This window comes from Pseudomonas sp. IT-P74 (genome assembly GCF_949768175.1).
Lineage (GTDB): Bacteria > Pseudomonadota > Gammaproteobacteria > Pseudomonadales > Pseudomonadaceae > Aquipseudomonas.
In genome coordinates this window covers 401,153-456,231 of the sequence record NZ_CATKQD010000022.1, presented here as the reverse complement: position 1 = coordinate 456,231, position 55,079 = coordinate 401,153, and the positions used below count along the sequence as shown (strand labels likewise).

56 protein-coding genes (2 of these 56 running past the window's edge) are annotated in these 55,079 nt (G+C 62.0%); 26 read left to right on the top strand and 30 right to left on the bottom strand.

The genetic code is table 11. From position 1 onward, the window contains the following. Positions 1–207 carry the 5' portion of a DUF6124 family protein gene (locus tag ACM6J5_RS16005; protein ID WP_414928933.1) on the bottom strand. Its footprint begins 153 nt before the window's first position, so 207 of the gene's 360 nt are visible here — the first part of the coding sequence; the start codon lies at positions 205–207; its stop codon lies off the left edge, out of view. 584 nt (positions 208–791) lie between these two features. On the opposite strand from ACM6J5_RS16005, the gene ACM6J5_RS16000 reads away from it, so the two are divergent. Together ACM6J5_RS16000 and ACM6J5_RS15995 are read left to right on the top strand one after the other, a co-directional pair. After that, positions 792–1,250, top strand: coding sequence for a hypothetical protein (locus ACM6J5_RS16000; protein ID WP_095946243.1), 459 nt, complete (start codon positions 792–794; stop codon positions 1,248–1,250). A gap of 283 nt (positions 1,251–1,533) precedes the next feature. Continuing rightward, positions 1,534–1,722: a ribbon-helix-helix protein, CopG family gene (locus tag ACM6J5_RS15995; protein WP_046043116.1), complete on the top strand. Its 189-nt coding sequence runs from the start codon at positions 1,534–1,536 to the stop codon at positions 1,720–1,722. A gap of 21 nt (positions 1,723–1,743) precedes the next feature. Here the strand turns inward: ACM6J5_RS15995 and ACM6J5_RS15990 are convergent, their stop codons facing one another. Next, entirely contained in the window at positions 1,744–3,405 is a 1,662-nt protein-coding gene (locus ACM6J5_RS15990; RefSeq protein WP_414928932.1) for a SulP family inorganic anion transporter, read from the bottom strand. 175 nt (positions 3,406–3,580) lie between these two features. On the opposite strand from ACM6J5_RS15990, the gene ACM6J5_RS15985 reads away from it, so the two are divergent. Further along, entirely contained in the window at positions 3,581–3,811 is a 231-nt protein-coding gene (locus ACM6J5_RS15985; RefSeq protein WP_032828974.1) for a hypothetical protein, read from the top strand. A 198-nt stretch (positions 3,812–4,009) separates the two neighbouring features. On the opposite strand, the gene phnE is transcribed toward ACM6J5_RS15985, so the two are convergent. From phnE to ACM6J5_RS15955, 6 genes are all read right to left on the bottom strand, one after another. Next, positions 4,010–4,777 carry a phosphonate ABC transporter, permease protein PhnE gene (phnE, locus tag ACM6J5_RS15980; protein ID WP_414928931.1) on the bottom strand — a complete coding sequence of 256 codons (768 nt, stop codon included), beginning with the start codon at positions 4,775–4,777 and terminating at the stop codon, positions 4,010–4,012. Then, entirely contained in the window at positions 4,774–5,601 is an 828-nt protein-coding gene (locus ACM6J5_RS15975; protein WP_414928930.1) for a PhnE/PtxC family ABC transporter permease, read from the bottom strand. The genes phnE and ACM6J5_RS15975 overlap by 4 nt, the downstream gene beginning before the upstream one ends. Further along, on the bottom strand, positions 5,595–6,392 hold the full coding sequence (locus ACM6J5_RS15970; RefSeq protein WP_414928929.1) for a phosphonate ABC transporter ATP-binding protein: 798 nt from the start codon (positions 6,390–6,392) through the stop codon (positions 5,595–5,597). Before ACM6J5_RS15970 ends, ACM6J5_RS15975 begins: the two co-directional genes overlap by 7 nt. Further along, on the bottom strand, positions 6,389–7,240 hold the full coding sequence (locus ACM6J5_RS15965; protein WP_150674154.1) for a putative selenate ABC transporter substrate-binding protein: 852 nt from the start codon (positions 7,238–7,240) through the stop codon (positions 6,389–6,391). The genes ACM6J5_RS15970 and ACM6J5_RS15965 overlap by 4 nt, the downstream gene beginning before the upstream one ends. A gap of 587 nt (positions 7,241–7,827) precedes the next feature. Continuing rightward, positions 7,828–9,006, bottom strand: a complete 1,179-nt coding sequence (locus ACM6J5_RS15960; RefSeq protein ID WP_414928928.1) for a trans-sulfuration enzyme family protein — start codon at positions 9,004–9,006, stop codon at positions 7,828–7,830. Then, positions 9,003–10,379, bottom strand: a complete 1,377-nt coding sequence (locus tag ACM6J5_RS15955) for a pyridoxal-phosphate dependent enzyme (protein WP_150674156.1) — start codon at positions 10,377–10,379, stop codon at positions 9,003–9,005. Before ACM6J5_RS15955 ends, ACM6J5_RS15960 begins: the two co-directional genes overlap by 4 nt. A gap of 274 nt (positions 10,380–10,653) precedes the next feature. On the opposite strand from ACM6J5_RS15955, the gene ACM6J5_RS15950 reads away from it, so the two are divergent. The 6 genes from ACM6J5_RS15950 to ACM6J5_RS15925 all read left to right on the top strand — a co-directional run bounded on the left by ACM6J5_RS15950 (position 10,654) and on the right by ACM6J5_RS15925 (position 16,917). Next, positions 10,654–12,015: a flavin-containing monooxygenase gene (locus tag ACM6J5_RS15950; protein WP_414928927.1), complete on the top strand. Its 1,362-nt coding sequence runs from the start codon at positions 10,654–10,656 to the stop codon at positions 12,013–12,015. Further along, positions 12,015–12,425 (top strand): RidA family protein, encoded by a 411-nt coding sequence (locus ACM6J5_RS15945; protein WP_003201555.1) that lies wholly within the window; start codon positions 12,015–12,017, stop codon positions 12,423–12,425. Before ACM6J5_RS15950 ends, ACM6J5_RS15945 begins: the two co-directional genes overlap by 1 nt. 10 nt (positions 12,426–12,435) lie before the next feature. After that, positions 12,436–13,110, top strand: coding sequence for a DUF1028 domain-containing protein (locus tag ACM6J5_RS15940; RefSeq protein WP_095946343.1), 675 nt, complete (start codon positions 12,436–12,438; stop codon positions 13,108–13,110). Further along, positions 13,103–14,272: an acetylornithine deacetylase gene (gene argE, locus ACM6J5_RS15935; protein ID WP_414928926.1), complete on the top strand. Its 1,170-nt coding sequence runs from the start codon at positions 13,103–13,105 to the stop codon at positions 14,270–14,272. The genes ACM6J5_RS15940 and argE overlap by 8 nt, the downstream gene beginning before the upstream one ends. A 35-nt stretch (positions 14,273–14,307) precedes the next feature. Further along, a complete protein-coding gene (locus tag ACM6J5_RS15930) occupies positions 14,308–15,348 on the top strand; it encodes an ABC transporter substrate-binding protein (protein ID WP_095946341.1) in 1,041 nt (346 codons plus the stop codon). A gap of 501 nt (positions 15,349–15,849) precedes the next feature. Continuing rightward, entirely contained in the window at positions 15,850–16,917 is a 1,068-nt protein-coding gene (locus ACM6J5_RS15925; protein ID WP_150673316.1) for a GGDEF domain-containing protein, read from the top strand. Here the strand turns inward: ACM6J5_RS15925 and ACM6J5_RS15920 are convergent. The 4 genes from ACM6J5_RS15920 to ACM6J5_RS15905 form a co-directional block, all read right to left on the bottom strand. Continuing rightward, on the bottom strand, positions 16,914–17,273 hold the full coding sequence (locus tag ACM6J5_RS15920) for a cupin domain-containing protein (protein ID WP_095946272.1): 360 nt from the start codon (positions 17,271–17,273) through the stop codon (positions 16,914–16,916). The two genes, ACM6J5_RS15925 and ACM6J5_RS15920, sit on opposite strands and share 4 nt — an antisense overlap. Positions 17,274–17,286: 13 nt before the next feature. After that, positions 17,287–18,684 carry an NAD(P)/FAD-dependent oxidoreductase gene (locus tag ACM6J5_RS15915; RefSeq protein WP_414928925.1) on the bottom strand — a complete coding sequence of 466 codons (1,398 nt, stop codon included), beginning with the start codon at positions 18,682–18,684 and terminating at the stop codon, positions 17,287–17,289. Between the two features lie 70 nt (positions 18,685–18,754). Further along, positions 18,755–20,038: a nucleotide disphospho-sugar-binding domain-containing protein gene (locus ACM6J5_RS15910; protein WP_414928924.1), complete on the bottom strand. Its 1,284-nt coding sequence runs from the start codon at positions 20,036–20,038 to the stop codon at positions 18,755–18,757. Between the two features lie 100 nt (positions 20,039–20,138). After that, positions 20,139–21,071, bottom strand: coding sequence for a GntR family transcriptional regulator (locus tag ACM6J5_RS15905; protein ID WP_095946269.1), 933 nt, complete (start codon positions 21,069–21,071; stop codon positions 20,139–20,141). Between the two features lie 199 nt (positions 21,072–21,270). Here ACM6J5_RS15905 and ACM6J5_RS15900 point away from each other — a divergent pair, with 199 nt between their 5' ends. The 10 genes from ACM6J5_RS15900 to ACM6J5_RS15855 all read left to right on the top strand — a co-directional run bounded on the left by ACM6J5_RS15900 (position 21,271) and on the right by ACM6J5_RS15855 (position 30,764). Further along, positions 21,271–22,326 (top strand): spermidine/putrescine ABC transporter substrate-binding protein, encoded by a 1,056-nt coding sequence (locus ACM6J5_RS15900; RefSeq protein WP_414928923.1) that lies wholly within the window; start codon positions 21,271–21,273, stop codon positions 22,324–22,326. A gap of 82 nt (positions 22,327–22,408) precedes the next feature. After that, positions 22,409–23,269, top strand: a complete 861-nt coding sequence (locus ACM6J5_RS15895) for an ABC transporter permease (protein WP_056727353.1) — start codon at positions 22,409–22,411, stop codon at positions 23,267–23,269. Next, a complete protein-coding gene (locus tag ACM6J5_RS15890; RefSeq protein WP_414928922.1) occupies positions 23,266–24,072 on the top strand; it encodes an ABC transporter permease in 807 nt (268 codons plus the stop codon). The genes ACM6J5_RS15895 and ACM6J5_RS15890 overlap by 4 nt, the downstream gene beginning before the upstream one ends. Further along, complete coding sequence (locus tag ACM6J5_RS15885) at positions 24,065–25,144, top strand: ABC transporter ATP-binding protein (protein WP_414928921.1); 1,080 nt, start codon at positions 24,065–24,067, stop codon at positions 25,142–25,144. Before ACM6J5_RS15890 ends, ACM6J5_RS15885 begins: the two co-directional genes overlap by 8 nt. Positions 25,145–25,176: 32 nt before the next feature. Further along, positions 25,177–26,460, top strand: a complete 1,284-nt coding sequence (locus tag ACM6J5_RS15880; protein ID WP_414928920.1) for a nucleotide disphospho-sugar-binding domain-containing protein — start codon at positions 25,177–25,179, stop codon at positions 26,458–26,460. Then, positions 26,453–26,821 (top strand): cupin domain-containing protein, encoded by a 369-nt coding sequence (locus ACM6J5_RS15875; RefSeq protein ID WP_150673308.1) that lies wholly within the window; start codon positions 26,453–26,455, stop codon positions 26,819–26,821. Before ACM6J5_RS15880 ends, ACM6J5_RS15875 begins: the two co-directional genes overlap by 8 nt. Before the next feature lie 137 nt (positions 26,822–26,958). After that, positions 26,959–27,303 (top strand): cupin domain-containing protein, encoded by a 345-nt coding sequence (locus ACM6J5_RS15870; RefSeq protein WP_056727343.1) that lies wholly within the window; start codon positions 26,959–26,961, stop codon positions 27,301–27,303. Positions 27,304–27,308: 5 nt separating this feature from the next. Further along, complete coding sequence (locus ACM6J5_RS15865; protein WP_414928919.1) at positions 27,309–28,382, top strand: aminoglycoside phosphotransferase family protein; 1,074 nt, start codon at positions 27,309–27,311, stop codon at positions 28,380–28,382. Continuing rightward, complete coding sequence (locus tag ACM6J5_RS15860) at positions 28,363–29,871, top strand: aldehyde dehydrogenase family protein (RefSeq protein ID WP_414928918.1); 1,509 nt, start codon at positions 28,363–28,365, stop codon at positions 29,869–29,871. The genes ACM6J5_RS15865 and ACM6J5_RS15860 overlap by 20 nt, the downstream gene beginning before the upstream one ends. 26 nt (positions 29,872–29,897) lie before the next feature. Beyond that, positions 29,898–30,764, top strand: a complete 867-nt coding sequence (locus ACM6J5_RS15855) for an NTP transferase domain-containing protein (RefSeq protein WP_414928917.1) — start codon at positions 29,898–29,900, stop codon at positions 30,762–30,764. Here the strand turns inward: ACM6J5_RS15855 and ACM6J5_RS15850 are convergent. Continuing rightward, positions 30,761–31,720 carry an HlyD family secretion protein gene (locus ACM6J5_RS15850; RefSeq protein WP_095946353.1) on the bottom strand — a complete coding sequence of 320 codons (960 nt, stop codon included), beginning with the start codon at positions 31,718–31,720 and terminating at the stop codon, positions 30,761–30,763. The two genes, ACM6J5_RS15855 and ACM6J5_RS15850, sit on opposite strands and share 4 nt — an antisense overlap. A gap of 3 nt (positions 31,721–31,723) precedes the next feature. Beyond that, complete coding sequence (locus ACM6J5_RS15845; protein WP_150725365.1) at positions 31,724–32,095, bottom strand: DUF3302 domain-containing protein; 372 nt, start codon at positions 32,093–32,095, stop codon at positions 31,724–31,726. A 151-nt stretch (positions 32,096–32,246) separates the two neighbouring features. Here ACM6J5_RS15845 and ACM6J5_RS15840 point away from each other — a divergent pair, with 151 nt between their 5' ends. After that, on the top strand, positions 32,247–32,909 hold the full coding sequence (locus ACM6J5_RS15840; RefSeq protein WP_095946351.1) for a hypothetical protein: 663 nt from the start codon (positions 32,247–32,249) through the stop codon (positions 32,907–32,909). Positions 32,910–32,986: 77 nt separating this feature from the next. Continuing rightward, a complete protein-coding gene (locus ACM6J5_RS15835) occupies positions 32,987–34,069 on the top strand; it encodes a sterol desaturase family protein (protein ID WP_095946350.1) in 1,083 nt (360 codons plus the stop codon). Between the two features lie 227 nt (positions 34,070–34,296). Here the strand turns inward: ACM6J5_RS15835 and ACM6J5_RS15830 are convergent, their stop codons facing one another. Beyond that, positions 34,297–35,055, bottom strand: a complete 759-nt coding sequence (locus ACM6J5_RS15830; protein ID WP_414928916.1) for a DUF899 domain-containing protein — start codon at positions 35,053–35,055, stop codon at positions 34,297–34,299. Between the two features lie 84 nt (positions 35,056–35,139). On the opposite strand from ACM6J5_RS15830, the gene ACM6J5_RS15825 reads away from it, so the two are divergent. Both ACM6J5_RS15825 and ACM6J5_RS15820 read left to right on the top strand, forming a co-directional pair. Further along, positions 35,140–36,360, top strand: coding sequence for a helix-turn-helix domain-containing protein (locus ACM6J5_RS15825; protein WP_414928915.1), 1,221 nt, complete (start codon positions 35,140–35,142; stop codon positions 36,358–36,360). 36 nt (positions 36,361–36,396) lie between these two features. Beyond that, positions 36,397–37,029 (top strand): PQQ-binding-like beta-propeller repeat protein, encoded by a 633-nt coding sequence (locus tag ACM6J5_RS15820; protein ID WP_414928914.1) that lies wholly within the window; start codon positions 36,397–36,399, stop codon positions 37,027–37,029. 520 nt (positions 37,030–37,549) lie between these two features. Here ACM6J5_RS15820 and ACM6J5_RS15815 read toward each other — a convergent pair. The 8 genes from ACM6J5_RS15815 to ACM6J5_RS15780 form a co-directional block, all read right to left on the bottom strand. Then, positions 37,550–37,951 carry a GFA family protein gene (locus tag ACM6J5_RS15815; protein ID WP_414928913.1) on the bottom strand — a complete coding sequence of 134 codons (402 nt, stop codon included), beginning with the start codon at positions 37,949–37,951 and terminating at the stop codon, positions 37,550–37,552. A gap of 388 nt (positions 37,952–38,339) precedes the next feature. Then, positions 38,340–39,200, bottom strand: a complete 861-nt coding sequence (locus ACM6J5_RS15810) for a CAP domain-containing protein (protein ID WP_414928912.1) — start codon at positions 39,198–39,200, stop codon at positions 38,340–38,342. Between the two features lie 268 nt (positions 39,201–39,468). After that, on the bottom strand, positions 39,469–39,843 hold the full coding sequence (locus ACM6J5_RS15805; RefSeq protein ID WP_095945725.1) for a RidA family protein: 375 nt from the start codon (positions 39,841–39,843) through the stop codon (positions 39,469–39,471). A gap of 29 nt (positions 39,844–39,872) precedes the next feature. Further along, on the bottom strand, positions 39,873–40,595 hold the full coding sequence (locus ACM6J5_RS15800; RefSeq protein ID WP_095945726.1) for a DUF3726 domain-containing protein: 723 nt from the start codon (positions 40,593–40,595) through the stop codon (positions 39,873–39,875). Between the two features lies 1 nt (position 40,596). After that, positions 40,597–42,312 (bottom strand): hypothetical protein, encoded by a 1,716-nt coding sequence (locus ACM6J5_RS15795; protein WP_414928911.1) that lies wholly within the window; start codon positions 42,310–42,312, stop codon positions 40,597–40,599. A 22-nt stretch (positions 42,313–42,334) separates the two neighbouring features. Next, positions 42,335–43,888, bottom strand: a complete 1,554-nt coding sequence (locus ACM6J5_RS15790) for a BCCT family transporter (RefSeq protein WP_414928910.1) — start codon at positions 43,886–43,888, stop codon at positions 42,335–42,337. Positions 43,889–43,994: 106 nt separating this feature from the next. Beyond that, positions 43,995–44,981, bottom strand: coding sequence for a dipeptidase (locus ACM6J5_RS15785; RefSeq protein ID WP_414928909.1), 987 nt, complete (start codon positions 44,979–44,981; stop codon positions 43,995–43,997). Between the two features lie 13 nt (positions 44,982–44,994). After that, the gene (locus ACM6J5_RS15780; protein ID WP_414928908.1) at positions 44,995–46,437 is read right to left on the bottom strand and encodes an aldehyde dehydrogenase family protein; all 1,443 of its coding nucleotides are present in this window, start codon (positions 46,435–46,437) and stop codon (positions 44,995–44,997) included. Positions 46,438–46,528: 91 nt separating this feature from the next. Here ACM6J5_RS15780 and ACM6J5_RS15775 point away from each other — a divergent pair, with 91 nt between their 5' ends. Next, on the top strand, positions 46,529–47,416 hold the full coding sequence (locus ACM6J5_RS15775) for a LysR family transcriptional regulator (protein WP_095945731.1): 888 nt from the start codon (positions 46,529–46,531) through the stop codon (positions 47,414–47,416). Between the two features lie 2 nt (positions 47,417–47,418). Here the strand turns inward: ACM6J5_RS15775 and ACM6J5_RS15770 are convergent, their stop codons facing one another. From ACM6J5_RS15770 to ACM6J5_RS15760, 3 genes are all read right to left on the bottom strand, one after another. Further along, positions 47,419–48,057 carry a helix-turn-helix transcriptional regulator gene (locus ACM6J5_RS15770; RefSeq protein WP_414928907.1) on the bottom strand — a complete coding sequence of 213 codons (639 nt, stop codon included), beginning with the start codon at positions 48,055–48,057 and terminating at the stop codon, positions 47,419–47,421. Positions 48,058–48,076: 19 nt separating this feature from the next. Continuing rightward, positions 48,077–48,706, bottom strand: a complete 630-nt coding sequence (locus tag ACM6J5_RS15765; protein ID WP_095945733.1) for a hypothetical protein — start codon at positions 48,704–48,706, stop codon at positions 48,077–48,079. Between the two features lie 154 nt (positions 48,707–48,860). Beyond that, positions 48,861–49,649, bottom strand: coding sequence for an alpha/beta hydrolase (locus ACM6J5_RS15760; protein WP_414928906.1), 789 nt, complete (start codon positions 49,647–49,649; stop codon positions 48,861–48,863). A 129-nt stretch (positions 49,650–49,778) separates the two neighbouring features. Between ACM6J5_RS15760 and ACM6J5_RS15755 the strand changes: the two genes are divergently transcribed. Next, a complete protein-coding gene (locus ACM6J5_RS15755) occupies positions 49,779–50,723 on the top strand; it encodes an aldo/keto reductase (protein WP_172435367.1) in 945 nt (314 codons plus the stop codon). A gap of 123 nt (positions 50,724–50,846) precedes the next feature. Further along, entirely contained in the window at positions 50,847–51,500 is a 654-nt protein-coding gene (locus tag ACM6J5_RS15750) for a peroxiredoxin (RefSeq protein WP_095944693.1), read from the top strand. Between the two features lie 143 nt (positions 51,501–51,643). On the opposite strand, the gene yghX is transcribed toward ACM6J5_RS15750, so the two are convergent. The 4 genes from yghX to glcE all read right to left on the bottom strand — a co-directional run. Continuing rightward, positions 51,644–52,531, bottom strand: a complete 888-nt coding sequence (gene yghX, locus ACM6J5_RS15745) for a YghX family hydrolase (RefSeq protein WP_095944694.1) — start codon at positions 52,529–52,531, stop codon at positions 51,644–51,646. 184 nt (positions 52,532–52,715) lie between these two features. After that, on the bottom strand, positions 52,716–53,117 hold the full coding sequence (locus ACM6J5_RS15740) for a heme-binding protein (RefSeq protein WP_414928905.1): 402 nt from the start codon (positions 53,115–53,117) through the stop codon (positions 52,716–52,718). Between the two features lie 19 nt (positions 53,118–53,136). Further along, positions 53,137–54,354 carry a glycolate oxidase subunit GlcF gene (gene glcF, locus ACM6J5_RS15735; RefSeq protein ID WP_414928904.1) on the bottom strand — a complete coding sequence of 406 codons (1,218 nt, stop codon included), beginning with the start codon at positions 54,352–54,354 and terminating at the stop codon, positions 53,137–53,139. A 3-nt stretch (positions 54,355–54,357) separates the two neighbouring features. Beyond that, on the bottom strand, positions 54,358–55,079 hold the 3' portion of the coding sequence (gene glcE / locus ACM6J5_RS15730; RefSeq protein ID WP_414928903.1) for a glycolate oxidase subunit GlcE. The gene runs 343 nt beyond the window's last position; the window shows 722 of its 1,065 coding nt (coding positions 344–1,065); its start codon lies off the right edge, out of view; it ends in the stop codon at positions 54,358–54,360.

Genomic DNA, 55,079 nt, shown 5'->3' with positions numbered 1-55,079 from the left:
GACCAGATACACCATCAGGGTTTCGGTATCGATCTTGGGGTCGACGGTAAACAGAGAGCCAGGCGTGCGCGGTGTGGCTTTGATGTCGGCAGTCGACGGGAAGTGGTAGGCGAGCGTGCGTTCGGCAGCCTCGTTGAGCTTGTTTGAATCGGATTCGTACGGGGATGTCGGATCGGTGTCCGGCGGGTTGGGGGTGACTTTGAACATGGTAACTCTCCGTCTACGAGTTAGCGCTGCACCATTCGGTTCCAAGCGAAGGGTGGCAGCTGTACGCAGGTTGGAACCCGGGAAACGGAAACCCGGCAGACCCTAAGGTCTCCCACGCACAGCCGCCATAACGGAGTACACACTCAAAAGTGTGCACCATAGGTTATGAAGGGCGTTATGCGCCGTTTAATCATCAGGGTTCCAAGCCTGGTCGCTGAATTGGCAACGACGCGCAAACGATAAAACCTGGACCCTAGGCGCACAAGCCGGCGGATTCTGGCGTAACCGTAGGCAACGACGCAAGGTGTTGTAGCCCTCGGGAAATACCCTACAACCTTTTTAAACAAGCGCTCCTGCGGACATGAGCAACGGAGTATCGGCTTTCGTGTATCGCCGTGTATCAGGGCGCGGCATCCGCATACAGCCATACAAAACCAGCGCTTTACGGATACAGCCGGGATACACCACCGGGGCCAAATAGACCTGGCAAAGCGAGATGCACAACGCAGCTCGCCACCAGGTTTATCAACCCTTGCGGTACGACCAATAGAGGTCCCGCCGCACCATTGATCCGGAGTATCAACATGTCTCGTATCCAGTCGAACAAAACCCGCATTGGCCTGATCGCTGTTGCGCTGGTCGGCGGTATCAACTTCGCGTCCTCGGCGTTTTCCGCCGAGGCCTTGCCTCAGGGCTATCAATTGGCTTCCGCGCAGAAGACCAGCGAAGGCAAGTGTGGCGAAGGCAAGTGCGGTGCCGAAGCCGGCGCGCAAAAGACCCAGGCCGAGGGCAAGTGCGGTGAAGGCAAATGCGGCGATGCTTCGTTTGCGCGCACCGACACCGATGATGACAGCCGCGTGTCGCTCAAGGAACTGCTGGCGGTGGCGCCCAAGGGCGCTGAGGAATTCAAGGCGATGGACACCAACGGCGACGGTTTCCTGTCCGAGGGTGAGGTGTACAAGTTCCGCACCAACCAGTTCACCTCGAACGGCAAAAAAGTACCGACCGAGTTGTTCACCAAGTTGAGCCAGGCTAAAGACTGATCGGCCGCAAACAAAAAAAACTTCCTGTGTTGACGCGCAGGAAGGTTTTTTGCGTTGAAAGTATTGGTTTGGCAGGCAGTCGGCTAGCTTGGAATAAATTTGCTCCCTTCCTCGCGGATGGGGACTATCCACGCGAGTCGAAGCAGATCCGACTCATCACCCACCGTGAGAGCCGAATCTTTTCTTGTGAGTAAAGTCGAAGTAACGAGCAGCACAGTGACAGCGCCGGACAAGGCAATTACAATTTGATTAACATCTAGCGAATTGAGCGATTGAATACCCCATGGAAAGCAAGACTGCGCGCCTCACTGTGCTCATTGATCCCGTCAAGAAAAAAGCCTTCGAGGAACTCTGTGCAGCACAAGACCTGACGCCTTCTCAGGTGGTCCGTCAACTGATTCGTGACTACCTGGACACCCACGGTGCCACCTATTCGACCAAAAGCAAGCATGCCGCCAGTACCAAGTCATAACCTGGCACGGGCAGCAAGCCTTTAAAGTGTCGATGGACCCTCTGCGAGACTGACCGCTTTAGCCAGCGCGGTGTTGAAGTCGGCGTGGTAATGCTCCGTGCCGATTTCTTGCAAGATACCCACCCTATCGAGCTTGTTGAGCACCTTCGTGTTCGCTTCGCAGAGTTTCACCACGATATTGCGCTTGTGCAGTTGCTGAATGACCTCCTCCAGTACCTGCAAGCCAGTGATATCCATAAACGGTACACGCTTCAAGCGAATGATCAGCAGACGTGGATCGGTATGGGTCTGTGCCAGGACTCGCTCGAAGGTCTCGGCCGCGCCAAAGAACAATGGCCCTTCAATCGTATAAATCATTGTCCCAGGCGGTAGGCGAGTGTGCCCATTGGCCCTCAACTCTTCTTCAAGCTCGTGCTCGACTACCTGTTGTACCTCAACAGATGAGGCCATGCGGCGCATGAAGTGCAGCATCGCAAGGATGACGCCGATGTTCACAGCGATCACCAAGTCACTGAACACTGTGAGACTGAAAGTGATGAGCAGGATAGCTACGTCTGCGCGCGGGGCCCGCTGGACCATGCGTTTGAAGTGCTTCAACTCGCTCATGTTGTACGCGACCACGAAAAGAATGGCGGCCAGGGCGCACAGCGGGATGTTTGAGGCCAGAGGTGCCAGAAACAGAATAATAAGCACCAACGTGACCGCGTGCGTAATGCCGGCCAGCGGGCTCGTGCCGCCGTTACGGATATTGGTTGCAGTACGGGCAATGGCTCCGGTCGCTGCGAAACCGCCAAACAATGGCGTGACCAGATTAGCCACTCCCTGACCGACCAGTTCCTGATTGGAATCGTGCTTAGTGCCCGCCATGCCATCGGCCACCATGGCGGACAGCAGCGATTCGATCGCTCCAAGCATGGCGATAGTGAACGCCGGACCGATCAAGTCGATGACGCGAGACAGCGTGATTTCAGGCAGGCTCAACGCTGGAAGGCCTTGAGGTATGCCACCAAATGCGCTGCCGATCGTGGCTACCCCCTCGAAATGAAAGGTTGACTGTATCGCTGTAGCGACCGCCATTGCGACTAATGGGCCAGGTACCCGTTTGAGTCCGGGAATTTTGGACGCGGTGATGACCAGGAAAAGACTGAGTACCGCCAGCAGGGTCGTGGCCATATGAAGATCAGGGAGCGCCTGGAGCAAATGCCAGAGCTTTTCATGGAAATGCTCTCCACTGATCCTCGGTAAACCGAAAAAGTCTTTCCACTGTCCGACCCAGATGATCACGCCGATGCCTGCGGTGAATCCGACGATCACCGGATCGGGGATAAACTTGATGATTGCACCGAGCCGGGCCATCCCCAGCAATAACAACATGGCACCCGCCATCATCGTGGCGATTTGCAGACCGTCTATACCGTGCTCGGCCGTGACTCCCGCCAGGATCACGATGAACGCACCTGTCGGCCCGGCAATCTGCAAGCGGCTTCCCCCAAAGAGCGAAACCAGCAGGCCACCGATGATTGCGGTGTAGATGCCTTGCTCGGGTTTGACGCCAGATGCAATGGCAAACGCCATTGCCAGAGGGAGCGCCACGACCCCGACGATCACGCCAGACACCAGATTGCGGAGCCAATGCTCTCGCCCCAACAACCCCGCCTTCCATGCCTCACCTATCGCAATCATGGCTAGCTCCTCAGTGGATGCATGTGCATAATATTAACATACAGTGATAATTGAAATGCCTTTGATCCACTGCTTCGGGCGGCTGGAGATGTTTATAGAGAAAGTTCAGATGGAGCTGGGCGGGCATGCACTGTAAATAGAGAATCTTGAGAGCGCGTGTAGCGTGGTGACTGACATGAATCGTAAAGCTGTGAAAAGCAAACACGCCGAAGGCGTGACCTTTGACACCCATGTGATCGCAAACCCGACCAACCCCAAGGAGTGGATCGTGTTTTTCAAGAAGGACGCCGGGAGAAGTTATTTTTTGGTTGATGACAACGAGGAAGTCGAGTCTTTCGGGCATCTGGATGACCTGATCGCCGAGCTTCGAGACTTGGGCCTCAAGACCGCTGAAATCCACTTTTAACCCTTGGATCGCGCCCTGGAGACATGATCATGTCAGTGAAAGTCGAGTACCTGTCCAGTCAAAGAGAAGCTCTTTGGTCTGTGTGTTTTGGCATCAGACGAGTCCAGTTTCGGCATCCGATTGAACTCATGACCTCCGGTAAAAAGGCCGAGTAGCTCAATCACCGGTCATATAGGTGTAAATCCATTCAATCCCCCATCACGCCTTAACCCAGCGCTGGCGACTCCAACTGCTCAACCCATCAACGGCAAACACCAGCAGCAACATGGCCAGGATCACCGTGCTCGCCTGGGCTTCCTGGAACAGGCTGAGGCTGACATAGAGCATCTGCCCCAAACCGCCGGCACCGACAAAGCCGAGCACGCTGGCCATGCGGATGTTGTTTTCCCAGCGGTACAGGATGTACGCCAACAACTGCGGAAACAGGTTGGGCAGGGTGCCGTAGCAGAAAGCCCAGACCACGTTGCCGCCCTGCAAACGAATAGCTTCGGCCGGTTGCGGCGGGGTGTTTTCCAGTGCTTCGGCGAACAATCGACCCAGCACCCCGGTGGTGTGCATGGCCAGTGCGAGGGTCCCGGCGTTCGGGCCGAGTCCGGCGGCCAGCACCATCAGCGCGGCCCACACCAGTTCGGGAATGGCGCGCAGGGCGTTCAGCACCAGGCGCGACGCACTCTGCAGCGGCCATCCGAAACGCCCGGCCGCCGGCAGTGCCAGCATCAGGCCGAACACCGCCGCGAGCAGGGTGCCGAGGGCCGACATGGCCATGGTTTCCACGGCGCCACGGCCGATGGCTTGCAGATGGCCGGTGTTCAGGTCCGGGCTGAGAAAACGCAGCACGTAGGCGCCCATCTGCTTCAGATTACCGCTGCCACCCAGTTCGCCGAGGTCTATGCCCAGATAGCGGAACGAAGCGACGACCGCTGCACCAATGCACAGGATCAGCAGCAGGTTGATCAGGCGATTCATGCGAACCTCCAGCGCAGCAGGCGGCTGATCTGATCGGCGAACAGCACCAGGACGAAAAAGGTCAGCAACATGCTCGCCACTTCACCGCCGGCGAACATGCGCAACGACAAGTCGATCTGCTGGCCCAGCCCGCCAGCGCCGACGAAGCCCATCACCACCGACGCGCGGATCGCGCATTCCCAGCGGTACACGGTGTACGACAGCAACTCCGCGCCGACATTGGGCAGGATGCCGTAGCAGAACGCCGCCAACCGGCCGCTGCCGGCTTGCAGCAGTGAGTGGGCGGGACGCTGGTCGACGGATTCGAAGATTTCCGCGTAGACCTTGCCCAGCATGCCGCTGTAGGTGATGGCAATCGCCAGCACCCCGGCCGTCGGGCCAAGGCCGACGGCGCGCACGAACAGCAAGGCCCAGACGATTTCCGGCACGCTGCGCAGGAAGATCAGCAACCCGCGCACCGGCCAGCGCAACAGCCGCCCGAGTGCGCTCGGACGACCACTGCGCGAGGCTGCGGACAGCGACAGCGCTCGACTGGCCAACAAGCTGGCGGGCACAGCCAACATCAAGGCCAGGGCCATGCCGGCGGTGGCAATGGCCAGGGTTTGCAACGTGGCTTGCCACAGTAGCTGAAGGAACTCTTCACCATGGGCAGGCGGCCAGAAGGCTGAGACAAACCGGCCCATCTCACTCTGGCTGTCGGCCTGGAGCAGCACACCCAGGTCCAGTTCGCTGAAATGAATGCCGGGCCACAGCAGAGCAAGTGCCAACAGACTGAGCAGCAGGCGGGGCAGGGTGGCCGGGTCTCGTGTATCGCGGGTCAGCATCGGGGAATCTGCAGGATCAAGGGCGTCACTGGCGTGGGTGGCGACAGCAGTTGCTCGTTGGCGTAGAGCTTGTCGAGCAAATCGTGGTCGACGTCGCTGGCGGGAAGGTCGAACAGGACCTGTCCTTCTCGCAATCCGATGATGCGCGTGAAGTGCGTCAAGGCCAGTTCTACGGCATGCAGGCTGGCGACCAGTGTCACCTTGTGCTCCCGGGCGTGGCGACAGAGGATCGACAGGGTGTGCCCGGCCAGTACGGGGTCCATCGCCGACACCGGCTCATCGGCCAGCAGCACTTCGGGCGCCTGGTACAGCACCCGGGCAATGCCCACGCGCTGCAGTTGGCCGCCGGACAATTGCTGGCACTGGGCGAACAGCTTGTCACCCAGGTCCAGCTTGACCAGTGCCGCCCGCGCCCCCGGAACATCCACCGGATGCAGCAGGCTCAGCAGGCTTTTGGCAAAACCCCACTGGCCCAGCTTTCCGGCCAGCACCGCCGTGACCACCCGTTGCCGGGGTGGCAGTGGCGGCGCCTGATGCACCAGGCCGATGCGCGCCCGCAGCTGCTGACGCCGATGCGCGCCAAGCTGCCAGGCGTGCTCGCCGAGGACCTCGACCGCGCCGTCGTCCGGGCGCAGGGCGGTGGCCAGCACGTTGAGCAGGCTCGACTTGCCGGCACCGGACGGGCCGATGATTGCGACTTGCTCACCGGCACCGATGTGCAGGTCGACCTCATGCAGCGCACGCACGCCGTTGCCGTGGGTGAGGCTGACCCGGTTCAGATGCAGCGTCATTTCAGCAGGTCGGCAGCGCGCGCGGCTTCCTCGATGCCCTTGTAGTTCTCAGGCTTGGTCTCGATGAAGCGGCTGGCGGCTTGCAGGTCCAGAATGGCCTTGTCTTCGGGTTTTGCCGGATCGAGCGCGAGGAAGGCCGCCTTGATTTTGTCAGCCAGGGCCGGGTCGAGGGTGCCGCGTACGGTCCAGTTGTAGTCGAAGTAGGCCGGCGTGGTGGCAAAGACCTTGACCTTGTCGGTATCGACCTTTCCGGCCGCGACCAGTTTTGCCCAGACGCTGGCATTGAGTACGCCGGCGTCCACTTTGCCAGCCTGAACCCAGGCGACGGTGGCGTCGTGGGCGCCGGAGTAACCGACACGGCTGAAATAGGTTTCAGGTTTGATGCCGTCCTGCAGCATGAAATAGCGCGGCATCAAACTGCCCGACGTCGACGACACCGAGCCGAAGGCGAACGATTTGCCCTTGAGGTCGGCCAGCGACTTGACGGCCGGGTCGGCGGTGATGAATTTGCTGGTGAACTGCGCATCCTGCTCACGCTGTACCAATGGAATGGCATTGCCGGTTTTCAGCCGCGCCTGCACGAAGGTGAAGCCGCCCAGCCAGGCCATGTCGATACGGTCTGTGGCCAGGGCCTCGACCACCGCCGGGTAGTCGGACACCGGTACGAACTCGACCTTCATGCCCAGCTGTTTCTCCAGATACTCGCCCAGGGGCTTGAACTTGCGCAGCAATTCGGTGGGGGCTTCGTCGGGAATGGCGCTGACCTTGAGGGTGTCGGCGGCCTGTGCCAGCAGGGTGGAAAAGGACAGGGTCAGGCCGACGGCCATTGCCAGGGTACGTTTGAGCATGGAAGTTCTCCGGTTCAATAGCGGAAAAATGTCGATGCGCCCCGCACAAGCTGATTGCTGCACGACGCTTCGTGAGGGTAGACGAAAACGGCGCGATTATAGGGACTCTTGCGGGCTTGACCAGCGTTGAAGCAGGGGAGAGGGCCAAAACGGAACTGTAGGAGCGAGCCAGCTCGCGATTGCGGAGTGTCAGCCAGCTTCAATATCGACTGATCCGCCGCCATCGCGAGCAGGCTCGCTCCTACAATGGATCTCTGGTGAACACCAAGTTTTGGTATGACAGAAATTCAAAACTGTAGGAGCGAGCCTGCTCGCGATTGCGGAGTGTCAGCCAGCTTCAATATCGACTGATCCGCCGCCATCGCGAGCAGGCTCGCTCCCACAGGGGATCTCTGGTGAACACCAAGTTTTGGTATGACAGAAATTCAAAACTGTAGGAGCGAGCCTGCTCGCGATTGCGGAGTGTCAGCCAGCATCAATATCGACTGATCCGCCGCCATCGCGAGCAGGCTCGCTCCTACAATGGATTTCTAGTAAGCACAAAATTTGCGTATGACAGAAACTCAAAAGTGTGGAAGCCAACTTGCTTACATCCGCGCCAACGCCTGCGCCAGATCCGCCCGCAAATCCTCCACATCCTCAACCCCCACCGACAACCGCACCAACCCGTCGCCAATCCCCAGTTCCGCGCGGGTATCGGGCGGAATGGTGGCATGGGTCATGATCGCCGGGTGTTCGATCAGGCTTTCCACGCCGCCCAGGCTTTCGGCCAGGGCGAAGATCTGCACGCTTTCAAGGAAGCGTTTGGCGCCGGCCAGGTCGCTGTTGAGATCGAGGGAGATCATTCCGCCGAAACCGCGCATTTGCCGTTGGGCCAGTTCGTGTTGCGGGTGCGACGGCAGGCCCGGGTAGTAGACCCGTGAGACTTGCGGTTGGCGTTCCAGCCATTGCGCCAGCTCCAGCGCGTTGCTGCAGTGCCGCTCCATGCGCAGGGCCAGGGTCTTCACGCCGCGCAGGGTGAGGAAGGCATCGAACGGGCCGGCGATGGCGCCGACGGCGTTTTGCAGGAAACCCAGGCGCTCGGCCAGTTCGGCGTTCTGCCCGACCACGGCGATGCCGCCGATCACGTCGGAGTGACCATTGAGGTACTTGGTGGTCGAGTGCAGCACGATGTCGAATCCCAGCTCCAGCGGGCGCTGGATCCACGGGCTGGCGAAGGTGTTGTCGGCCACGCAGATGATGCCGCGGGCGCGACAGGTGCGGGCGATGGCGGCGAGGTCCGTGAGGCGCAGCAGCGGATTGCTCGGGGTTTCGACCATGACCATGCGGGTGTCGTCTTGCAGGGAGGCCTCGAACGCCGCCAGGTCGGTCAGGTCGACGAAGCTGAAGCGATGCCCGGCGCTGCGCTGGCGCACCTTGTCGAACAGGCGGAAGGTGCCACCGTACAGGTCGTTGCCCGAGACGATGTGCGAGCCCGCGTCGAGCAGTTCGAGCACCGTGGAAATGGTCGCCAGCCCCGAGGCGAACGCAAAACCCCGGGTGCCGCCTTCGAGGTCGGCCACGCAACGCTCCAGTGCCCAGCGCGTGGGGTTGTGCGAACGCCCGTAGTCCAGGCCCTTGTGCACCCCGGGGCTCTGTTGCAGGTAGGTGGAGTTGGCGTAGATCGGCGGCATCAACGCCCCGGTGGATGGGTCCGGTGCTTGCCCGGCGTGGATCACCCGGGTGGCGAAACCCTGTGGCGGGGCGTTTTTGTCCTGTTGATTCATGGCAGGGATCTCCGCAAATGGTTGAGCATGTCGGTTCGGGTAATCAGGCCGTGGAAGCCCGAGGCGTCCTGGATAATCGCCACCAGCCCACGGCCCAGCTCGGCTTCCAGTTCAGCCAGGGTGGCATCGGGGGGCAGGGTTTGCAGTTTGTCGGTCATGGCGCTGGAGACGGCCTTGCGAAAGTGTGCAACGTCCTCATGTACACCCAGCAGGATGTCGGACTCGTCGATCACGCCGACCAGTTGTTTGCCGTTCACCAGCACCGGCAGTTGCGAGACATCCGCCAGGCGCATGCGTTGGAAAGCCGTCAGTAGCGTGTCATCCGGGCCGACGCTGATCACCCGGCCATCCTCGAAACGCCGCGCGATCAGGTCGCGCAGGTCGCCGTAGTGCTTGCGTTGCAGCAAGCCCTGATCGTTCATCCACTGGTCGTTGTAGACCTTCGACAGGTAACGCGTACCGGTGTCGCAGACGAAGCTCACCACCCGTTTCGGCTGGGTCTGTTCGCGACAGTAACGCAACGCCGCCGCCAGCAAGGTGCCGGTCGATGAGCCGCCGAGAATGCCTTCGGCGCGCAGCAGTTGGCGAGCATGGTCAAAGCTTTCTTCGTCGCTGATCGAATAGGCGTGGCGCACGCTCGACAGGTCGGCAATCGACGGAATGAAGTCTTCGCCGATGCCTTCCACCGCCCAGGAACCGGGGGTTGGAAGGGTGCCGCCGCGGCTGTATTCGGCCATCACCGAACCGACCGGATCGGCCAGGACCATTTCCAGGTCCGGCTGCACCCGTTTGAAGAATCGGGTCAGGCCGGTGAGGGTCCCGGCCGAGCCGACGCCGACGACGATGGCGTCCACATCATGCTGGGTTTGCGCCCAGATCTCCGGCGCGGTGCTGCATTCGTGAGCCAGCGGGTTGGCCGGGTTGTTGAACTGGTCGGCAAAGAACGCATCGGGAATCTCCGCCGCCAACCGCGCGGCGACGTCCTGGTAATACTCGGGATGGCCCTTGCCGACGTCGGAGCGGGTGATGTGCACCTCGGCGCCCATGGCCTTGAGGTGCAGGACCTTCTCGGTGGACATCTTGTCCGGCACCACCAGCACCACCCGGTAGCCCTTGGCGCGGCCGACCAGGGCCAGGCCCAGGCCAGTGTTGCCGGCGGTGGCTTCGACGATGGTGCCGCCGGGCCTGAGGCGACCATCGCGCTCGGCGGTGTCGATCATGGCCAGACCGATACGGTCCTTGATCGAACCGCCGGGGTTCTGGGATTCGAGTTTGAGAAACAGTGTGCACGGGCCGGTATCGAAACGGCTGACGCGCACCAGGGGGGTATTGCCAATCAGTTCGAGCACGGCAGGACGGGAATTGTCGGGCATGTCATCACTCCTTGCGTAAATCCGCACTGGATGGACAGCAATCCGCGCCGGGTCTTTGCGTCGGTCGCGGGCAATGCATCGCTTGGACCATAGGCCGGGATTGGGTCGACCGCAACCTTGCACGGCCAGTCGGTCGGCTCGACGCTTTTTCCTCGCCAGCGACCACAAAAAACATAATTTCGCTATTTCCCGGCTCCGAACAGAATGCGGCCAACACCCTGACACCGATAGCTCAAGCAGAAGAACAACAGTGATCAGAATCGAGGCGACAGCCATGACCGACCTGAATCGAACCACCTTTCAGAAGTGCACAGCCATGACAGTAGACAAGACCGAAATTGATACGCTTGTTGTTGGCGCCGGCCAGGCCGGCGTGGCCATGAGTGAACACCTGGGCAAGCTCGGTGTGCCGCACCTCGTTGTGGAGCGCAGTCGTATCGCCGAAGCCTGGCGCACTGGCCGCTGGGATTCGCTGGTAGCCAACGGTCCGGCCTGGCACGACCGTTTCCCGGGGCTGGAATTCGACGGTCTGGACCCGGATGCCTTCGCCGGGAAAGAGCAGGTGGCTCAGTACTTCGAAGCCTACGCCCGCAAATTTAACGCACCGATCCGTACTGGCGTTGAAGTCAGGAAAGTGGAACGCAACGCTGATCGTCCAGGCTTCACTGTTGAAACTTCTGAAGGCGTGATCGAGGCCCGCCACGTAGTGGTCGCCACCGGTCCGTTCCAACGCCCGGCAATTCCGCCGATTGCCCCGCAAATCGCCGGCATCATGCAGATTCACTCCGCCCAATACTTCAACCCGCAACAACTGGCCGAAGGCGCGGTGCTGGTGGTGGGCGCCGGTTCTTCGGGCGTGCAGATCGCCGATGAACTGCAACGCTCCGGCAAACAGGTTTATCTGTCAGTCGGCGCCCATGACCGTCCGCCACGAGCCTATCGTAACCGTGATTTCTGCTGGTGGCTGGGGGTGCTCGGCGAGTGGGATGCCGAAACCATGCAGCCCGGTAAAGAGCACGTGACCATCGCCGTGAGCGGTGCCCGAGGCGGCCACACCGTGGACTTCCGCCGGCTGGCCCATCAGGGCATGACGCTGGTCGGCCTGACCCAATCGTTCAACGGCACTGTGGTGAGTTTCGAAGACAACCTGGCCGACAACATCCGGCGCGGCGATGAAAATTATCTGGCGCTGCTCGACAAGGCCGACGCCTATGTCGAACGCAATGGCCTGGACCTGCCGCTGGAGCCCGAAGCCCGGGCCATGCTGGCCGATCCGGATTGCGTGACCCATCCAATCCTGGAACTGGACCTGCTCAAGGCCGGTGTTACCACGATCATCTGGGCCACGGGTTACTCCACCGATTACAGCTGGTTGAAGGTCGATGCCTTCAAGGAAAACGGCAAACCCCGGCACCAGCGCGGCGTGTCGGCCGAGCCGGGGGTGTATTTCGTCGGGTTACCTTGGCAGTCCCGCCGCGGCTCCGCGTTTATCTGGGGCGTTTGGCACGATGCCAAGCACATCGCCGACCACATCGTTAAACAGCACACCTATCTCAACTATCGGGATGCGACCCAGCGTCAAGCCGAAGCCGCCCGTGTACCTGTTCAGAAAGCCAGCCTCATGGGAGTTCGTTAATGCCAACTCATACCCGCATCCGCATGTTCAACACCAAGGACACCTACCCGAACCAGACGCTGGACAATGATTTGTGCCAGGCCGTGCGCGCCGGCAACACCGTGTATGTGCGTGGTCAGGTCGGTACCGATTTCAACGGCCAACTGGTGGGCCTCGGCGATCCGCGCGCCCAGGCCGAACAGGCCATGCGCAACGTCAAGCAACTGCTGGAAGAGGCGGGCAGCGACCTGAGCCATATCGTCAAGACCACCACCTACCTGATCGACCCGCGCTATCGCGAGCCGGTGTACCAGGAGGTCGGCAAGTGGCTCAAGGGCGTGTTCCCGATTTCCACTGGCCTTGTGGTCAGCGCCCTCGGCCAGCCGCAGTGGCTGATGGAAATCGATGTGATCGCTGTCATCCCTGAATAAGGAATTCGCCATGACTTTTTCCATCGTGGGTCGCTGCGCCGAGACCGGTCAGTTGGGCATTGCCATCAGCTCCTCGAGCATTGCTGTCGGCGCGCGCTGCCCGTGGCTGCGGGCCGGTGTCGGCGCGGTGTCGAGCCAGAACATCACGCTGCCGGCCCTCGGCCCGCAGATCCTCGATGAACTGGCGGGCGGCTCGGCGCCGCCCCAGGCGTTGGACCACTCGTTGACCCGCAACGGCTACAGCCAATACCGCCAGGTGGCGGTGGTCGATGCCCACGGGCGCACGGCGGTGTTCAGCGGCAACCATGCCCTGGGCATCAATAACGCGGTGGCCGGTGACCAATGTGTGGCGGCCGGCAATTTGCTGGCCAACAGCGGGGTGATCGAGGCGATGGTCGCGGCGTTCGAAAACAGCGAAGGCTGCCTCGCCACCCGGCTGATGAACGCCTTGCAGGCCGGGCAGGATGCCGGCGGCGAAGCTGGCGCGGTGCACTCGGCGGCGTTGTCGGTGGTGGGTGACCTGACCTGGCCGATGGTCGACCTGCGGGTGGATTGGGCCGATGAAAACCCGATCGGCGAGCTGGACAAACTGTGGACGGCCTACGAACCGCAACTTCAGGATTATCTGACCCGCGCCCTCAATCCGACCCTGGCCCCCGCCTATGGAGTGCCCGGCGATGAGTGAGTTGCGCAGCCGCGCCATGCTCGCGCGATTGATCGGGTTCGCCACGGTCAGCCGCGATTCGAATCTTGCGCTGATCGAGTTCGTGCGCGACTACCTGCACGGACTGGGCGTGGATTGCGAACTGATCTACAACGCCGAGCGGACCAAGGCCAATCTGTTGGCCACGGTCGGCCCGCGCGTGGCCGGCGGCATCGTGCTGTCCGGGCACACCGACGTGGTGCCGGTGGACGGCCAGGCCTGGACGGTCGAGCCGTTTTGCCTGAGCGAGGCGAACGGAAGGCTTTACGGACGCGGCACCGCGGACATGAAGGGCTATCTGGCTTCTGTACTGGCGGCGGTACCGATGTTTCTCTCCAGCCCTTTGAAGCGCCCGGTGCACTTGGCGTTTTCCTATGACGAGGAAGTCGGTTGCCTCGGTGTGCGCGGCTTGCTCGAAGTGCTGCCGCAACGCATCCCGGCACCGACCTTGTGCCTGATCGGCGAGCCGACCGAACTCAAGCCGGTGCTCGGCCACAAGGGCAAACTGGCGATGCGCTGTCACGTGCGCGGCGCCGCCTGTCATTCGGCCTATGCGCCTTATGGGGTCAATGCCATCGAGCAGGCCGCGCGCCTGATCGGTCGGCTGGGCGACATCGGCGCCACCCTGGCCCGGCCGCCATTGCACGACAAGCGCTTCGATCCGGCGTTCTCGACCGTGCAGGTCGGCGTGATCCAGGGCGGTACGGCGCTGAACATCGTTCCAGCGGACTGCCGTTTCGATTTCGAGATCCGCGCCTTGCCGGACTTCGCCCCGCGAGTGGTCGTCGACGAACTGCAGGACTACGCCGAGCAGACGTTGCTGCCGGCCATGCAGGCCCTGGACACCGATACCGGTATCCGCTTTGAAAAAATATCGGCCTATCCGGGCCTTGCGACACCCACCGACAGCGCGGCGGCCCGGCTGATTGCCCGGCTATGCGGCAGTGACGAGTTCAGCACCGTGGCTTTTGGCACCGAAGGCGGGCTGTTCGATCAGGCCGGCATTCCTTCGGTGGTCTGCGGTCCTGGCAGCATGGACCAGGGACACAAGCCCGATGAATTTGTCAGTGTCGAACAGATGGCGGCCTGCGACCGCCTGATGGATCGCCTGGCGGCGTACTTGAGTGAATCCGAACACCCATGACAACAAAGGGTCGACAAGGCCCGAGGAAGCGATCCATGTCCAGATCCTTGCGTTGCAGTGTTCCGTTTGCCCTGGCGGTGTTGAGTGCCAGTGTGTGGGCGGCCCCCCAGGACCTCACCGTGATTTCCTTCGGTGGCGCGACCAAACAGGCCCAGGATAAGGCCTATTTCCAGCCCTTCAACGCCAGCGGCGCGGGCAACATCATCGCCGGTGAGTACAACGGCGAGCTGTCGAAGATCAAGGCCATGGTCTCCGCCGGTCACACCAGTTGGGACGTGGTGGAAGTCGAAAGCCCCGAGTTGTTGCGCGGCTGCGAGGAAGGCCTGTTCGAGAAGCTCGATGCGGGGCGCTTCGGTGATTCGGCGAACTTCGTGCCGGGTGCGTTGACCGAGTGCGGGGTGGCCACATACGTCTGGTCGATGGTCATGGCCTACGACCAGAGCAAGCAGGCCAAGGCGCCGCAGTCCTGGGCGGACTTCTGGAATGTCGCCGATTTCCCGGGCAAGCGCGGCCTGCGCAAGAGCGCCAAGTACACCCTGGAAATCGCCTTGCTCGCCGACGGCGTCAAGGCGGACGACGTGTACAAGGTCTTGAACACCCCGCAAGGCGTGACGCGGGCCTTTGCCAAGCTCGACCAGATCAAGCCGAACATCCAGTGGTGGGAGGCGGGCGCGCAACCGGCGCAATGGTTGGTGGCCGGGGACGTGGTGATGAGCGCCGCCTACAACGGCCGGATCGCCTCGGCGCAAAAGGAAGGCATGAAGCTGAGCATCGTCTGGCCGCAGAGCCTGTACGACCCGGAATACTGGGCGGTGGTCAAAGGCACGCCGAACAAGGCATTGGCGGAAAACTTCATTGCGTTTGCCAGCCAGCCGCAGGCACAAAAGGTCTTCTCGGAAACCATCCCCTACGGGCCGGTGCATCGCCAGACCCTGCCATTGCTGCCCAAGGACGTGCAGGAGCAACTGCCGACCGCCGAGGCCAACCTGGCCGGCGCCCGGGCCGTGGACGCGGAGTTCTGGGTCGACCATGGCGAAGAGCTTGAACAGCGCTTCAATGCCTGGGCTGCGCGATAACACAGGCACCGCAGGCTCCCTGTAGGAGCGAGCCTGAACGCGATGAGGCCATCAGATCCAACATCGTCGTTGGCTGATACACCGCCATCGCCAGCAGGCTGGCTCCCACAATAGTGATGTGGCGCACATGGCCCCCTGTAGGAGCGAGCCTGCTCGCGATGAGGCCATCAGATCCAACATCGTCGTTGATTGATACACCGCCATCGCCAGCAGGCTGGCTCCCACAATAGTAATGTGGCGCACATGGCTCCCTGTAGGAGCGAGCCGCTCGCGATGAGGCCATCAGATCCAACATCGTCGTGGACTGATACACCGCCATCGCCAGCAGGCTGGCTCCCACAATAGCAATGTGGCGCACATGGCTCCTACAAAAAAGCCGGGGGCAATACCTCGGGCGTACCGGGATGAAATGATTGTGTCATTCGGGATGGTCGTTTGCCGGGCGTATCGCTATGCTCTGCGAGTTTGCCAAACGCCAATGATAACAACCACAGTGAAACCATGAGCCAATCAGACACGCGAGCGACTGTTCTAGCGCTGTATCCAGAAGACTCCCGCGAGGCTGCGGCATTGCTCAAGCAGGCCGTGCCGCTGATGGTTCGTCACAACATTCCGCCCAACCCGGTGCATTACGCGCTTTGGTACACCTACAGCAAGGGCCAGGAGCCGGAGCTCAACCGGCACCTGGACCGGGTAGTCAACGACTTCGACTGTTTCCCGCCGGAGTCGGCCGCCAAGCTGTTTCGCGAGTACATCATCCGCGATGAGCTGGCGGACGCTCGCTCCGGGCAGCAGGACGCGATCAACCTGGTCGACGACATGGAGCGCGATGTTTCGCGCAGCGTGAGGGGGAACCAGAACTTCCAGGCCAGCCTGGGCCAATACCTGCAGATGCTCGAACAGCCCGCCAGCGAGCGCTTGCCGAGCATCCTGAGCGAGCTGCAACAGAGCACCCGGCTGATGCAGGGGCAGCAGGAACACTTCCTCGCCCAGTTGCAGTCGGCGCAGCATGAAATCAAAAGCCTGCGGGACAAACTGCAGCGCGCCCAACTGGCCGCGACCCTCGATGGCCTGACCGAATTGCTCAACCGCGCCACCTTCAACCGCCAGCTTGAACAGGCCATGGGCAACGTGGCGAAGGGCGTGGCGCTGGTGATGCTGGATATCGACCACTTCAAGCAGTTCAACGACCAGTACGGCCATCCCTTGGGCGACCGCGTGCTGCAGCATGTCGCCCGGGTGTTGCGCGATTCGCTGCCCGAAGAAGCGTTCGCGGCGCGTTATGGCGGCGAGGAGTTCTGCGTGGTGCTCAAGGATTGCCCGGACCTGGCCGCCGCGGGCGCTTTTGCCGAGCGCCTGCGGCTGAAAATCCAGTCGCTGCGGGTCAAGGCCCGGGGCACCGACACGGTGCTGGACACCATCACCGCGTCGTTTGGCGTGGCTCATGTTCAACCCGGCGACACACCGGAAAGCCTGTTGACCCGCGCCGACGATGCGCTTTACCAGGCCAAGCGCAACGGGCGCAATCAGGTGCGTCAGCAGCCTGATGTAGCGGTCGGGGCCGTTTAGCCGAGGATGAAGTAAACCTTGCGCACCGTCGTGAGGTTTTCCCAGGTGCCATTGAATCCGCTGGCGACCACGAAGCAATCACCGGGGCCGAACGTGCGCGCGACGCCTTCGGCATCGGTCAGGCGTACGCTGCCTTCGAGGATGTGACACAGCTCGTCGTAATCGCACTGGCAACGCTCCCGGTGCGGTCCTGCCTCCCAGATGCCGGCCACGGCGTTTTTCCCGGGTGCTACAAAGTGCCGCCAACTCTTGCTGCGATAGGGCGCGTCGACCACGGCCGGGTCGCTGATTTCGGTTTCACGGGGAGTAAGGTCGCTGGCGAAGTCGATGACGTGCCGGGGCAGGGCTGTGGACATGGGGGTCTCCGGGTCAGGAATCGAAACCGATGCCAAAGGCATCGAAGGTCTTGAGCAGCAGGTCGCGGTGACCGTCGCGGTCTTCCCGCGCCAGTGAACGCTGGGCCAGTTTCACGCCGACATAACGCAAGGGTTCGGGCGGAAAGCGGAACGGCGCCTTGGACGTCATCAGCAGTTCGGTGCGTTCGGTGCGCTCGCCGGCCAACAGATCGAGCATGTTCAGTGCGGCGAAACGGCTGGCGGACACCCCTTGCCCGGTGAAGCCCAAGGCATAGGCGACGCGGCCCTGGTGTTCGCAACCGGTGAACATCGTGGTGCGCGCGGAGGTGTCGATGATGCCGCCCCAGGCATGACTGAAACGCACATCGCGCAGCGCCGGGAAAGTCTGTTGAAACTGCTCGGCCAGACGCTGGAAGCTGTGCGGACGCTGGGTCAGGGCTTCGTCGCGGCGTCCGCCGAAATGGTAGATGGCATCAAAGCCGGCCCAGAGAATGCGGTTGTCGGCGGTCTTGCGCAGGTAGTGGAACTGGTTGCCGGCGTCGGCGATGCCGTAGCGGCCGATCCAGCCGATGGCTTGCAGCTGCGCATCGCTCAAGGGTTCGCTGACCAGGCTGTAGTCGTAGACCGGGATCACGCTCGATGCCAGATGGCCGAGCAGCGGCGGGGCGATGTTGGTGGCCAGGGCGATTTTTCCGGCGCTCACTTCGCCGCCTTCTGTACGCAGGCGCAGGTTGTCTTTGTCCGCGCTCAATTGCAGGACCGGGCTGTTTTCGAACAGTTGAATGCCTTGCTCAAGGCAAACACGGCGCAGTTCAGCGGCCATTTTCGCCGGGTTGAGCAGGGCGTAATTGGGTTCGAACAGGCCGGCCACATAAGCCGGTGAATCAAGCTTGCGTGTCAGATCGCTGCCTTCGAGCCACTGGCAGTCGATGCCGAACCGTGCATAGTTGCGCTGCATCGAGCGCAGCCCGTCGACCTGCCACGGCCGGGCCGCGACGTTGAGTTTGCCCTGGCGTTCGAACTCAACGTTCATGCCGAAGCGTTGCAGGTCGGCAGCCAGTTCGTCGAGGTTCTGTCGGCCGAGACGAATCAACTGTTCGGCTTCATCAGGCCAGCGCTTCAGCGCGTTCGACACACCATGGGAAATGCTCGGCGCGCAGAATCCGCCATTGCGCCCGCTGGCCTCACCGCCGCAACGCCGCGCCTCGATGATCGCGATGCTCAGCCCGGGGTTGCGCTGGCGCGCCAGCAGCGCCGTCCACAATCCGGTAAAGCCACCGCCGACCACCGCCAGGTCGCACTGCACCGTGCCGGTGACGGAAGGTGCGGCGGGCGGCGGGGTGACGGTGTCCTGCCAGAAGGGATGGGGCAGGACGTGGTCGAGGGCATCGAGACGCGGTGGGGCATTCATGCTGAAACTCCGGCGGTGTGTCGGGCAGCGACGATTGCGTTCGGTTGCCCGACGGTTTTTGTTGTTATGGCTAGAGATCGGGTAGAGCGAGAATCGCGCGGGCGGCAATGTCGGTGCCGCGGGTCGCCTGCATGCGCTCGCTGAACGATTGGAGGCGTCGTTTCATCGCTTGATCGGCCAGCAGCTGTTCAAGCGCGGCGGGCAGGGCGGCCAGGGGATCGGCAAAGCGCGGCAGGTAGCGGCCGACGCCGACTTCCTCGGCGCGGGCGGCGTTGTCGTGGCCGTCCCAGCAATAGGGAATGATCAGCGATGGCAGGCCGAAATACAGCGCTTCGCAGAAGCTGTTGTTGCCCCCGTGATGGATGAACAACTGGCATTCCTTGAGCACCGCCGGCTGGGCAAACCAGCTATCGAGGTACACGTTGTCCGGCACGGTGGTGTACATGTCACGGTAGGCGCCGACGTTGACCAGGAAGCGATACGGTAAGGTTTCGATTGTGCTGATCAGGCGCTTCATCATCCCGGTGTCCGCGGCGCCGAGGCTGCCGAAGCTGAGGTAGATCAGCGGTGCGTCGTTGTGCCGTGGAAAGTCCGGGACGATGTACGGCGCTTCGCGGCGCACGCAACCGTCGAGGTAGATGTAGCGTTGCGGGTCCAGCGGTTGCTGGCGCTCATAGCGTACTGGCGTCGGTGACAGTAGCAGGTTCAGCCATGGCGAGTCGGTGAGGAACTGCCCCGCTGGGCACGGCGCCGTATTGTTGCCGAGGAGAAATTGCGAAAAGCGTTCATGGGCCGGTGCGACGGCCTTCAGGTACTGCTCGGTGTAGCGCTCGCAGGCCTGGGTGTCGCTGGCCATGCACCCGGACAGGTACGGCGGAACGGCCGCATCCGGCAGTTCGGTTTCGGCGCAGGACACCACCCGCACCCAGGGGCAACCGGCGTTGGCGATGGCCGGGAACATCACCACGTTGTCGAGCACGATCACGTCGGGCTTGAGGCGGCCGAGCAACTGCTGCAAGGGTTTTTCCGCTTCGATCGCGGTGTCGATGATGGCTTCCCAGGCCGGCGCCACGTAGCTGTCGATCTGCGCCAGCGGGGTCTGGTCGAAGTACGGAATGCTGCGCTCGATGAAGCGCTCCCAGTAGTGCTGGTGTTCCGCCGCCGACAATGGGCTCGCTTGCGGAATCGGGTACTCGTCGAAACCGTATTCGGCGAACAACCCCTGGAAATGTTCATGGCAGATGAACACCGGCCTGGCACCCAGTTCACGCAGCGACTGAGCGATACCAATGCAGTTCAAGGCCGCGCCGAAACTGGCTTCCGGAAACAGGGCGATCAGTTTTTGTTTTTGCATGGCGAGGGACTGTCCATGGCGGGTCAGACCCGCCGCTCCTGAAGGTGTTTTTGATGCTGTCTTATTTTCAAAAAAAAATCATCATGTTTTTGCGAGCCGGTTAGCGACGCCCGAACAGATGGCTTTGCGGGATGCCACGGTTGGCGGTTTGCGGGCGTTGCGCGGCGCTCAGGCGCAGGTGCAGGCGCAGCAGGTCGGCGGCGATCTCCATCTGCCCGCGTTCGATCTGCGCGATGATTTGCAGGTGTTCGCGCAGCGCCTCCTGCAGGCGATGCACGCTCACCGAGGGCAGCAGGTTCGGCAGGCGCCGCAGGCCTTGATGCTGGAGCAGGGCGTCGCTGATGAAGCGGTTGCCGCAGCTCTGGGCCAGCAGTTCGTGGAAGCTGATGTCCAGTTCGCGAAACTGTTGGATATCGAAGTCTTCCACGGGGCGGGCGAGCAGGCTTTGCGTGGCGCTGCGCAACAGCGCCAGGCGTTGCGGGTCGGCATTGAAGCTCGGGCTGAGCAAGGCTTCGGGCTCGAGAATCAGGCGGAATTTCAGGCTTTCTTCAAGGGCGGCGAGGCTGTTCAGCGACGGGCGAAACAGCCAGGACTGGCCGGGGCCGCGTTCGATGGCCTGGCTTTCGCTCAATTGCTGCAGGGCCTTTTGTGCCGCCGGCCGGCCGATGGCGTAGCGGCGCATCAACTCGCTGATGCTGATGCTGTCGCCCAGGCGTCCGGCCATGCGGTCGCGCAGCACCGAAGCGGCCAGTTCTTCTTCCTCGGCCTGGGGCAGGGCGGCGTTGAAGGCCTGGCCCGCCGGCGAGGCCAGCAATCGGTAACCCTTGCCGGCTTCGTGGCTCAGCAGGTTTTCTTCGAGCAGCACCTTCAACGCGCCGCGAATCAGCGTGCGCGAGACCTGGAAGGTCCGGGCCAGGGCCTGCTCGGCCACCGGGTCGCCGGCCACCAGGCCGCTTTCCTGGGTGTGCTCGAGGATGCGCCGGGCCAGTTCCAGGTGATTGGTGCGCGGTTTTTTTTCGACTGTCGTACTCAAGCGTCTTTTCTCGTTGTGATCCGCTGTCGGGCTCAGGTGCTCATCTTATGTCATGCGCCGGGTAATCGTCAGGCTGGAAAAAATGCGTTGACATCTTTTGATGCTGGTCCTAATTTCTAAAAAAAAACACAAGCAATCGTTTCTCGTTTTGCCGTACTGCCTTCGAACACAACAATAATCAATCGTCGGGTGAGTATTTATGAGCAAGCTGAATGATCTTCTGTGCGTGGGATTGGCCGTTTCCCTGGCGATCGCTTCACAGGCTGCAAGTGCGAAAGACATGGTGATTTCCATCTGGGACGGCTACATGGCCCCGGATGCCCTGGACAAGTTCAAGGCTGCCAGCGGTGTGGACGTCGACAAGGCGCTGCACGCCACCAACGAAGAAGTCATGGGCAAGCTGATGGCGTCCGGTGGTGAAGGGTACGACGTGGTGTTCGTCTCCTCGCCTTTCGCCGAAGTCCTGCACAAACAGGGGCTGCTGGCGGACATCGATCCGGTCAAAGTCCCCAACCTGAAAAACCTCTACCCCGAAGCCACGCACCTGGAATATGACCAGGGCAACCGGTTCTCCGTGCCTTACACCTGGGGCACCACCGGCATCTGCTACCGCTCCGACAAGGTGACACCGGCGCCACAGAGCTGGAACGAACTGCTCAACCCGAGCGACGCGCTCAAGGGCAAGGTGACGATGCTCGCCACCGACCGCTGGATGCTCGGCGCCGGGTTCCTCGCCAAGGGCTGGTCGGTCAACGACAGCGACCCCGCGCAAATCGCCGCCGTTCGCGACCAACTGATCGCCACCAAAAAACGCATTCTCTCCTTCGACGACACCACCTTCTACTCCAAGCTGGCCTCCGGCGAATCGCTGATGGCCCACGCCTGGGACGGCTGGTGCAACTACGGCACCCAGGCCAACGCGGCGATCAAGTTCGTGGTGCCCAAGGAAGGTTCCGACCTGTGGGTGGACACCATGGTGGTGCTCAAGAGCTCGAAGCACCAGGACGAAGCCTTCAAGTTCATCAACTTCATGCTGGCCAAGGAAAACCACGCCTGGGTCGCGGAAAACATCCTCTACAAAGTCCCCAACCAGGCGGCCATGGCCGGGCTGTCCGCTGACCTGCTCAAGCAATACCCCAACCTGACCATCGCCCCCGCCGAGCTGCTGAAAATGGAGCAATTGCGCGATCTGGGCGGCACCACGCAAAAGGCCTACACCCGCGCCGTCACCGAAATCATGGCGGCGCAGAACTAACGCCACGTCGATCCGAGGCCTGCCCGGCATGCCTCGCCACGCTTGCAAGCCGCCTCTGTCCTGAGGCGGGAGGATAGAGTTAATGAGTGCTTTGCATGCTGACAGGCGTCTGTCGGCCTGGCTTCTTGCGCCCGGCTTCGGCTGGCTGCTGATGTTCCTGGTGATTCCGTGCCTGCTGGTGCTGGTCTACAGCTTCGTTGAACGCGGCGCCTACGGTGGCATCGACTGGTTGTTCACCTGGGAAAACTACCAGCGCGCGTTCGATCCGCTGTACCTGGGCATCCTGCTCAAATCGGCGAAGATCGCCGGGCTGGCCACGGTGTTCGCGGTGTTGATCGGCTACCCGGCAGCCTACGCGATTGCCCGTGCGCCACGGCGGCGTCAGGCGGTGTACCTGTTTCTGGTGATGCTGCCGTTCTGGAGCAACTACCTGATCCGCACCTACGCCTGGATCGTCCTGCTCAACCGCGAAGGCCTGATCAACCGCCTGCTGCAAATGCTCGGCTACAGCGGCGAACCCATCAGCCTGCTGTACACCGAATCGTCCGTGGTGCTGGGGCTGGTCTACAACTATATCCCCTTTGTGATCCTGGCGATTTTCTCCTCGCTGTCGCGCATCAACAACGAACTGTGGGACGCCTCGAAAGACCTCGGCGCCTCGGGCTGGATGACCTTTCGCCGGATCATCCTGCCGCTGAGCGTGCCGGGTATCGCCGCAGGCGCGGTGTTTGTCTTCGTGCTGAGCATCGGCAACTTCATCACGGCCGACCTGTTGGGCGGCAAGCAGGTGCAGATGGTCGGCAACCTGATCTACTCGCAATTCCTCACGGCGCGGGACTGGCCGTTCGGTGCGGCGCTGAGCTTCTTCCTGATCGCGATCATGTTGATCCTGTTGTTCATCCAGGCCCTGGTGGCCCGTCGTGCAGAAGGGGCGCGCTCATGAGTCAGTCTCGTTCTGTCAGCGCCACCGTGCTGGGTTCGCACCTGGGGCTGGTGTACGCCTTCCTTTATATACCGATCCTGGTGTTGATCCTGCTGTCGTTCAACAAGTCCGGATTGCCCACTGCCTGGGGCGGCGTGTCGCTGAAGTGGTACGCGGCGCTGGCGCACAACACGGCGATCCTGTCGGCGGCGCTCAACACCCTGATCGTTGCCTTGTCGGCCACCTTCATCGCCTGCGTGCTCGGCACCTTCCTGGCCCTGGGCATCGAGTTGCGCCGCAAGGACAACCATAAAGGCCAGGTGGTCGACACCTTGCTGATGGCGCCGATGATCATTCCCGACATCGTGCTGGCGATTGCGCTGCTGAGTTTCTTCAACCTGCTCAAGGTCGGCCTGGGGCTGCACTCGATCATCATCAGCCACGCCGTGTTCAACATCGCCTTCGTCTGCGCGGTGGTGCGCACGCGGCTCAAGCACTTCGATTATTCGATCCTTGAAGCCTCGATCGACCTCGGCGCGAGCTGGTTCACCACGTTCCGCCGAGTGCTGCTACCGGTGATTTTTCCCGGCGTGCTGGCGGGCGGTTTGCTCTCGTTCACCCTGTCGGTGGACGAATTCATCATCGCCTTTTTCAACTCCGGCTCCGGCCAGGCCTCGACCACGTTGCCCATGCAGATCTACGCCATGATCCGCTTCGGCGTCACCCCGGAAATCAACGCTCTGGCGACGCTGGTGATGCTGGTCAGCATCACCGCGCTGCTGGCTTCGCAGCGTCTCAACAAGGCTCCTCGCACCCATGAATAATTCATCTGCGGTACTGATCCTGGACAAGGTCAGCAAGTCTTATGGCAACGGCCTGGCGGTCAACGAGGTGTCGCTGAGCATCCGCGAGAACGAGTTCTTCGCGCTGCTGGGGCCGTCGGGCTGCGGCAAGACCACGTTGCTGCGCATGCTTGCCGGTTTCGAGACCCCCAGCGGTGGCTGCATCTATCTGGATGGCAATGACATCTCGCCGCTGCCGGCGAACAAGCGGCCGCTGAACCTGATGTTCCAGTCCTACGCGCTGTTTCCCAACATGACCGTGCGCAAGAACATTGCCTACGGCCTGGAAATGGAGCGCCTACCGGAAAGCGAAATCCGCCGCCGGGTCGATGAAGTGCTAAGCACCGCGCAACTGGGTGAACTGGCCGAGCGCAAGCCCGATCAGCTGTCCGGCGGTCAGCGTCAACGGGTGGCGCTGGCACGGGCATTGGTCAAACGCCCGCGAGTGTTGCTGCTCGACGAACCCTTGGGCGCCCTCGACAAGAAGCTGCGGGAAAAGATGCAACTGGAACTCAAGCGCCTGCAACACGAGAGCGGCATCACCTTCATCATCGTCACCCACGACCAGGAAGAAGCCCTGGTGATGTCCGACCGCATGGCAGTCCTGGATGGCGGCAAGGTCTGCCAGTGCGGCAGCCCGACCGAACTCTACGAAAACCCCAACAGCCGTTTTGTCGCCAACTTCATCGGCGTCAGCAACCTGCTCGAAGGCGTGCGCTCGGGCCAGCATTCGGTGCGGGTCAACGGCCACGAGCTGAGCGTCGAAACCGACGCACCGCTGGTGACCGGTCAATCCGTTGCCGTGGTGGTGCGCCCCGAACGCTTACAGGTGCTGACGGAGCAGGGCGGCGATTGTGCCAATCAGGTCAGCGGCAAGATCGTCGAAGTCGCCTACCACGGCCTCGACACCAATCTGCACGTGCAGACTCCCCTCAGCGACAAACCGCTGATCGTACGCGTGCCGTCCTCACAGTTCGAATTCGCCCATTTTGCAATCGACACGACCATCCGGCTGGGCTGGCAGGCCCGGCATGCCCGCGTATTGACGCGCTGAACAATAAAAAGACCAGGCAGGAGCAGCACTCGATGAAACAGAAAGTGATCGCATTCTTTCCGGAAGCCGCTTATGGCCCGGCGCTGAACTCAGTGGGTATCGCCCAGGCCTGTGAAGCCCTGGGGCACAAAGCGGTGTTCCTCACCGACCCGGGCATGAGCGGTGTTTACGCCGGTTATGGTTTTGAAGAGCACATGGTCAACATGTCGGCGCCGATGCCGGCCGAAGAGATGGCCCGCTACTGGGTGGATTTCATCAACGGCCACATTCCGAACTTCCGCAAGTCGCCGCTCGACCAGATCGACAACTACGTCAAGGAATGCTGGGCGGCCATCGTCGAAACCGCCAAGTGGGCGCAAAAGGACCTGCCGGCGGTGCTGGACAAGGTCAAGCCCGACCTGATCTGCGTGGACAACGTGATCCTGTTCCCGGCGATCAAGCAATACGGCAAGCCGTGGGTGCGGATCATTTCCTGCTCGGAAAACGAGATCGAAGACCCGGATATCCCGCCGCACCTGTCGGGCATGAGCATCGACGACAAGACCGGCCACGCGCAATTCCGCCAGCGTTTCGAGGAGGTGGTCGGGCCGATTCACGACGACTTCAACCAGTTCCTCCAGGCCCACGGCGAGGAACCCTATCCGCTGGGCACATTCTTTGAAGCCTCACCGTTCATGAACCTGCTGCTGTACCCGGATGCGGTCAAGTTCGACCGGCGCCATCCGCTGCCGGCCGAGCGTTTCCATTACCTGCAAGGTTGCGTGCGCCACGACACGCCCTACGAGATTCCGCCGTTTCGCGCCCACAACGACAAGCCGCTGCTGTACGCCAGTTTCGGCAGCCTCGGTTCCGGCGATGTCGAGCTGCTCAAGCGCCTGATCGAGGCGGTGGGCAAGCTGCCTTACCGGGCGCTGTTCAACGTCGGCGAACACCTCGACGAGTACCCGGACCTGCCGGACAACGTGCAGATTTCCAACTGGTTCCCGCAGCCGTCGGTGATCGCCCAGGTCGACGCGGTGATCCACCACGGCGGCAACAACAGCTTCACCGAGTGTCTGTTCTTCGGCAAACCGGCGATTGTCATGTCCTACGTCTGGGACGGCCACGACAATGCCATGCGCGCCGAAGAAAGCGGCCACGGCTTCAAGCTCGATCGCTATGAGTGGAGCGAAGAACAGCTCGCGGAAAAACTCCACGCGTGCCTCAACGACGAGGCGATGCGCCAACGGCTGCAGCGCACCAGCGCGCAGATGCAATCGCGCAAGGGGCCGCAAGACGCGGCCGCGATTCTCGACAAGGTGCTCAACGATGCCTGATTCATCCACCACGGCGGGTATCACGCCGTACCTCGAAGCCGTCAGCAGCCGCACCGACCTGGTGGACTGGGGTGTGCAGAGCGACGCCGTCGAAGGCGTCTCGCATTCCAGCGGACGCTTGCTGTTCAAGGGCCCGAACAATAGCCCGGAAACCGGACTGTGGGTGTGCACCCCCGGCCGCTGGCGGTTGTCGATTCCACGGGACGAGCTGTGCCATTTCCTCGCGGGGCACGCCACTTACCGTAACGACAACGGTGAAGTGATCGAAGTGCGCCCCAACACCCTGGTGCTCTTCCCGGCCGGCTGGACCGGTGAGTGCCACGTCCGGGAAACCCTGCGCAACGTGTACATGCTGGCCTGAGCCTGAATACCCCACCCCTGTAGGAGCGAGCTTGCTCGCGAAAAACGCCAGGACAACGCAGTCATCCAGACAGCGCGCGTCATCGTTGACGTCCTTCGCGAGCAGGCTCGCTCCTACAAAAAAACTGGAGAAGATGAATGACTACCCCGTTTCTATACGACCCGCTGAGCATCACCGATGTCAAGGATTGGGGCGTGATCCCGACCATGCTCGAAGGTGAGTCCCGTGTCTCTGGTGTGGTGCTCCACAAAGGCCCCGAAGGCCAGTCCGAATGTGGCATCTGGATCTGCACCCCGGGCAAATGGTTCTGCCATGTCACCAGCGACGAGTTCTGCCACTTTCTCGAAGGTCGCTGCACTTACGTCCATGAGTCCGGCGAGGTGATCGAGATCAGGCCGGACACCGCCGCCTTCTTCGGCAAGGACTGGAAGGGTGTGTGCACCGTCCACGAGACCATCAAAAAGGTCTACATGATCCGGTGATCGCCATGACAGATGCTTTGGCGTCATTGCCAACCCGTGAAGACCAGCGCACCGCCTTTCTGGCCCGCGCCGGTTACGCCGGGGCCCTGCTGGTCGCTTTGCCGGCGGATGCTTCGACCCGGCGATATTTCCGCATGGAGGGCGCGGGTCTGTTGCTGATGGATTCGCCTCCCGACAGTGAGCCCATCGGCCCGTTCGTGCGCATCGCCCGGCAGTTGCAGGGGCTGGGCCTGTCCGCGCCGGCCTTGCTGGCGGTGGACGAGGCGGCGGGGCTGGCGTTGATCGAGGATTTCGGTCACGACACCTACACCCGGCTGCTGCTGGCCGGGCACTCGGAGTCGGCGCTGTATCACCTGGCGGTCGATACGCTGGTGGCCTTGCATCGCGCAGCGCCAGCGGCGGAATTGGCGCCTTACGACGAACCGCGACTGGCGCACGAGTACGCGCTGTTTATCGATTGGTACGTGCCGCTGCTGATCGGCAAGGACGCGGCGCAGAACCTGCGCGATGAGTATCTGGCGCTGTTTGCCGATGCTTGTCGCGACGTTGCAAAACGCCGCGAAGCCCTGGTGCTGCGCGACTTTCACGTCGACAACCTGATGCTGCTGCAAGGCCGTGAAGGCGTGGCGGCCTGCGGCTTGCTGGATTTCCAGGACGCCCTGGTCGGGGCGGCGGCCTATGACCTGATGTCGCTGCTCGAAGACGCCCGGCGCGATGTGCCCGAAGCGCTGCGGGCAGCACTGATCAGCCATTACCTGTTGCAGCGCCCGGAGCTGGATGCGCCGGGTTTTCTCGAAGACTACCGGCGCCTGGCCGCCCAGCGTCACGCCAAGGTGCTGGGGATTTTCGTGCGCCTGGCCGGCCGTGACGGCAAGCACGGTTACCTGGCGCATTTGCCGCGCACCCTGGGTTTGTTTGTCCGCGCCCTGGACGCCGAGGCCTTTGCGCCGCTGCGCCAATGGCTCGACCTGCAAGTGCCGGGCTGGCGTGAAGAATTGCCCGCCGAGACCCTGGCGACGTTGCGCGAAACCCCTTATCGATTGGTTCAAGGATCATCCCATGGCCACGTTCAACACTGACACCGCATTGCGTTTCATCAACTCCGAGTTTCTGCCGCTAACCGCCGGTCGTGTGCGCGAAGTGCTCGACCCGGCGACCCTGCAACCGGTCGGGCAAGTCGGCGTGTGTGGCGAAGCCGATGTGCAAGCCGCCACCGATGCCGCCACCGCCGCGCAAAAACAATGGCGCGTAGTGGATGCCAAAAGCCGCGCCGCGCGCCTGCATCAACTGGCCAACGCCATCGAGCAGAACCTGGCCTGCAACCGTGAAGTCGCACGCCTGATGACCCTGGAGATGGGCAAGCCGTTTCCCGAAGCCATGGGCGAGCTGGCCAACTGCGCGCCGATCTTTCGCTACTACGCGGAAATGGCCCGGGACGATGCCGGCAAGGTCGCCGGTACCACGCAGATCGGCTCGTTCCAGCATGTGCGTTACGAGCCGTACGGCGTCAGCGTGCACATCATGCCGTTCAACTTTCCGATCCTGCTGATGTGCTGGACGGTCGCCGCGTCACTGGCGGCGGGCAATGCCTGCATCATCAAGCCGGCGGAAGCCACGACCCTGTGCACCCTCAAGTTCATGGAGCACTTCGCCGCGCTACTGCCGGGGCTGGTGTCCTGTGTGCCAGGTGATGCAGCGACTGCGCAGTTGCTGGTGCAGTCAGCGCAGACCCACGCGGTGGCGTTCACCGGCAGCGTTGCGGCAGGCAAAGCGGTGGCCGTGGCCTGCGCCGAACGGATGAAACCTTGCGTGATCGAGGCCGGTGGCAGCGATCCGCTGATCATCTCCAGGCACGCACCGCTGGACGTGGCGGCGGCGGGAGCGGTGACGGCGGCATTCCACTTGAGCGGACAAATCTGTACCTCGGCGGAACGCTTCTACGTCGTTGATGAAATCCATGACGAGTTTGTCGCGAAATTCGCCGAACGCACCCGTGCCTTGCGCATTGGCCATGGCCTGGAGCGTTCGGAGATCGGGCCGATGGTCAGCGAGGCGGCACGCAACAAGGTCATGCGCCTGGTCGATGACGCCGTGGCCAAGGGCGCGACAGTGGTGTGTGGCGGGCGGATTCCGCCCGGGCACAGCGTCGGCTGGTTCTATGAGCCGACCATCCTCACCGGCGTGACTGGCGACATGGCGATTCTGCAGGAAGAATGCTTCGGTCCGGTGGCGGCGATCTGTCGGGTCAGCGATTTCGATGAGGCGGTGCGCTTGGCCAACGACTCGCCGTTCGGCCTTGGCGCCTCGCTGTTTTCCACGGACCTGGCCGAAGCCATGGAAGCCGCTGAGCGTCTGGAGGCGGGGATGGTCTGGGTCAACAACCCGCTGATCGACAACGATGCGCTGCCGTTCGGTGGCTGGAAGATGTCGGGTCTTGGGCGCGAACTCGGGCGTCAGGGGCTGGAAGCGTTCCGCCGTTCGAAAATGGTCATCATCGACCACCAGCCGAAAATCCAGGACTGGTGGTATCCCTACGCCGATGACGTGTTCTATCGCGATCCGGCCTGAAGCCCGATGCACACAGGAGGATTGTGATGAGCGACAACATGGGATGGCCGACCCTGGCGGTGATTCTCGCTGCCGGGCAGGGCACGCGCATGCAGTCGCCGCTGCCCAAGGTCTTGCACCCGGTGGCCAACCAGCCGCTGCTTGGCCATGTGCTGGCGGCGGTGGAGGCGGCGGGCATCGAGCAACGGGCGGTGGTGGTAGGCGCCGGCGGCGGGCAGGTGGTCGAGTACCTGCAACAGGTGGCACCGACGGTGCAGGTGTTCACCCAGCACCAACAACTGGGCACGGCCCATGCGGTGCTCGCGGCCCGACCGGCCTTGCAGGCGCAACAGGGGTGTGTGCTGGTGCTGTTTGGCGATTCACCCTTGATCACCCCTCAGACCTTGAATCGCTTGCGCAGGGCATTGATTGACGGCGCAGCGGTGGCGGTGGCGGGTTTCCATACCCAGCAACCGCGACCCTATGGGCGATTGCTGGTGAAGGACGGTCGTCTGCGGGCCATCCGCGAAGCCAAAGACGCCAGCCCGCAGGAGCTGGACATCAACTTCTGCAATGGCGGCGTCATGGGCCTGCGTGCCGACACCTGCCTGTGGCTGCTGGAGCGTATCGGCAACCGCAACGCCCAGGGTGAGTACTACCTCACCGATGCGGTGGCGGTGGCCAACGAGTCGGGGCTTGCGGTAACGGCCGTGGAAGTGGATGAATTCGACGTGATCGGGGTCAATGACCGCGAGCAATTGCAGGTCGCCGAGCAGTTGTACCAGCAGCGCAGAATCAAGGCGTGTTCCATGCAACGGGTTGCCTCGGCGACCGCAGAGAACGTCGAGCCGGCCGTGGCGGCGGCAGCTGACCCAATTCAAGGATTGAGTCAGTTGCCATCGCTACCCGGTTAGTGGAACGGGAAGATGTAGTTCATCCAGGCGGCCATGCGCAGAAGGATTTTGCGCATCATCGCGATGTGATGGAAATGCTGGCTGTACAACGCCGCCTGACCGTAGGCGCCGCCGGGCATCTGGCTGGCGTACTGGGCATAGTCGGGGTCGGTGATTTCAATGATCACCGGAACCCGGCCGGCCGGTGGTGAGCCGGTGAAGCTGATCAGCGTGCCCGACGGTTGGATCTGGCCTTCGGCGATCACCGAAACGACGGTCTTGACCTTGCCTTCGAAAACCTTGCCTGGAATGCCGTCGAAAGCGACTTCGGCCTCGTCGCCTTCTGTCAGGCGCAACAGGCTGTTCTGACGCATCCACGCGGAGAAGTAGTGCCCTTCAGCGGGAATGAAGACCATCGAAGGGCGCAGCGGCAACTTGGTCGCCATCATGCCCGGACGCAGCGAAACGTGGGTGACGAAGCCTTTGCTCGGCGCACGGACCGTGGTGTTGTCGAGTTCGTACTGCGCGCTGTCCAGTTGTGCCTTCAGGTCATCACTGCGCGCGACCACCATGTCCAGTTCCCGTTGGGTACTGAAATTACGCTTGATCAGCTCGGTGATCCGCGCGCGATCGGCCTGGGCGGCAATCAGCTGTGCCTTGAGGGATTTGAGCCGGTATTCGAACGGCGCCGGGTCGATGCGAAACAGCACATCGCCTTTTTCCAGGGGCTGGTTGGTCTTTACCGGCACGTCGATCACCTGGCCGCTGACCACCGGTATCACCGGAACCGATACGAAATAGGAACGCGCCACCTCGGAGTAGGGGTGGTTGTAGTTCATCGTGAAAATCAGCGCGCCGATAATCACGATCCCACCCAGCACCGCCGTGGGCACCGTCCATTTGTTCAGGGGGATGCGGAAGATCTTGAAGATGGCTACGCACAGAGCGGCATACGTCAGAATGAGTAAGAGATCCATGGCTCAAATGCCCTCGCCGAGATTGTCCGTTGGCACCCGGTTCTGGGTCGTGCCCGTCGCTGCCTCCAGGCGCTCGATCCGGCCTTGCAGCTCGGCGACCTGCTGTTCGAGGTGAACCACATGACTTTTTGCTGAATGTCCGTCACTGAAACCCCAGCCCCGGTCCTCTCGATAGGCCATGGCCCAGATCCACAGGAACGGCCACAGCGCGTGCAGGGTGAACAGGCTGACCCAGCCGGTGGCGTGGATCGCATCCTGGTGAGGGTGGTTGCGGTGGACGGCGATTTCATAGGGGATGTCGTGGAGCAGAATGATCCCGTAGAACAGAACAAGCCCGACAAAGACCAGCAGGCCCAGGGCGAAGTAATCAAGCATGAACCACTCCTCTTGAAGCAGATAACGTGTGCGCCTGAGTGTAGTCGTTCAATCTACACTTGACGGGGATGCGGATCTCCAGCCTGGGCAGCCGGTGCCTGGCCGAAGCGTCGACCGATGACGTGCAAGCACTCCCCGACGAGGTGAATTCATGCCAACCAATGGACAATTCGAGAGGGCACCTGTACTGGACCCTGTCGAGCGCATTACCGAAGTGATCTTCGGCCTGCTGATGGCCATGACGTTCACCGGCACCATCAGCGTGGCCACCGCGGACCAGGCAGCTGAACGCACGATGATGATTGCCGCACTCGGCTGCAATCTCGCCTGGGGACTGGCCGATGCGGTCATGTACCTGTTGCGCGCACTGGTCGAGCGCACGCGCAGGATCAAGCTGTACATGGCCTTGCGCCACGGCACGGACGCCGCGGCCGGTCAGGCGCTCGTTGCGCAGGTGTTGCCGTTGCAATTGGCGACGGCGGCCGGCAGCGAGGGGCTGGAGTTGTTGCGCCGTCGGCTGCTCGATCAGCCCTCCTTGCCGATCAGGGCCGGTCTCGGCTGGAGCGACTTCAGGGGCGCCCTCGGCGTTTTCCTGTTGGTCGTGGGCTCGACATTTCCGCTGGTGGTGCCGTTCATACTGCTCGATCAGACGGCACTCGCCATTCGCCTGTCCAACCTGATAGGGCTCGTGGTGCTGTTCATCGCAGGCTGGATGCTCGCCAGATACGCGGGCGCCACGCAATGGCAGGGTGGGGTGATCATGGCCGCCACGGGGGGGGTGCTGATCTTTGCAATCATTGCGCTGGGCGGCTGACAGACGGACATAATTCAACACACTAAAGACTCATTCTCATTTACTATTGCCCTTCCATTTACGTCGGGCAGCCCGGTATGGATGTTCTCGCCGCAATCCATCTTTATTTTTCCCAGTGGGTGATCGAGCCGGTCACCCGGCAGTTCCTTGGCATTTTCGATGTCAACGGGCGACTCGGTCTATCCTTTCTCTGCATGTCTTACGGCGTCGCCTATTGCCTGTTCCGCCACCGAAAATCCCGGGGTTTGACCGACGCGCGTTCATTCGGGCAGTTCATCGGCGGCCGCCGGGTGTACCTGCATCGCTCGGCGTTGCTCGACTACCGCTACTACTTTGTACTCGCCATCCTCAAGGTTGCCCTGGTGTTGCCCATCGTCGGTCTGGTGGATCCGTACGTCTTGCGCTCAGCGGACTACATCGCGTTCTTCACCCAGCTGTGGGGCGCGCGTACGCAAGTGGAGGAGCACCTGGCGCTGACCCTGCTCTATGGGCTGGGCGTATTTCTGGTCAAGGACTTCAGTCATTACTGGGGCCATCGTGCTTTCCATTCGCGCTATCTGTGGGCCTTCCACAAAGTCCATCATTCGGCGCCAGTGCTGGTGCCGGCGACGGCCAGCCGCGTGCACTTTCTGGAAGAGGTGGTCGAAAAGCTCACGGACATCATCTGCGTCGGCGCCTTTGCCGGTGTCTTCTGGTACGCCTGCGGGGGCGAGATCAGTCGCTACACCTTGTTTGGCGTGACCTACATGGTGTTCATCTTCAATAGCCTGGCGGCCAACCTGCGCCACAGCCACGTCTGGTGTTCCTTTGGGCCGGTGCTGGAGCGGGTGCTGAGCAGCCCGGCGCAACACCAGATTCATCACAGCGATGCACCGCGACACTTCAACAAGAACTTCGGCATCAATCTGTCACTGTGGGACTGGATGTTCGGCACGCTCTACGTCACCCGGTCCACACCCGAGTCCATTCACTTCGGCACTGGTGAGAACGATCACGAGCGTTACCTGACGCTACGGGGATTGATCGTCACGCCTTTCATGGATATCGCGCGCAAACTCATCTCTGCAAAACGCCCGAAAGCACAGCCTCAAAACGGATCTGATCCGTATTTTTCAGCGCAATCTGCCTCTGTAACGGATACAGCCGCCAGCCCACAATAAGTCTTCGGTACGCCGTCGGGGCAGCGCACGCGGCCCCTGTACCGCCAATTCATAGTGTGGGAGGCCCCATGGCCAAGATGACGATTTTTCTCGGCGGTTTTCTGCTGTTGACCATCCTGATCGGCATGCTGGCGACGATTCCGCCGGCGTGATTACACACCGCAGATCACTCTGATTGCCTGGCGTGCCAGCTCCGTACCCATAGAGTGTCGACCCCGCCTCCGCGCTTACCGGTACTCATCATGCCGCCGCCACCAGGGCCCCGTTTCATTGCGGCCCTTGGGCGCGCGGTCGAGCCATTGGTACATGCCCCACAATCCGTCCAGGCCCCGGGCGTAGGTGGAATAGGTGTGATAGATCTCGCCGTCTTCCAGCACAAACGTACTCAGTCCTGGCCTGTCGCGGGTATAGGTCGGCGCATCGGTGCCACAGGTCGCGGCGAACTGTTTCACCGGTTCCGGTATTTCACTGGCATCCATGGCGTGCCCGCCGCGCTGGTAGTTGTACTCGACCAGGCCTTCGCGCTGTTGGGCTTCGGTGAAGTAGACGTTGAAGTCAGCGGTGAAGTCGCTGTCGGCAGCCGAGGCCCAGGGAAAGGTCCAGCCCATTCGGCGCTTGTAGGCCTGCAGTTTCGCCAACGGCGCGCGGGATATCGCCATCAGGGTCACGTCGTGGTTCGCCAGGTGGACGACGAGGGGGTCGAAGCCATCGGCGATGGCCGAGCAGGAAGGGCAGCCGGCCGTGTAGTCGGGGCCGAACATGAAGTGGTAGACCAGCAGCTGCGAGCGCCCTTGAAAGAGCTCGGCCAGGGTGGCGCTGCCGTTGTCGGTATCGAAATGGTACGCCTTGTCGAGCCGAACCCAAGGCAATGCCTGGCGTTGTCTGGCCACTTCATCGCTGCGTCGGGTCAGGGCCTTTTCCGCTTCGAGCAGTTGCAGGCGTGCCGCCAGCCATTGGTCCCGGGTCGCGGTTTTGTGCGCGTTCATCGTTCTGCACTCCTGGTGAAAGGTCGTGATTTAGACTAAACCCGGGTGTCAAATGATGGGAGTGACAAGCGTGGCGGGATTTCCATGGACTCGATGATCGCGGCCGCCGCACAGGCGCTGGCGGCGGGCAATCCGCTGGGTGCACTGGACCGCGTGGCCTTGCGCGACGATGCGCCGGCGCTGGCCCTGCGCGGTATCGCCATGGCGCAACTGGGCGATCTGGTGCGGGCCAGGGTGCTGGTCAAGCGTGCGCAACGGGCTTTTGCGCCCAGGGAAGTGCTGGCCCGGGCGCGCTGTGTGGTGGCCGAGGCCGAAATCGCCCTGGCTTCGCGGGAACTCGGGTGGCCGGTCAAAGCGCTCGAAACGGCGCGGGTCACCCTTGAACACCACGGTGACCGGGTCAATGCCGCCCATGCGCGCTATCTGCAAATCCGCCGTTTGCTGTTGATCGGGCATCTCGACGAGGCACAGCGGTTATTGGCCGAACTCGACCCCGACCCGTTGCCGCCGGCCTTGCGGGCAACCCATGAATTGGTGCTGGCGGGGATTGCCATTCGTCGCCTGCAATCGCACGAAGCCCGGGAGGCGTTGAACAGGGCCGGGCAGGCAGCCAGTCAAACGGGGATTGCCGCGCTGATCGCTGAGGTCCAACACGCGGCGTATCTGCTGGATGCCCCTGCGGCACGCCTGATTGCCCAAGGTGAAGTACGGCCACTGTTGCTCGATGACGTTGAAGCGTTGTTCTGTTCAACGTCCCTGGTGGTGGATGCCTGCCGGTACGTTGTGCATGGCTGTGGCATGTCGGTGCCGCTCGCGACGCGGCCTATCCTGTTCGTGCTCGCCCGTGCGTTGGCCGAGGCGTGGCCCGCCGACGTTGCGCGGGAAACGCTGATCGCCCGGGCGTTCCGTCTGAGGCTCTCGGATGAATCCCATCGCGCCCGGCTTCGTGTGGAAATCGGCAGGCTGCGTAAGGCGCTCAAGCCGTTGGCCGACGTCATCGCGACAGCCCGCGGTTATGCCCTGCAATCGTCGGTGTGTACGGAGGTGGTGGCGTTGGCGCAACCGGTCGAGGAAAAATTTACTGCGGTATTGGCCTGCCTCGCTGATGGCGAGTCGTGGTCGAGTTCCGCCCTGGCACTGGCTTTGGGTACCAGCCAGCGCACCGTGCAACGGGCGCTCGATACACTGGCGGAGCAGGGCAAGGTGCAGTGGTTTGGCCATGGTCGCGCACGGCGCTGGATGACGCCGCCCGTGCCGGGATTCGCGACGACCTTGTTACTCCCGGCGCCGCTGCCCGGTGGCTAGGATGAACGCCACCAACCCCCAATGAGGAATGCCAGGATGAAACACGCAACTGCTGAAATCATTCGTGAGTATGGCCCGTTTGCCGATGTCGACCACGTGTGCGGCGTCACTTGGGACGGCGAAAAGGTCTGGTTCGCGTGCAACAGTAAAATCAACGCTCTGGACCCGGAAAGCGGCAAGGTGCTGGGCTCGATCGATGTCGCTGCTCATGCCGGCACCGCGTTTGACGGGGAGCACCTGTTCCAGATCGCCGAAGACCGCATCCACAAGATCGACCCCCGCACCGGTCGTATCCTCTCGACCATTCCTGCCCCCGGCGCCGGCACCGATTCGGGGCTGACCTGGGCCGAAGGGACGTTGTGGGTGGGGCAGTACCGTGAGCGCAAGATTCACCAGATCGACCCCGAGACCGGCAAAATCCTGCGCACCATCGAATCCAACCGTTTCGTCACCGGCGTGACCTGGGTGGACGGCGCGCTGTGGCATGGGACGTGGGAGGGCGATGAAAGCGAGCTGCGCCGGATCGATCCGCAATCGGGCGAAGTGCTGCAGAGCCTGACAATGCCCGAAGGCGTGGGCGTGTCGGGGCTGGAGTCCGATGGCGGCGAACGGTTGTTCTGCGGTGGCGGCGATAGCGGCAAGGTGAGGGTGGTGCGTCGGCCTTCGTGAGGCGCTGCTGCCAGGTCACCAGGTACAACCTTTGTGGGAGCGAGCTTGCTCGCGAATGCAGAGTGTCAGGCAACATTGATGTTGACTGATTTGACGCTATCGCGAGCAGGCTCGCTCCCACAGGGTTGGTGGGTGTACGCAAAAGCTGCGAGCAGCCGAAATCACTGTGGGAGCGAGCTTGCTCGCGATGGCGGTGGGTCAGTCACACCGATGCTGACTGTAAGGACGCTATCGCGAGCAGGCTCGCTCCCACAGGGTTGGTGGGTGTACGCAAAAGCTGCGAGCAGCCGAAATCACTGTGGAAGCGAGCTTGCTCGCGATAGCGGTGGGTCAGTCACACCGATGCTGACTGTAAGGACGCTATCGCGAGCAGGCTCGCTCCCACAGGGTTGGTGGGTGTACGCAAAAGCTGCGAGCAGCCGAAATCACTGTGGGAGCGAGCCTGCTCGCGATAGCGGTGGGTCAGCCGATATCAATATTGAATGTGCTGGCCTCATCGCGAGCAGGCTCGTGCCACCACTCAGTCCGTTTGTGGATGCGGATCGTTGATGTCGTACCAATCGGCTTTCGAGCCGACACAAACATGTTTTTGCTTGCGTACTCGTAGCGTCGTATCCAGCGTACCGAGGGCAATCGAAACCCACTCGGAAAATGGTCCTGTCGAGTCAGTCCAGAACAGTGAAGATCCACAGCGAGAACAGAACTGCCGCGTGACACCCCTGGACGATTCATACGCCTGCAACGAATCTGCACCGGACGTGATGGTCAGCGCCGAGGCGGGCGCGCTGGCATAGGTCGCAAACGCAGCCCCATGGCCCTTTCGGCATTGACTGCAATGGCAATGGGTGACGGCTTTCAGCTCGGTCGACAAGCGATATTTGATGGCGCCGCAGAGGCAACTGCCGTGGTGAAACTCATCCATGTAAAGTCATCCCTCGATCGATAGCATTTTTCCGTCCTGCCATGTTTTCTGCTGGTCAAAATCGGTCTAAAAGCCCGGTTGGCAATCGCTCCTGTTTTGCTATCCTCAACCCTGTAGGTGAAGACGCAGACTGATGCGCAAAAGGATAGCAAGGAGACGTGGGGCGCGTTCCGAAGGGTACACGGTTAGAAAGATCCCCGCGCTGGGATCCAGCCCTTATGCCGTGTGAAGCAGAAGAGTTCCATTACAGTTTCACGACTCTTTTGTGGGAGGCCTGATAAACCTTGTAAGCCGGAGACCAGCACCGGCCACCTACTTGTTACATCCACCCACAAAGCCCGCTCAGAGCGGGCTTTTTAATGCCCGCAAAGTGAGTTCGGTCAGCGGCTCAAGGCGCGCCAAACAGCATCGTCCAGTAAACACCGTTGTCGCTGCGCGCGTTGGCGGCGTAAGCGGCGCCAACCTGGGTGAACATCGGGTTCATCAGGTTGGCGCAGTGCCCGGGGCTGGCGAGCCAGCCGGCCATGGCCTTGCTGGGTGAACCTTGCCCGGCGGCGATGTTTTCACCGATCTGCCGGCCACGGTAGCCGGCTGCCCTGGCGCGGTCGGAGGGCATGTCACCGTCGGGGTCCTGGTGGGCGAAATAGTTGCCGTAGGCCATATCCTTGCTGTGGCTTTGTGCTGCGGAGCCCAAGGCTGCACTCCAGGACAGCGGCCGTGCGGCGGCGAACCGCTGGCGACCGCACAGGCGCGGCTTGGCCCGGGCTGCGTTGACCTGCGCCAGCAACGCCTGTGCGGCGCTGCGTGGATCGCCGGTTTTCCCGTCGAGCACCGGCCGTGCCAGCACCACTTGCCACTCGCTCCCGGCGCGGCTGATACCGATGTCGGCGTATTGGTTGTCGAGCAGCGCGGCGCAGTGCTCGTCCTGGAACATATCGAAGGCTTCTTCGGCATCCCGTGCACCCACCACACGGATGGACCGCACCATGGTGGCCTGATAGCCGGAAGCCTTTAACCGGTCCCGCAACCCACCGCCATAGCCAACGGGCAGGGCCAGGTTCGACTTGAGCATCAGGGGGGATAAGCGTTGCGTCGGCCGCCGGTCGCAGCGTTGCGGATGGGCGCGATAGTCGTTGATGGCGTCTACCAGTTGCCGTTGCCCATCGGCGTGGGCGGGGCTTGCAAAAACGGGGAGTAGGGAAAACAGGCACAGCGAAGAAAAGCGCAAGGCAACGACAGTTTGGCGCATGGACGGACAACTCTGATGAGATGACAACGAGGAAAGTGGGGAAAAGCGCTGGGCTATGACTGGTGCCTTGAAACAAGGTTCACGGCGGGCGTGAACCTGTTTATTGCCGGAGCCGAATGTCCGACGAAGGGTATTGAAACGGGCGGGCAACGCAGACCCCTGTAGGAGCGAGCCTGCTCGCGATGGACGTTAACGATGACGCGTGCTTGCTGATTCAACGCGTTGTATTTGAGTTCATCGCGAGCAGGCTCGCTCCTACAGGGCCGGATCAGTCCATGCAGGCGTAAACCACCAGCTCCACCAGCATTTCTTCCCGGGCCAGGCCCGCCACGACCACGGCGGCGCGGTTAGGGTAGGGCGCCTGGAAGTACTCGGCGTAGACCGCATTCACGGTTGCCAGGTAGCTGCGGTCAGTGACGTAGATCAGCACCTGGGTGACTGCGTCCAGCGAGCTGCCGGCGGCTTGCAGGGTATGGCGCAGGTTGTCCAGGGTCTGCCGGGTTTGTGCTTCGATGCCGCCGCTCACCACCTGGCCCTGGCGGTCGATGGGGATTTGCGCGGTGTACAGCGTGCCGTTGCCGACAACGGCCCATTCCAATGGCGCGCGCGAGGCAAAGAGGTCGGTTTTGATTGCCTGTTTCATTGATGATTCCTGATGCGGGTTTGAGGGGATTACCGGGCGTCGCTGCCTTCACCGGCGCCACGGCGACGGGATTCTTCGGTGCTTTCCACCAGCACCCGCTCACCCAGTTTTTTCAACTGGGCCCAGACTTCATCATTGACCTGCAGCCCGCCCGCGACTGCTGGCTGACTGAATTCAAGCGTCGGGGCCGCGTCTTCGGCACTCAGGCGTGGCAGCAGCGCGAAGTGTCTGGAAATCAGCACGTTGATGCTTTGCTCATCGCCCTGCGCCGGTTGCGGCAGGTCATACACCCGCAAGGCCGGGTGGGTGTTCCCGGCACTGAAAGTGGCCACCAGTTCCTGCCGGGCATCGCGCCAGTACACACAAAAATTCAGACCTTCTCCGGCACAACGCGCCAGGTAACCCAGCAGCAGGATGCGGTTGTGGCAATGGCGGACGCGGATCAGCGCGCTGCCGCCGCGCAAGGCCTTGCCCACCCCCAGTTCGATGGCCTGGGCGGCGCAGCGCAACACGCTCTGGCCATGGGCATCGAGGGTCAGTTGCGTGGCGTCTTCGTAGCAGGTTTCGATGGGGCGATCGACTTCATCGTGAAGGAAGTCCAACGCTTTTTTCAGCGCGCCGATACCGTCGAGGCCTTGCTGTTGCAGCCTGGCAATCATCTCGGCGGCGTCGTCGCAATCACCGGGCGCAAAACCGATGCCTTCGAAGGCCTTGCGGCAGATCACCTGGATTTCATTGAGCGATACACGCATTTCAGAGTGCTCCGGCAGCGTTGGTCAGTTCAGGCATGACCGCAAAATTCCAGTCGTCGGCGAACGGCTGGCCGATCTCGCTGACCAGCGGTGCCCCCTGAAACAGGGTGATGCGCACCCAGCGGCTGGACTTGGGGTCGAACTTGCCGGCGCCGAAGAACGCCAGCTTGCAGCGCAGCAAATGGATCGGCAGCATGCCGCGGTCCATCAGGTTGGCGCGGATCTCCCCGAAGGCGCAGCGAGCCATGCCTTGCAGGCGGCAGACCGTGCCTTTGAACTGCGGCTGCGCCAGCAGAAAGTGCGCGGTCAATTGCCGTGGGTATTGCTCGCGATAGGCCAGCAGGGCGCGATGACAGCGCTGAATGTTGTGCGCGATCCCCAATTGCATTTCCTTCTCGGCGCCTGGCTCCATGGCCCGTTCGCCCAGGCGTGGTTCTTCCTTTTCCGCCGAGCGATACCAGAAAAAGTGGTTGGCCTCGGCGCCGCTCAAGTCGTAGTCGAGCGCCCAGCGGTACTCGGTCTCGATGAGATCGCACAGCTCATCCAATGGCATCTCGGCGTTCAGGCGAAACCCCTCGTTGACCGACATCTGCTCGGCCAGCGGATCGACCTGTTCGGGGTACAACTCCAGCAGCAGGCTGACCAGCAGTTCCTGGCAACCGGCGCCGATGTTCACCTCGGCCCAGGCTTGCAGGCGCGACCACAAACCCGCGTTGACCGACTGGCCTGCGAACCACTCGGCCAGTTGTTCGAGGTCGGCCAGCGTCCGCTGGTCGATGGCGCTTTGCCGTTGGTCCTCGGTGCTGGTTTGCTGCAAGTGCCGACGGGCCCGTAGCAGCAACGCCTGAAAGCGTTGGGCATGAGGCAAGTCAGCCGCTTGCACCACAACCTGCGCCAGTGCGGTTTCCCTGGCCCACAGCCATTGGTTGACCAGTTGCGGGTGATTGATCAGGAACGGTGCCATCCCCAGCCCCGTGGAATTGCCGACCCCAAGGTAACGCTGCAGGGCAGGGTCCAGGCCCACCGCCCGCTGTGGGTTGCGCGCCCGGGCCATGTGTTCGATCTGCTCGATGCTGAAATGCCGCAGCAGGTACACGGTAAACATCTGGGCGCTGAAGGGTTGCGTGAAGTCCGCAGTGCCTTGCAGGCAACTGAAGTCGGCGATGCCGAACTTGCCGTTGCCGTACACCGCGGTGGTGCGATACAGGTAGCCGACCTCGGCCAGTTGCCGCGGGTCTGGCTGACAACCTTCGGCCAGCGCTTCGAGGAAGCGCTCGAAGTTGCGCAGGCTGCGGTTGGCCCGCGACAGCACCAGCACTCGCGAATCAAAACGCCCGGCTTCCTGCAACGGCACATTGCGCCGCAGGTCAGCCAATTGCTGCTCATCGACATCGCCGGCGAGCAGGACAAAAGTGACATCCCACTGATCGGCGATGACCCGGTCGCTGCGCTTCTCCGGCGGCAGGTACATGGAGAAAATCACGCAGTGATAGTGGGCATTGGTGGTGTCGATGCGGTAGATCGCCGTACCGAAGCCCTCGGCATCCAAGTCGAAGCAGGTGCGCTGGATGCGCCACTGCTCGTTCATCATCCGCCGCATGCTGCTGCGCACGAAACTCAAGCGGCTTTGAAAGTGGCTGCCCAGTCGCTCCAGGTCCATGACCCGAGCGGCGGGCCGTAAGGCCGAAGCGGTGTCTGTGTCGGTGTGCGACATCATTGCGATTCCTGAACGGTTCATATCAGACTGCCTGTTCGCGAGCCATCTGCCGGGCGATGCGCAGTGCATCCCAGAGCGACGGCAGAATCAGCAGTGAAACCGGTACGGCGGTAATTACGATAAAGGATTGCAGCGCCGTGACCCCGCCCGAACCAATGGTGATCAACACCACAGCGGCCAGGCCCATACCGATGGCCCAGAATGCACGCAGCCAGGGTTTCGGCTTGTCATTGCGGGACATCGCCATCGCCACGGTGAACGCCATCGCATCGCCGTTGGTGGCCACGGAAATGAAGCTCAGGAACAGGAACAGCGCCGAGATCAGCCCGCCCAGGGGCAGGTTCTGGGTCACGCCTAGCAGCAGGTCTTCGGGCTGCGCGCCGTGGGCGGTGACGATGCTCGGGGTTTGCAGTTCCATGCCGATGCCGGCGCCGCCGACCACGGTGAACCAGAACATGGTGACCAGCGGGGCGATGATCGACAGGGTCATGATCACTTCGCGGATGGTCCGGCCACGGGAGATCTTCGCCACATACAGGGCGACCATCGGCGCGTAGCCAATGAACCAGCCCCAGTAGAACACCGTCCACCAGTCGAGCCATTTCGGGTCGGCGCGGAACAGGGTCATCGGAATGAACTGCTCCAGATGCAAGGCGAACGCGGTGGGAAAGCCGCCGAGAATGAACGCGGTGGGCCCCAGCAGCACCATGAACACCGCCAGGCCGATCATCAGCCAGACATTGATTTCACTGACGAAACGGATGCCCTTGAGCCCGACCAGGCAGGACGTGGTGTACATCACCGTGACCAGCACGATGGTGATGGACTGCACCATCAGGTCATTGGGAATGCCCCAGACCGAATGCAATGCACTGCTGATTTGCAGGCCGAGGAAACCGATCGGGCCGATGGTGCCGGCGACGACGGCGATGATCGAGGTGGCGTCCGCCAGGGTGCCGATCGGTCCCTTGAGCGCACGTTCACCGAACAACGGGTAGAGCAGGGTACGCGGTGCCAGTGGCAAGCCTTTGTCGTAGTGCAAATGCATCAGCACGATGGCCAGCAGACTGCCCAACACTGCCCAGGCCAGGAAGCCCCAGTGCACGAACGATTGCGCGAGCGCAGCGTGTGCGGCGGCTTCGGTGTGAGGCTGCACCCCCGCGAACAACGGTGGTGGGCTGGCGAAGTGCATCATCGGTTCCGCTGCCGCCCAGAATGCGCCGCCCCCGGCGAGCAGGGCGCACATGATCACGGCGATCCAGTTGAAGGTGCTGGAATCGGGCCTCTGGTCGACGCCGCCCAGCCTGACGCGTCCGCACTTGCTGAAGCAGATGATCAGGCTCATGGCAAAGGTCGCCAGCATCAGGATCTGCCAGTACAACCCGAAGAACTTCGTCGACCAGGCGAACAGCGTGTTCACCAACAGCGATACGCCATCGATGTCGATCAGTGCCGCGATCAGGAAGGCGCCGAGGAAGCCGCCACTGATTAAAAACAGCGGCCAGTCGATGTCTTTTTTCGGCGGTGCAAGGTCCAGTGGCTTGACGTCGGCTTGCAGGGAGTCGGATGTTTTCATGATGCCTCCAAAATACGCGCCTGGGGCTGTGCATCGCCGGTCGGGGAGATGAACGGGAGGCTATTGTTGTTATTTTTCATGCTGTCCTCACGGTGTCGATCAAGAGTCAGTCTTGCGCCGTCGTAGCGTTTTCCAGCAGGCGCAACCAGTTGAGTCCCATGATGTTGCGTACCTCGTCCTCGGCGAAGCCACGGTCGCGCAGGCCCTGGGCGATGATCGGGAAATCCCGGCTGTCGCGGAACCATTGCAGCGGTGTCGGCCAGTTGGCGTTGTCCTTTGATCCTTCGCCGTAATCCTTGTCTTTGCTCCAGCGCCCGTTGCGCATCCATTCGAGCACTTGCAGGGGTTGTTGCTGGCACAGGTCAGTGCCGATGCCGATGTGTTCGACGCCCATCAGCTCCGCCGTGCTGGCAACCATGTCGCAGAACGATTCCAGGGTGCAGCCCGACGCACCCTTGAGGTGGAACGGGTAAGTGCTGAAACCCAGCAGGCCGCCGGACTCGGCGATGCCGCGCAACACCGCGTTGGACTTGTTGCGTTTGGCCGCATGGAAACTCGATGGGTTGGCGTGGGAGACGATCACCGGCCGGCTCGACAACTCGATGGCTTCCAGGGTGCTGCGCTCGGCGCTGTGGGACATGTCGATCAGCATGCCGACGCGGTTCATCTCGCGGATCACCTGGCGGCCGAAACGGCTGATGCCATTGTCTTCGGTCTCGTAGCAACCGCTGGCCAGCAGGCTCTGGTTGTTGTAGGTGAGCTGCATGATCAGCACGCCGAGCTGGCGGAAAACCTCCACCAGGCTGATGTCGTCTTCAATCGGCGAGCAGTTCTGGAAGCCGAAGAAAATCCCGACGCGACCTTCCTGATGCGCCAGACGAATGTCCGAAGCCTCGCGCACCGGACGAATCAGCTCGGGCCAGGTTTCGAAGCGGCGGTTCCATTCGCCGATGCGCGACAGGGTTTCCCGGGCGTTCTCGTGATAGGCGATGGTGGCGTGCACCGCGCTCAGGCCACCGGCCTGCATCTGGCGAAAGATCTCTTCGTTCCAGTGGGAATATTGCAGGCCGTCGATCATCAATAAATCGTGCATGGCGATCTCCTGTTCAAGGACGCACGTAGGTGGTCTTGACCACGGTGTAGAACTCGCGGGCGTATTGCCCTTGCTCGCGCGGCCCGAAGCTGGAGGCTTTGCGGCCGCCGAACGGCACGTGGTAATCGGTGCCGGCGGTGGGCAGGTTGACCATGACGCAACCGGTGCGGGCACGGCGCTTGAAGTCGCTGGCATAACGCAGCGATTGGGTGATGATCCCGGCGGTGAGGCCGTATTCGGTGTCGTTCAACACGGCGAGGGCTTCTTCGTAATCGCTGACCCGGATCACACAGGCAATCGGCCCGAAAACCTCTTCGCGATTGATGCGCATGGTGTTGTGGGTGTTGGTGAACAGGGCGGGTCGCATGTAGTACCCGGCCGGCTCCAGGTTCAGTAATTGGCCGCCCTCGACCAGGGTTGCGCCTTCGCCTTCTGCCAGTTGCAGGTAATGAAGGTTCTGTTCCAGTTGCCGGGCTTCAGCCACCGGACCGATCTGCACCCCATCTCCGAGGGCATGGCCGACCTTCAGTTGACGCATGCGTGCCACCAACGCCTCGACGAAGCGGTCATGGATGCCGTCGCAGACGATCAATCGCGACGAGGCCGTACACTTTTGCCCGGTACCGAAGAAGGCGCCGTTCAACGCGCATTCCACGGCGATGTCGAGGTCGGCGTCATCGAGCACCACCAAGGCGTTCTTGCTGCCCATTTCCAGTTGGCAACGCACCAGATTACTGGCGGTGGCGACCGCGACGCGGCGACCGGTCTGCAGGGAACCGGTGAAGGTCAACGCATCGATGTCGGCGGACTGGATCAGGCTTTCGCCGACCACAGCGCCGCTGCCCATGACCAGATTGAAGGTACCGGCGGGCAAGGCCTGACGGCTGATGATTTCAGTCAGGGCCCAGGCGCTGGCCGGTACCAGGTTTGCCGGTTTGAACACCACGGCGTTGCCGAAGGCCAGGGCCGGGGCAATCTTCCACGCGGCGGTGGCCATGGGGAAATTCCACGGCGTGATGATGCCGATCACGCCGATTGGTTCACGCTGGACTTCGATCTCGATGCCAGGGCGTACCGAGGCGGCTGTCTCGCCCATCTGACGCAGCACTTCAGCCGCGTAGTAGTGGAAGAACTGCGCGCAGCGATTGACCTCGCCGATGCCCTCGGCCAGAGGCTTGCCTTCTTCCCGGGAGAGCAGTTCGCCGAGTTCTTCCTTGCGCGCCATCAACTCGTTGCCGATGGCCATCAATACGTGCTGGCGCTGTTCCAGGCCACTGGTCGCCCATTGCGGCTGGGCGTCGCGGGCGGCGGCGATGGCATCCAGTGTCTGTTCGGCGCTGGCCTGGTGGTAATGGCCAATGAGGTCTTGAACATCCGAAGGGCTGTGGTTGGCGATGACGCCCTGGCCTTCGCACCAGTTGCCGCCGATGTAGTTTTTGTAGGGTTGCAGTGCCATGGGAACCTCCGATTGCGTTGGTTCCATCTTGAGAGTATTAATCTGCAAATAAAAATTAATAATAAATATGAAATGATAAGGAAAACTTACCGTGCTTCCCGAGCTGAAGATTACCCAGCTGCGCTATTTCGTCCTGGTTGCCCAGCTGAAAAGCTTCCACGGCGCGGCAAGGCAGGCCTATCGCACGCAACCGGCGCTGTCCCTGGCTGTGCGCGAGCTGGAGCAGAAGCTCGGCCAGCCATTGTTCGAAAAGGGCGGCAAAACCGAACTGACGCCATTCGGCGAGCACTGTTTGCCGCTGTTCCAGGATTTGCTGGCGCATCACGACCGCATCGCCCGCGAAGTCAGTTTGCTGGCAAGGCATGAAATCGGTCAGGTGAGCATCGCTACGGTGCCGTCGGTGGCCAGTCGGTTGTTGCCGCATCTGCTCGCACGGTTTGTCAGCGAGCACCCGAAAATGCACATCAGCATGCAGGACGGCAATGCCGACAGCGTGCAGCAGTTGTTGGTCCAGGGGCAGGTGGATTTTGCGATCAGCAGCGTGTGGGCGGCGGACGAAAACATTGAGTTCGTGCCGATTCTGAGTGATCGGGTGGGGGTGGTCTGCCGCCACGATCATCCGTTGGTGGCCAAAGGCGAGGCATTGCATTGGTCGAGCCTGCAAGCCTGGCCGCTGGTGCGCAATGGCACCTCGCGCTTGCTTGCAGGCACGGAAGCGGCGGGGTTGCTGGACAGCAGTCTGCTGTTCGTCTCCAACATGATTTCGCTGATCGCGATGCTTGAAGAGGGCATTGGCATCACGACGCTGCCGTCCCTGGCGTTCCCTCAGGGCAATGAGAAACTGACGTTCCTGCCGCTTTCAGAGCCGCGACTGGAACGCCAGATCGGCATTCTGTGCCGCAAGGGGCACAGCCTGTCGCCAGCGGCAGCCGAGTTGATGGGCTTTCTCAAAGCGAACATGCAGATGGTCGATCTGTAAGGTCAGTGTTCGAGTGGTGGTTCAGGGGCTTCTGTCGGTCGCAGCCTGAAGCGACAGACATGCCCGCCACGCACCATGCACTCGCTGTGCTCGACTTCACCGCCGCCCAACGCACCAATCAAGGCCAGGTCCAGTTCGCAGACCACCGGGTGCTCGGCGGCCAGGCGATGGAACACGCAGTTATGGGCGACGATTTCCGGGGGGCCGCCTGAGCGAAAAAACACCTCGGCTTCGTAGCCCGTCTGGGTCATGTGCTGCACGATCCTGGCTTCATCCACGACCTGTTGTTCCAGGTCCGAAGCCAGCTTGCGGCCCATGCTGCGCATCAGCGAGGCCAGGGCTTCGGGGCCGATGATGGTGGCGACTTCATCAATCAGTACGCTGGCCAGTAGCTGATAGTGGCGAGGGAACTGCTCCCGCGCGTGGTCGGTGAGCCGATACAGCTGCTCCGGACGACGGCCCGTCGGACGGGTATCGCCGCGCAGCACCAGGCCGTCACGCTCCAGCGCCGCCAGGTGTTGGCGGATCGCCGTGCGCGTGACTGCCAAGTGCTCAGCCAACTCGTCAATGCTCATGCCGCCCCCATGGTGCAGCAGTGCATTGAGCAGGTCCTGCTGTGTTCGGCCCAGTCCTTCCAGCATGGGATGCCCTCGCGCGGTATCAGAACTTGTCCGGGAATTGCTTGACCAGCGCACCGGTCAAGGCGTCGGCCAGGGCCAGGATGTGCGTGCGCATCATCGCCCAGGTGCGGGCTTCGCCAGCGTAATCGTGCGCGGCAAACTCGTCGATCTGGGCAACGTGGTGACCGCCATGGGCCGACAACATGTTGACCAGCGTGGCTTCAGGCAGATTGGGGTTCGCCGTAGCGAGAAACGCCGCAATCGCCTTGGCGTTGGCGGTCAACTCGGTGACGGCGGCCTGCTTGCCCTTGGCGTCCTTGGCCACAGTGGCATCACTGTAGTGTTTCACCGCGCCCCAGTGACCGGCAAGCAGCTTGAGCAGTTGATCCGCCGCCGGTTGACCGTAGAGCGGGGCGATGCTGTTGGCGATTTTGGTGGCGTTGTCGACGACCTGGTCCGCCGCGACTTTGGCTTGTTTTTTGTCGGCGGATTGATTGGCCAGCGCGTAGTTTCTGATCCAGAAAATGTGTTCGACCCAAAGGTCACGCTCGGCCAGGCGCGTGGTCAGCGCGGGGCTGTCGGCAGTGGCGGGTGAGGCGGCAGGCGTCTGGCTCCAGACCGGTTGCGCACACAACGCCAGCAGGAGCAAAGCCAGGGTTTTGATATTCATGACGGCACCCTCTGAGAATGGGAACGTTCGACAATATCAATATAGGCATAAAAATATGTTTTTATTGGGTGTTGGCAAACTCTCGGATGAACGGCCGCCGACAGAGCCTTAACCGTGGAGGCTCTCAGGCCACAGGTATGTTCTACCTTGCTGGCTACAACCCATCCCTCAGCACCTTTAAGTATTCAGGGCTTTCGCCGATCGAGTTATGCCCCGTCCCCGGTATCACCCGCAGTGACGCCACGCCTTTGGCGAAGTGTGTGTACAAACGTTCAGTACTCGAACGCGCAATCACCTCGTCATGCTCGGCCGCGATCAACAGTGTCGGCACCGTGATGCGGGCGGCGTACTGCCAGGACGGGTATTTGTCCTTCAACAACCAGCGCACCGGAAACCAGCGGAACTGGCGGGCAGCGAGCCCTTCGAGGCTGTTGTAGGGCGTGATCAGCACCAGTCGCGCGGCCGGGCGTTCGCTGGCCAGGCGCACGGCCACCCCGGAACCCAGACTGCGACCGACCACCGCCACATGGGGATGGCTGGCATGTACCAGGTCGAACAAGGTGATGGCGTCGCGGGCATTGGCCTCTTCGGAGGGCGAGCCGGAACTGCCGCCATAACCACGGTAATGCAGCAGGTACAGCGCGTAGTCAGGGAACGCTTGGGTGAACTCGGGCAGGTTGCGCGAGACGTCTTCGGCATTGCCGCCAAAATAAATCAGCGCATTGGGACCTTCGTGCGGTCGGATGGAGACCAGCACCTGCCCGTCGGTGACCGGCAGGGTGATTAGCGTCGCGGTGGTCCCGACGGCGCGCGGTTGCGGGTAATAAATCAGCGCCCGCTGGAACACAAACAGCGCCACGCACAGCGCCAGGTACAACGCAGCGATGATGACGATGAGTAACACCAGGGTACGTGACATTCGACTAACGTTAGTGGGCGGCATTGACGGCTCGGGGTTTGAAAGTGGCTGGTGCCGCAAGGCTTTCTGAGTGTAGTCAATCGACCCTTGGCGCGGGTAATCCGGGTTGTCGGCGCAACAGGCCGGCCCCCTGCGACTGGTGAGAAGCGTTTTATGAGCCATCCTGAGGGTTACACCCGTAGAGAAGTACTCACGCTGGCTGCCGGTGCTTCGGCGGTCTTCACGTTCGGTCCGGTGGGTGCACAACCCGAGCCGTTGACGGGAACAGGAGGCAAGACCATGCAGACCCGCGCCATTCCCTCCAGCAATGAGTCCTTGCCGATCGTAGGGTTGGGCACTTATCGCGGATTCGATGTCGAGCCTTCGCAACCGGCCTACAAAGACTTGCCCGCGGTGCTGGATGCGTTATTCGACAAGGGCGGCAAGCTGATCGACAGCTCGCCGATGTACGGTCGCGCCGAACAGACCATCGGCGAACTGCTGTCGATCCATGAGCCGCGCTCACCGGCGTTCCTGGCCACCAAGGTGTGGACCCGGGGCCGCGAAGAAGGCATCGCGCAAATGGAACAATCCTTCGCCCTGTTGCAGACCGACCGGATCGACCTGATGCAGATCCACAACCTGCTGGACTGGCAGACGCACCTGCCGACCCTGCGCCACTGGAAAGAAGCAGGGCGCATTCGCTACATCGGCATCACCCATTACACGGCGTCGGCCTATGAAGAAGTGGAGGCGGTACTCAAGGCCGAACCCCTGGACTTCTTGCAGATCAACTACGCCCTGGATGATCGCGGCGCAGAGAAACGCCTGCTGCCGTTGTGCCGCGAGCGGGGGGTGGCGGTGATCTGCAACCGGCCGTTTGGCGGTGGCGGCTTGCTGGCCAAATTGAAAGACAAACCGCTGCCAGGCTGGGCGGCGCAAGTCGGGGTCAAGAGCTGGCCGCAACTGGCGCTGAAGTTCCTGCTGTCGCATTCGGCGGTGACCTGCGTGATTCCCGGCACCGGCAACCCGCGCTACATGGCGGAAAACGCCAGGGCCGGTTTCGGCCCGATGCTGACCGATGCCCAGCGTCAGCAACTGATTGCGCTGGTGGGCTAGCGACTTGTTCCAAGCGTTGCGGCGAGTCGTCGAACCTCTCCTATACTGTTTCGCGTCCATGCCGCGGGAAGTGCATTCACAGCCTTGGCGGCGTCCCTGTCCATCACTGCAAGGAGATCGAACATGGCTATCCGTATTGGCGACGAAGCACCGGACTTCACCGCCGACACCACCGAAGGCACCCTCAATTTTCACCAATGGGTCGGCGATGGCTGGGCCATTCTGTTTTCCCACCCCAAGGATTTCACCCCGGTGTGCACGACCGAACTGGGTTACCTGGCCAAACTCAAGCCGGAATTCGACAAGCGCAACACCAAGGTCCTGGGCCTCAGCGTCGACCCGGTCAGTGACCACAATCGTTGGGTAGGCGACATCGCCGAGACCCAGGGCTGCGCGGTCAACTATCCGCTGATCGGCGACGAAAACCTGGTGGTGGCCAAGCTCTACGACATGATCCACCCCAATGCCAGCGGCGGTGCGCGCACGGCGGTGGACAACGCCACGGTGCGTTCGGTGTTCATCGTCGGCCCGGACAAGAAGGTCAAGGCCATGCTGATCTACCCAATGAGCGCCGGGCGCAATTTCGATGAAGTGCTGCGTCTGCTCGATTCCCTGCAACTCAACGCCAAACATACCGTCGCCACGCCGGTGAACTGGCGGCCGGGTGAAGACGTGATCATCCCGACGTCGGTGTCTGACGAAGACGCGAAGAAGAAATACCCGGATGGCTTCAAGACCCTGAAGCCGTATCTGCGGACCGTGGCTCAGCCGAAGTAGTCATCAGCCGTGAGACCGCCATCGCGAGCAGGCTCGCTCCTACAGGGATCTTCGGTGAACACAAAGTCTGTCTACGACTGAAGCCCAATGCAGGAGCGAGCCTGCTCGCGATGGGGCCAGTCCTGCTGGCCCAGGACTTTTATTCAAACCAGGTACTTTTTAAACCACCCCAACGTCCGCTCCCACGCCAGCTTCGCCGCCGCCTCGTCATAACGCGGCGTCGAATCATTGTGGAAACCATGATTGCAGCCCGGATAGATATAGGCCTCATAGGTCTTGCCCCCGGCCTTCAACGCTTTCTCATAGGCGGGCCAGCCTTCGTTGATCCGCGTGTCCAGTTCGCCGTAGTGCAGCATCACCGGGGCCTTGATCCGGGGCACTTCCTCGGCCGTCGGCTGACGGCCATAAAACGACACGGCGGCTCCCAGTTCCGGATAGGCCACGGCGGCGGCGTTGGTCACGCCACCGCCGTAGCAGAACCCGGTGATGCCGACTTTTCCAGTGGCGGCGGGGTGTTTCATCATCCACTCGACGGCGGCGAAAAAGTCGTTCATCAGCTTTTCCGGGTCGACCTTCGCCTGAAGTTCGCGGCCTTTGTCGTCATTGCCGGGATAACCGCCGACCGAACTCAGGCCATCCGGGGCCAGGGCGATGAAACCGGCCTTTGCCACACGCCGCGCGACGTCTTCGATGTAGGGGTTGAGCCCGCGGTTTTCGTGCACGACCACCACCGCCGGCACCTTGCCGCTGGCCTTGGCCGGACGCACCAGATAACCGCGAACCTGGCCGTGGCCCTTGGGCGAGGGGTAGGTGATGTACTCGGCAAGAATGTCCGGATCGGTGAACTCGACTTGCTCGGCCAGCGCATAGTTTGGGCTTAGCGCGGCGAGCAGGGCGCCGGCGGTCAACCCGCCGAAGGTAAACAGCGCCGCACGGTCGAGAAACTCCCGGCGGTTGATCTTGCCGTGGGCGTAGTAGTCGTACAGTTCCAGCAGTTCGGGGGCAAAGTCTTTGGCAGTTAGACGGGTCATTGCTGCAACTCCTCTCGGCTGGTTTAACACGGATCAATCTTGTTGGCGAAACGCCGTCCCTGTGGGAGCGAGCCTGCTCGCGATAGCGGAGTGTCATTCAGCATGGATGTCGACTGATCTGCCGCCATCGCGAGCAGGCTCGCTCCCACAGGGCTCTATGGTGGATGTTTGATGTGCATTCTGTTCATTTCAGGCTCTGCGCCCCGGCCTTGGCCACTTGCGCATCCTGCTCAGGCTTGACGCCAGAGACACCGATAGCACCAATCACCTGGCCATCGAAGACAATCGGTACACCACCCTCAAGCGAAGTCAGCAAGGGTGCTGAAAGGAAAGCGTAGCGCCCGGCGTTGACCATGTCTTCATAGCTTTTCGATTCGCGTCGCCCGAGGGCGCAGGTGCGTGCCTTTTCGGTGGCGATATACGCGCTGGCGGGCGCACAGCCGTCGAGGCGTTCCAGGGCCAGCGGGTGGCCGCCGTCATCGACGATCACGATGGTCACGGCCCATTGATTGGCTTGTGCCTCGGCGTGGGCGGCGGCGAGGATGTGGCCGATTTCGTTCAGACTCAGAACGGCTTTGCTGTTCATGGGCATCTCCAGGGTTCGGTTAGGGCAGGGCGGCTTCGACCAGTTCGATCCAGTGCCGCACCGGGGTTCGCCCCGCGCCGTCGAGGTGCGACTGGCAGCCGATGTTGGCCGTGACAATGACCTCGGGATGGCCGCTTTCCAGGGCGTTGAGCTTATTGTCGCGCAGTTGTCGCGACAGTTCGGGCTGGGTCAGCGAATAGGTACCCGCCGAACCGCAGCACAGGTGTCCGTCGGGGACGCAGGTCAGGTTGAAGCCGAGTCCGGTCAGCAGCGCTTCCACGGCACCGCCAAGTTTCTGCCCGTGCTGCAGGGTGCAGGGGCAATGAAAGGCCAGGCGTTGCGAGGCGTGGATGCCGAGCTTTTCCAGCGGTTCGTCGCGCAACACCTCCACCAGGTCCCGGGCCAGCTCGCTGATCTTTTTCGCCTTGTCGGCATAGGCCGGGTCGCTGGCGAGCAGGTGGCCGTAATCCTTGATGAAGGCGCCGCAACCGCTGGCCGTCTGCACAATTGCCTCGGCGCCTTTTTCGATGCCCGGCCACCACGCGTCGATGTTGCGCCGGGCACGGTCGAGGCCAACGGCCTGGGCGTCCAGGTGGTAGTCCACGGCGCCGCAGCAACCGGCTTCGCGGCTCGCGATGACGCTGATCCCCAACCGGTCCAGCACCCGCGCCGCCGCGGCATTGGTGTTGGGCGACAGACTGGGCTGCACGCAACCTTCGAGCATCAGCACCTGACGCTCACGCAGGGTCATGGGACGCGGCTTGGCCGGGTAGACATTGCGCGGCAACTTGCTTTGCAGGGTGCCGGGCAGCAGTGCGCGGAACACCTGGCCGCCATTGACCAGGCTCTTGAACAGCTCTGGATGGGGCACGGTCTGGCGCAACCCCTCGCGCAACAGGCGCTGGCCGAGGGGGCGTGGTACCGCCGCGTCGACCACCGCGCGACCGATGTCCAGCAGGTTGTGGTAATCGACGCCCGAGGGGCAGGTGGTTTCGCAGTTGCGGCACGACAGGCAGCGGTCCAGGTGCTGTTGGGTCTTTTGCGTGACGTCGTTGCCTTCCAGCACCTGCTTGATCAGGTAGATTCGGCCCCGTGGGCCGTCCAGTTCATCGCCGAGCAATTGATAGGTCGGGCAAGTGGCATTGCAGAACCCGCAGTGCACGCAGGTGCGCAGGATGCTTTCGGCTTCCGTGGCGCGGGGCAGATGGCTGGCGCTTTCACTCAGAGTCGTCTGCATGGTTCAAAGCTCCGCGTACAGGCGTCCGGGGTTGAAGATGCCCCGTGGATCGAGTTGTTGTTTCAGGTTGCGGTGATAACGCATCAGCGCTGGGGGTAGCGGATGGAAGGGGTTGTCGGTCAGGCCGTGGCTGAAGCAGGTGACATGGCCGCCGACCTCGTCGACGACCTGGCGGATGTACGCCGCTTCGGCATCGGATTTCAGCCAGCGCTGGGCACCGCCCCAGTCGATCAACTGGCGCCCCGGCAGCGACAGGAGCGGTGTGTTGTGCGGCAGCGACAGGCGCCAAAGCGGCTGGTCTTGATCGAAGAAACTCAAGCGCTGTTCGTTGAGATCGTCCCAGAAAGAAGCCTCCAGCCGTTCGCCCCCAAGGCGCTCATGGGCCGCCGCCACCGAACCTTCACCGCCCTCGAGCCGCAGGTGCAGGCGTGAGCCGTCATGACAGGCCGCGCTGATCGGCAACGGCTGCTGGCCCCATTCTGCCAGGCGCAGCAAGGCCCGTTCGGCGTCCATTTCCAGGCTGATGCTTAAGGCTCGCCGGGGTTTTGGCAGCACTTTGAGGGACACTTCGGTGATCAGTCCCAGGCTGCCGTAACTGCCTGCCATCAGGCGCGACAGGTCGTAGCCGGCGACGTTTTTCATCACCTCGCCACCAAAGCGCAATAGTTTGCCCTGACCGGTGATGACCCGCGTGCCAAGAATGAAGTCCCGCACCGAACCGACCC

What these genes read in the sequence shown, in the direction of transcription:
- ACM6J5_RS16000 (WP_095946243.1), top strand. Translation starts at nt 792, where the DNA reads ATGTCTCGTATCCAGTCGAACAAAACCCGCATTGGCCTGATCGCTGTT.
- ACM6J5_RS15995 (WP_046043116.1), top strand. Translation starts at nt 1,534, where the DNA reads ATGGAAAGCAAGACTGCGCGCCTCACTGTGCTCATTGATCCCGTCAAG.
- ACM6J5_RS15990 (WP_414928932.1), bottom strand. Translation starts at nt 3,405, where the DNA reads ATGATTGCGATAGGTGAGGCATGGAAGGCGGGGTTGTTGGGGCGAGAG.
- ACM6J5_RS15985 (WP_032828974.1), top strand. Translation starts at nt 3,581, where the DNA reads ATGAATCGTAAAGCTGTGAAAAGCAAACACGCCGAAGGCGTGACCTTT.
- phnE (WP_414928931.1), bottom strand. Translation starts at nt 4,777, where the DNA reads ATGAATCGCCTGATCAACCTGCTGCTGATCCTGTGCATTGGTGCAGCG.
- ACM6J5_RS15975 (WP_414928930.1), bottom strand. Translation starts at nt 5,601, where the DNA reads ATGCTGACCCGCGATACACGAGACCCGGCCACCCTGCCCCGCCTGCTG.
- ACM6J5_RS15970 (WP_414928929.1), bottom strand. Translation starts at nt 6,392, where the DNA reads ATGACGCTGCATCTGAACCGGGTCAGCCTCACCCACGGCAACGGCGTG.
- ACM6J5_RS15965 (WP_150674154.1), bottom strand. Translation starts at nt 7,240, where the DNA reads ATGCTCAAACGTACCCTGGCAATGGCCGTCGGCCTGACCCTGTCCTTT.
- ACM6J5_RS15960 (WP_414928928.1), bottom strand. Translation starts at nt 9,006, where the DNA reads ATGAATCAACAGGACAAAAACGCCCCGCCACAGGGTTTCGCCACCCGG.
- ACM6J5_RS15955 (WP_150674156.1), bottom strand. Translation starts at nt 10,379, where the DNA reads ATGCCCGACAATTCCCGTCCTGCCGTGCTCGAACTGATTGGCAATACC.
- ACM6J5_RS15950 (WP_414928927.1), top strand. Translation starts at nt 10,654, where the DNA reads ATGACCGACCTGAATCGAACCACCTTTCAGAAGTGCACAGCCATGACA.
- ACM6J5_RS15945 (WP_003201555.1), top strand. Translation starts at nt 12,015, where the DNA reads ATGCCAACTCATACCCGCATCCGCATGTTCAACACCAAGGACACCTAC.
- ACM6J5_RS15940 (WP_095946343.1), top strand. Translation starts at nt 12,436, where the DNA reads ATGACTTTTTCCATCGTGGGTCGCTGCGCCGAGACCGGTCAGTTGGGC.
- argE (WP_414928926.1), top strand. Translation starts at nt 13,103, where the DNA reads ATGAGTGAGTTGCGCAGCCGCGCCATGCTCGCGCGATTGATCGGGTTC.
- ACM6J5_RS15930 (WP_095946341.1), top strand. Translation starts at nt 14,308, where the DNA reads ATGTCCAGATCCTTGCGTTGCAGTGTTCCGTTTGCCCTGGCGGTGTTG.
- ACM6J5_RS15925 (WP_150673316.1), top strand. Translation starts at nt 15,850, where the DNA reads ATGAGCCAATCAGACACGCGAGCGACTGTTCTAGCGCTGTATCCAGAA.
- ACM6J5_RS15920 (WP_095946272.1), bottom strand. Translation starts at nt 17,273, where the DNA reads ATGTCCACAGCCCTGCCCCGGCACGTCATCGACTTCGCCAGCGACCTT.
- ACM6J5_RS15915 (WP_414928925.1), bottom strand. Translation starts at nt 18,684, where the DNA reads ATGAATGCCCCACCGCGTCTCGATGCCCTCGACCACGTCCTGCCCCAT.
- ACM6J5_RS15910 (WP_414928924.1), bottom strand. Translation starts at nt 20,038, where the DNA reads ATGCAAAAACAAAAACTGATCGCCCTGTTTCCGGAAGCCAGTTTCGGC.
- ACM6J5_RS15900 (WP_414928923.1), top strand. Translation starts at nt 21,271, where the DNA reads ATGAGCAAGCTGAATGATCTTCTGTGCGTGGGATTGGCCGTTTCCCTG.
- ACM6J5_RS15895 (WP_056727353.1), top strand. Translation starts at nt 22,409, where the DNA reads ATGAGTGCTTTGCATGCTGACAGGCGTCTGTCGGCCTGGCTTCTTGCG.
- ACM6J5_RS15890 (WP_414928922.1), top strand. Translation starts at nt 23,266, where the DNA reads ATGAGTCAGTCTCGTTCTGTCAGCGCCACCGTGCTGGGTTCGCACCTG.
- ACM6J5_RS15885 (WP_414928921.1), top strand. Translation starts at nt 24,065, where the DNA reads ATGAATAATTCATCTGCGGTACTGATCCTGGACAAGGTCAGCAAGTCT.
- ACM6J5_RS15880 (WP_414928920.1), top strand. Translation starts at nt 25,177, where the DNA reads ATGAAACAGAAAGTGATCGCATTCTTTCCGGAAGCCGCTTATGGCCCG.
- ACM6J5_RS15875 (WP_150673308.1), top strand. Translation starts at nt 26,453, where the DNA reads ATGCCTGATTCATCCACCACGGCGGGTATCACGCCGTACCTCGAAGCC.
- ACM6J5_RS15870 (WP_056727343.1), top strand. Translation starts at nt 26,959, where the DNA reads ATGACTACCCCGTTTCTATACGACCCGCTGAGCATCACCGATGTCAAG.
- ACM6J5_RS15865 (WP_414928919.1), top strand. Translation starts at nt 27,309, where the DNA reads ATGACAGATGCTTTGGCGTCATTGCCAACCCGTGAAGACCAGCGCACC.
- ACM6J5_RS15860 (WP_414928918.1), top strand. Translation starts at nt 28,363, where the DNA reads ATGGCCACGTTCAACACTGACACCGCATTGCGTTTCATCAACTCCGAG.
- ACM6J5_RS15855 (WP_414928917.1), top strand. Translation starts at nt 29,898, where the DNA reads ATGAGCGACAACATGGGATGGCCGACCCTGGCGGTGATTCTCGCTGCC.
- ACM6J5_RS15850 (WP_095946353.1), bottom strand. Translation starts at nt 31,720, where the DNA reads ATGGATCTCTTACTCATTCTGACGTATGCCGCTCTGTGCGTAGCCATC.
- ACM6J5_RS15845 (WP_150725365.1), bottom strand. Translation starts at nt 32,095, where the DNA reads ATGCTTGATTACTTCGCCCTGGGCCTGCTGGTCTTTGTCGGGCTTGTT.
- ACM6J5_RS15840 (WP_095946351.1), top strand. Translation starts at nt 32,247, where the DNA reads ATGCCAACCAATGGACAATTCGAGAGGGCACCTGTACTGGACCCTGTC.
- ACM6J5_RS15835 (WP_095946350.1), top strand. Translation starts at nt 32,987, where the DNA reads ATGGATGTTCTCGCCGCAATCCATCTTTATTTTTCCCAGTGGGTGATC.
- ACM6J5_RS15830 (WP_414928916.1), bottom strand. Translation starts at nt 35,055, where the DNA reads ATGAACGCGCACAAAACCGCGACCCGGGACCAATGGCTGGCGGCACGC.
- ACM6J5_RS15825 (WP_414928915.1), top strand. Translation starts at nt 35,140, where the DNA reads ATGGACTCGATGATCGCGGCCGCCGCACAGGCGCTGGCGGCGGGCAAT.
- ACM6J5_RS15820 (WP_414928914.1), top strand. Translation starts at nt 36,397, where the DNA reads ATGAAACACGCAACTGCTGAAATCATTCGTGAGTATGGCCCGTTTGCC.
- ACM6J5_RS15815 (WP_414928913.1), bottom strand. Translation starts at nt 37,951, where the DNA reads ATGGATGAGTTTCACCACGGCAGTTGCCTCTGCGGCGCCATCAAATAT.
- ACM6J5_RS15810 (WP_414928912.1), bottom strand. Translation starts at nt 39,200, where the DNA reads ATGCGCCAAACTGTCGTTGCCTTGCGCTTTTCTTCGCTGTGCCTGTTT.
- ACM6J5_RS15805 (WP_095945725.1), bottom strand. Translation starts at nt 39,843, where the DNA reads ATGAAACAGGCAATCAAAACCGACCTCTTTGCCTCGCGCGCGCCATTG.
- ACM6J5_RS15800 (WP_095945726.1), bottom strand. Translation starts at nt 40,595, where the DNA reads ATGCGTGTATCGCTCAATGAAATCCAGGTGATCTGCCGCAAGGCCTTC.
- ACM6J5_RS15795 (WP_414928911.1), bottom strand. Translation starts at nt 42,312, where the DNA reads ATGATGTCGCACACCGACACAGACACCGCTTCGGCCTTACGGCCCGCC.
- ACM6J5_RS15790 (WP_414928910.1), bottom strand. Translation starts at nt 43,888, where the DNA reads ATGAAAACATCCGACTCCCTGCAAGCCGACGTCAAGCCACTGGACCTT.
- ACM6J5_RS15785 (WP_414928909.1), bottom strand. Translation starts at nt 44,981, where the DNA reads ATGCACGATTTATTGATGATCGACGGCCTGCAATATTCCCACTGGAAC.
- ACM6J5_RS15780 (WP_414928908.1), bottom strand. Translation starts at nt 46,437, where the DNA reads ATGGCACTGCAACCCTACAAAAACTACATCGGCGGCAACTGGTGCGAA.
- ACM6J5_RS15770 (WP_414928907.1), bottom strand. Translation starts at nt 48,057, where the DNA reads ATGCTGGAAGGACTGGGCCGAACACAGCAGGACCTGCTCAATGCACTG.
- ACM6J5_RS15765 (WP_095945733.1), bottom strand. Translation starts at nt 48,706, where the DNA reads ATGAATATCAAAACCCTGGCTTTGCTCCTGCTGGCGTTGTGTGCGCAA.
- ACM6J5_RS15760 (WP_414928906.1), bottom strand. Translation starts at nt 49,649, where the DNA reads ATGCCGCCCACTAACGTTAGTCGAATGTCACGTACCCTGGTGTTACTC.
- ACM6J5_RS15755 (WP_172435367.1), top strand. Translation starts at nt 49,779, where the DNA reads ATGAGCCATCCTGAGGGTTACACCCGTAGAGAAGTACTCACGCTGGCT.
- ACM6J5_RS15750 (WP_095944693.1), top strand. Translation starts at nt 50,847, where the DNA reads ATGGCTATCCGTATTGGCGACGAAGCACCGGACTTCACCGCCGACACC.
- yghX (WP_095944694.1), bottom strand. Translation starts at nt 52,531, where the DNA reads ATGACCCGTCTAACTGCCAAAGACTTTGCCCCCGAACTGCTGGAACTG.
- ACM6J5_RS15740 (WP_414928905.1), bottom strand. Translation starts at nt 53,117, where the DNA reads ATGAACAGCAAAGCCGTTCTGAGTCTGAACGAAATCGGCCACATCCTC.
- glcF (WP_414928904.1), bottom strand. Translation starts at nt 54,354, where the DNA reads ATGCAGACGACTCTGAGTGAAAGCGCCAGCCATCTGCCCCGCGCCACG.